Here is a 57,372-nt window from a genome sequence, read left to right as displayed (position 1 = left end):
ATCTTGGAAGTCATTTTTCCCTAATCGAAAACGCATATAGCGGATAATAATATCGTTACTATCAATAAAGCGAACATTATTTCCTTTTATGGTTACACCGTCTCCCGGTGCCGTTTGACCAGCTATGGTGATATTAGACTTATTTCTTACGATGATTTGCGGTATTGTAATATTCCCGGATATATCAAACACAATGGTACGAGGAGTATCACCAGCAGTTGTCAGTGCATCATGGAAAGTGCCAGGACCTGTCAGCTCATAACTGGTCACATGATAGACTTCACCGCCACGGCCACCTTTAGTATACTGTCCAAAGCCTTCAGCACCCGGAAAGGCCAGAAGCTCTGTCTCCTCAGCTGCATTGACAATGGGATTCAAAATAGGCAGTATAGAAAAACAAATAACAAAACATAGCATAAAATAGAAAGATCGCCTCATATTATACCTCCATTATTTAAATTGTCACGACTGGCAGCAGCTTCTATCGGTATATGGTTTTAGAGCTTTTGTTAAGGAAAGCTGTTCCTCCTCTCCATTTATTAGAATGGTTAGATGGTTCTATTCCAGATTAAACAATAATGTAAGCGGTAACAACCAACCATTCTTACAATTTATATACCAAAACAATTTAGACTGTGTGGAGATACTGTTCATAGGTGGATTTTTTAAAGAAGTGAAATTTTGGAGTTTACTAAACAGATATCCACCGTTCTTTCTAATTAGCTGTGAATAAAAAAATCCCCGCAAGTCTAATTTGACTCACGGGGAATTGTAATCTTTATGGCAATAGTTGAAGTGATTCCTCAATAAACGCCGGAATATCATCTGGCTGTCTGCTGGTAACCAATTGATCACCGCAAACGACCACTCTTTCATCGTGCACTTTAGCACCTGCGTATTCTAAGTCGACCAGGATCGACTGGTAACCTGTTACATCACGTCCCTCCAGTGCTTTAGCTGTAATTAATAACTGAGGTCCGTGGCAAATAGCGAATACCGGTTTCTTTTCATCCATGAAATGCTTAGCGAATTTTACAAAGCGATCATCCGCTCTCAGTATATCAGGAGAAAATCCTCCCGGAATGAACAATGCATCAAAATCCTCCGGTGACACATCGTCAATTCCATAATCGATTGTAACAGTTGCATCACCTTGTTTACCTTTGACAGTTTTGCCTGCTTCTTTTTCTATCGTTACGACTTTATGACCTACACCTTCGAATTCTCTCGCTGGTGAAGTATACTCGACATCTTCAAACATATCTGTAATCACTGTTGCTATTTTGGGCATTACCAAACACTCCTCCTTAGGTATAGAGTTAGTATTCTATTTGTATTAGATAATTCCACATGAAAGTTCTCCATAAACATTACAGATTATTTACATTGGTTAAATCATTTTCGATAAAAAGTAACTCAGAGTCCTTTAACCTTTAAAAATTAATATAGAGTGGAGAATGGTTATCGATTAAATATAGCCACAATCATACGTATAATGATCTAAAAATTCCTTTAAGTCATATCATAGTGTTAGGATTTTTTGATTTAAAATACAAAAAAGTTTAAATTCTAACAAAATTAGATAAATTACAACACTTTTCTTTCTATTAATATGTTAAAGTTACATTATACACCAAGATTACACTTAAATCCCAATTTTTCAATTTATAGGGGGGTATATCGTTAGTTTTTTTAAGAGTAGTAGTTGCTTGTAGGAAGAGAAAACCACTGTAGAAGCCACCAATGAATTATCACCAGGATCCGGGGTATTCTTTTGTCCATTCCTTTGTATTATGAGTAGAAACAAGGGCAAGAATTAGCTGCAATGGAATAAGCCCCTTACGATGGCCTTTGAATCACAAGGGGAACCAACAGAACTAGATTCCATTGTAAATTTAACTATGCCCAAAGAACAATTATAAAATATGCTAGAACCATAACCCCCTGTGAAAGAGCGGGTATTTTAAACTCTCTGAATGAAGATATTCCTATGAACCTGGGACAATCTCAACAATAATCTTTCCAAAGAGGTGAAGTAATAATATGAAGAATATCTTAAATGAAACAAGTGAACAATTAAAAGCATCAGAAATTATTACAGACTTTATTAAAGGACAAGGTTGTACGAAGGTCTTTGGAGTTCCTGGGAAAAGTGTTATTCCACTAGTTTTCTCTATAGACGAAAAAGAAATGGAGTTTGTCTTATCACGTCATGAGTGTGGTGCAGGGTTCATGGCTATTGGCTATGCCTTGCAAAACAATACCTTGGGTGTTGCTGTAGGCACTTCTGGACCAGGAGGAACAAATATGGTTACTTCTGCTGCACAAGCATCAGCTTTTAATGCGCCAGTATTGTTTATAACAGGACACCCTCCGCTTAAACAATCAGGGAGAGCGTTAAGTCAAGATTCTAGTGTTTTTGGTACTAATTTAGTAGATGTTTTTAAGCCGGTAACAAAATTTAGTGCCAAAGTGGAAAGCGAAGATAATCTTCATCTATATCTACAACACGCTTTGGAAAAAGCTATGTCTGGACCCAAAGGGCCTGTACATTTATCTATTCCTTCAGACATACTTCAAAAAGATATAATCTCTAGTCAAATGAACTATTTAAAAGTAGAAGACCCTATTATTTCTGGCAATATCTCTAAATTCTTCTCCATGCTAGAAAAAGCTTATCGTCCAGCGTTATTAATTGGAAAAGGAGCCCATGGGGCGAAGGCCTATCCAGAAATACAACGTCTAGCTGAAATATGGAATATCCCTGTGATGACTACACCAGGCGGAAAGGGAACTTTCGTTTCTCACCACCCTCTTTCATTAGGAACATTAGGGCTTGGAGGAGCGCAAGCAGCTTCTGATTATTTAGAAAATGGGATCGATTTATTAATTGTGATTGGTTCCAAACTTAGTGACATGTCTACTGCTAGCTTTCATGAGGACAATTTCCCAACGAAGGTTATTCAATTTGATGTTGATTCTACCTTTGTTGGGAAGTCCATACCATCTGAGACTCTCATGATAAATGGAGATGCGAAAAAAAATCTTCAACATATATTGCATTACACTCCTGAAAGTCCTAAAAAAATCACGTTCAAAAATGAAACTGAAATAGAAGATGTCCTTAACGATCATCCGTCTGAGGACAATGAATTTTTGTCAGCAGCTAAGTGTATGAAACTGTTACGCTCACTATTACCTTCTGAAACAATTACTTATGGGGATGATGGAAGTCATACGTTTCATGCCTTAAGACACTTTAGTGTGTGTAAACCTGGTACATTCTTTTTTGACGATGTATTTGGAGCTATGGGAAATGGGATTGGTCTATCTATTGGTGCAAAAGCAGCAAGTCCAAACAAGATAATTACTTGTTTCACAGGAGACGGATGCCTTTTTATGCATGGGTTGGAAATCTCAACAGCTGTTTGCCAGAATCAACCAGTTATTATTTATGTCTTTAATAATGGCATGTATGATATGTTGGATAAAGGGATGAAAACCATTCACGGTAAATCTGTAGGGGTAACCTTTGATACAGAAATAAATGCAAGCGAACTAGCGACCTCATTAGGTGCTATAGGCCACCGTTGCTTTACTGAAGAGGAGATTGAAAAAGCTACGTTACAAGCGCTAGAAGAACCACATCTACCTACCGTTATAGAATTAATGGTTCAAAAAGATGAAATGCCACCTATCGAATTAAGATTTAAATAAAAGGAGGGAGACCTAATGGATAAACAACAATTAGGTTGGAAAAATCTTGGAGAAATATCAGGAGAAAATGGAGTTAATGTTATGAAAGAAGTGCAAGATTTTTCACCGCGCTTTGCTAAATTGGCCTTAGAGTTTGGATATGTAGATCTCTATTCAGATAACTCGCTAGACCTAAAACAAAGAGCATTGATTACCCTTTCATCCTTAATTTCACAAGGAGAGCAAGGCACTGATTTAACTTTTCACTATCGTGTCGCTCTACGGGCTGGTGTTTCAAAAAATGAAATATTAGAATTAATTAATCATTGTAGTGGATACGCAGGATTTCCGAAGGCCATGACAGCATTATTTGTGTTTAAAGATACATATCAGGTTTTTATAGAAGAAAACCCTACCTATGCGGAAGAGTAACCTTATATTTTGTAAGATAGCATGTGTTCACATTTCATTATAATACTAGTATTTTTTGGTTTAGGTTATTGGTATACTCGAAAATATAACTTATGATGATTTGAATTGGCTTTGCTGAACCTTTTGTGCCTCAGATTTCAATGAACTAGTCCTGCATCACATAGTTCACAAAACATTAATTATATCTCACAATACCAAACCCTTCTCAAAAACGAGAAGGGTTTTTTCATTTGAGGTAGATGGTCCGAAAAAGAGAAGAGGCTGGGACATAATTAAATAAGAAGAACGATAATCCGAACAATCTGGACAAAGCGTAGGCAAAATACGCAGACTCCTGTGGGAATAGCACGAGCTGAAGCCGTGCCCATGGAAAGCGAAGTATTTTGCCGAAGCGTTATGTGTACTCAGAAATTAATGTTCGGATTTTTCCTATCTAATTACTCTTTTGCCCCAGCCTCTTTCTAATTAGTGTGATATTTTTATATTTCTCTACATAAACGATTAAGCTTTTCTTCTTCTCATGAAGAGGAAAAACACGCCACTTAAGAGGAGTAAAAACCCTGCTAATAAGTACTGATAGATCGTAGTGGCAGTTTCCGGTAGTTTTTGTCCTTCTTGTACTTCTTGTTCTTTTTGTCCGTCATCCGTAACAGGCTGTTGTTCTATTGCTTCCTGTTCAAAAACGGTATAGGAGCTAAAGTGATCGGTTTGTGCCATCACCTTTCCATCTTGCCATTCTCCACCGATTGCTTCCCATTCTTCAAGTTCTGGGTTCAAATAGAACAGTTGCACCTGATCTTTATCATTTACATTGTCGCTAACAACAGAAAAAGTCAGCGTCACTTTTTCGTCGAAGGTATTTAATTGTTTTTCGCCTTGTTTGATCTCAAATTCATAGACCACACTTAATGCGTGATCAATATCATCTAAGCGCTCTAACTGGATTGTTGCAGCCTCGGATCCATTAGTGAAATTGGAGGCAGCTAGTTGCAAGCTGACATTTTTCAACTGAATAATGATCGTTATATGATTCTCCTTCAGCCATTTTATTTGGTCAGAAGTAAATGCTAGGTTAACGGAATCATTATGATCAAGTAAATCTATCCGTAATTCACCTTGTTCAGCTAGCTGATAGAGCGAGTCTGTTTCGATCGATGCCTCGCCATCGGTAATGTCAGGTATTAAAGTAAGACTGGCTTGTTTCTCTGAATCCTTTGAGTTCTCAGAATCTTTTGGATCTTCTGTCTCTTCAGGGTCTTTTGGACTTTCTGGATCTTTCGGATCAACAGGATTTTCCGGATCTTCAGGATCTGGTGTACCTGGATCAGAAGTATCGACTGCCTTGATATGTGCAACGACACTGTTATCATCATAGGTAACACTTATCTCGTAATCGTCTGCAGTTACACTATCTAATTTACCTTCCACCTTGTCAGCAGTCATTAAAGTAATAGTTGTATCCTTGTCTATTTCATAATTAGATAGGTCCATATTCAGATCCCCACCATCAAGGTATACTAGACCGTCTACATTTAGTTGAGTTTGATCATTATTGATTGCAATATCTAGGTTTCCAGCTTCCATTGTTAAGTTGCCGTTTAAATTCAGGGGTTCATCTACATTAACTAAAACTGCACCATTTTCTACATAAAGGTCACCTTCACCAAAAGCAGTCGCAGAAGCAGCTTCTAACGTTCCTCCTTGTAGCAATGTGCCTCCTGAATAGCTATTATTTCCTGTCAATGTAAGTGTTCCTGTCCCTTGCTTGGTAAGCATACCACTGCCAGTTATATCATTTCTCCACCAATCATGGGCATTAAATCTCCCTTTTGAAGCATCCATATTCACTGTTACATTGCTTGAAAACGCACCATATCCATCAGATGCTGTTACCAAATCAATTCTTCCCCAACCATTTGATTCGTCTATTACAGGGTAGCCTGATTCAATTTCTGTCGTATATAACACTTCTCTACGTTGTTCATCGGTCAAATAAGGCTGGCGAGTTTCTAACAAAACTTCTGCCCCTTTAGGTACAACAGGGTCTAAACCTTTTACGCCTGTTTGAGGTAATCCGTATGTGAGTTTTTCCCGATAGAATGCTTTATTTGCTTCATGATCTTCCCATTTTTCTTCATCGTACGCACTTTCAAACGTATAATCCTCTGTTACCGTATGTGCATATTCGTACAAGCTCATTTCTTTTGATGCAGCTAATTCACCGAATACTTCTCCAGCATTGTTATAAGCCTTATTCAATACCTCTTGGTTTTCTGAAAGATTGTATGCATAGGCAGTCATTGCAGTAGCTTGTATTCTTGCTCCTATAACATCAAGTGGAGAGTGCATGCCAGTCACTATTCTATTTTCTCCCATTTGAGCTGCTCTTGTTAAAAATTCAGCATATCTTTCCGGTGTTGCGTATGCAAATCCGAATGTTGACAAATATGATGCACTTGTATGCCCGCTTGGAAAAGCACCGTCTTTACCTCTCCCGTCTTCCGCTTTTCTTTTTACATATTCTAATGCAGGAATTACTTCCACATTCGTTTCGTATTGTTGGTAATGTCTTTCTCCCATTTCTTTTTTGCCGCCTGAAGGTAATTCTTTTACTGTACTCTCACCACTGCCGATTGTGTCCCAATCAGGTAAACCGCTCTCATCAACAACTTCTTTCACTTCTCCATTTGAATTCATTCTGTAAGGTCTTGGAGAAGAGAAAAAGTACTTAGAAGGATTTGACGAAGAAGGATTCCTAAATCTAATTAAATGAACTAAATCCAACGCATCTGATAGTTCAGATCCCTCCCATTGCCCCATTCCTTGGCCCTGGTCCTCAACAGTCGACTCTTCCAATACTACATTCATGTCCTCTGTTGATCTGACAACACTTGTGATCGGATTAACGAGATCTACATAGGTATTAGCTAAAGGCCCATATGCTTCCATCATACTATATATCTTATCTCTTTGATCATCATAATAGGCCGCTAACGCCTCTTCATCCGTTCTGTTCTTAGTGACGTCTTCTACATATTTCATATTAGCTGTCCAAGTCTCTGGATCTCTGATTTCTTCGTTAACATATGTATTCTTATCAGCTACTAACTTTGTCTCATCATTTTTATATCCATCAAAATAAACGGTAGGTCCGTCACCATATTTAGCAATCTCACCATTTTCACCTGGTATAGTTAACGCTGTTCCGTCTCTCCAATCTGGTTGATTCATAGACCATATTTGATCAAAACCATCTAAAATACTTATAAAAGGATTGGTCCCAGCTACATTTTTTAAGATAGAATCATTCGCATTTCCACCATTATCCACTGCTGGTAAAGGTTTCTTGACATCAGGAGCATCTGTATTTATTTCTTCAGTAGTCCCTTGTGGCTTTGAAGGTTTTGAATGCTCCTTTTCAGAATATTGACTAGCAGCCTGAACAGGAAGCTCAAAAGATGCCATAGTGAGCACTGCAAGTAGTAGTAGTATTGATATTTTTTTCATGAATTTCATACCTTTTTTTATTTCTCCTTTTCTGATGCAAATTTTTAAATCATTTAAACACACTAATCTCACCTTAAGGAATGTATGTTAAATGAATTAAGGGAAACTGTTAAAATTTCGTAAATTTTATGTAGAAGGGAAGGGACTTATCACGAAAAATGGAACAGGTGACATGGCTAACGAATATGGAGAAAGAAACTATGAGATTTATCAAGCTTTTGAACACTACAATGAGCTCAGCAGATTAGGAAAGTAATATAGAAATAAGTGCTTAACAATCTAGCTGTATATGAATAATAAATTTTCATGTTTGAATTTTATTTAAATATTCCTATAAATTATAAAATAACTAAAAAGACAGCAATCCTATGATCAATGTCTTTTCTTTCATTGATTATTTTTAGTATTCCCCTTTTTTCTATTTCTTAGGATTAGGACGTTATACGGTATAAACACCACTAGGGGCAAAATAGCTATCGGTACAATCGCTATATCGATTGGAACAAGCCAAAATATTAATACAGCCAATGAGATATAAACGAGCATAAATATCCAAAATATTTTACCTTCTAGCATATTTCACACTCCTTTCTCTTCTTAGTATAAATAACCACTCAGCTAGAGTGGTTATTTATATTATATACCAGTATACTTCTCTTCGTAACCCGTCGAAATATCTAATAGAGTATCGTGACTTGCGTTATCCCATGTCATCAACGTTTGTCTTTGTTCGATATGACTACCGTCTAAAATTCTATAATCTGATTTAGCTGTGAAATGTCCGGTTTCCATTCCCCCAGCCCCAAGTACAGGTCCAATAAAGGTAATATAGGCAGCAATAGCGCCAGCTACTGCTGCAACAGTTGTTTTATCTGCAATAGATATTGAGTAGTCTTTCCATCTTTCCATCTACCCATAATCCAATCTCCAGTAACATATGGAAGATATCTGAGCGATACATCTTATCATACAACGTATGAAACCGTCGTGTCTTACTTCCCTTGGCACAAAGGTATAATGTTCGTTGAAGTTGTCAAGCTTTTACCTGACTGGTGTAGTTAGCTATTTTAGCATTCACTTACTCTTACCTCCTTTCACATGTGAACGAAGTAGGGTATTGGCTTCTGCCGCCCTTCCCTAGACCATGTTGTGTTGTCATGACCATCATAGGTACTATTGACCCCCTCCGACTTCCTCTCAGCCCATCCACCACTTCGCATTTGCTTATAGGTTTCTGTTTTACTTCTTCTCTTATCTGAAGTGACCGAGGAGGACATCCCCAGTTCCGTTCATTACTTTCTTAGCATGTCGCTCTCCATACCCCGAGGGATTCTTCGGTGATGATATTCCAAGTTCTTCACACCTTCCATGGTCTTCGCTTATAAGGTACAAGCTCGACTTCCCTTCTCCCTCTTAGAGGGTTGTAATTGACGAGGCTACAAGATTCACTTGATGTTACAACCTGTTAAGTTGCTCGCACTCTGCATGAGAGTTACTTTGTCACGAGGCTTCAACCTTAGGATTTCTCCACCAGTTGCTCGTCAGCTACCGAGCGTCTTGGCACTTACTCGGGTTGGACTTTCACCAACTAGCAATTAACGGCTTGCTGGGCATGCACCAAATAAAAAACTAAACTGCGAAGTAAGAGCCGTACGCTCTCTCACTTACACAGTTTAGTTTACATTCTCAAGTTAAGATAATTTCGAATTTATAACGCTAAGCCCATTTTCCTGACGATTTCCTCAATTAATGGTCTTAAAGAATCTAATGAAATTGCTTTCTCCAAATTAAAATGGTATTCGCCTAGCAAATTAATATGTTCCCATCCTAAAGGTGATGTATGGTTTAATAAATCCTCATCTTGAAAGGACCCGTGACCAGAGTCATTATATTAACTATGCGTTTGGACATTCACTAAATCTTAAATAGAATCAGCCCGTATGTTCAACCCTTCAGTTGCCCATCAATATGACTTTTAAAAAGTTCCTAGAAGGCCATCAATTATTATTTCCTTAATACCACTTTTCTATCCTTTCTAACATATTCTTAACTCATTTTATTGTAAAAGAGTTTTGTCTCTTATTATGATACTCTTCTTGAATGACATCAAAAACCGCAATTAAGAACGTGGGGTTTTACAAGCCGATGAAGACTTTACTTTTGCTCTTTCCGCCAGATTAGTAATGGACTCAATATCTTGTTCAGTTAATAAATCTAAAAAATGCTCACGTATTGCCATGGAAACGACTGGGCGGGCATCATCCAAAGTTGATTTTCCGGCCGAAGTAATGATTACCTGGACTCCTCGTTCAGTTTTTAATGGTTCCCTTAAAACAAGTCCACGTTTCTCCATCCGTGTTAAATGATGGGATAACCGACTCTTGGTCCAATCCATTGAATCTACTAATTCTTGTTGGCGCAGCTTACCTTTTCCATAAAGATCCAATCGGTCTAATATACCAAAATCCCCCTCCGATAGCCCAGTTTGACCGAACATGTCTTTTACTACGCGCCCAAAAATATTCTTATAAGAGCTTTTCCACATATGCCATATTTGCATTTCTTCTTCACTTATCATTTTTTTATTCATAAATGGAGTATAACATCGTTGACATGTCAACCGCAAGGTAGTAAAGTGTAATTAGGTTGACGCGTCAACCTCAATGAAATACATGGCATGATAAAAAGAATTTATCTGCAACGAAAAAAGTTGCACGCAGAAAGGAGACTACAGGCACGTTCTCGAATAAGAGATGTCAACTTCCGTGGTGATGATGGGAGTCTCGCACTGATTTACAAAGATAATCATTAATTTTTTGATATATTACAGAGGGAGTGAGCTATACAAATGGAATATAAAAAACTTGGAAAGTCTGGTTTGGAAATTTCAGAACTATGTCTTGGAAGCATGAGCTTCGGAATACCTGAACGAGGAAATACGCCATGGTCACTAAATGAAGAAAAGAGCAGACCAATCATAAAAAAAGCCTTTGAATTAGGCATAAATTTTTTCAGTACAGCTAATATGTACTCTGATGGCACAAGTGAAGAAATTCTTGGACGAGCATTAAAGGACTTCGCTCGCCGTGACGAAGTTGTCATTGCTACAAAAGTATTCGTTCCGATGCGTAAAGGCCCAAATGCAATGGGACTTTCCCGCAAAGCGATAGTGACAGAAGTTGATAATAGTCTAAGACGGTTGGGTACAGACTACATCGATTTGTATCAAATTCATCGATGGGATCCTAACACACCGATTGAAGAGACAATGGAGGCACTACATGATCTAGTTAAAGCAGGCAAGGTAAGGTATATCGGAGCATCCTCCATGTCAGCTTGGCAGTTCGCGAAAGCTCAACATGTGGCAGAACGCAACGGTTGGACTCGTTTCATTTCCATGGAAAATAGACTTAACTTGCTTTATCGAGAGGAAGAAAGAGAAATGCTTCCTTTTTGTAAAGATGATGGAGTTGGAGTTACGCCATATTTACCTTTTGCTGCAGGTCGATTAACCCGCGATTGGAATGAGCAGACCGCTCGATCAGAAAATGACCAAGTAGCAAAGGCCCTGTTTACCAAGACAGAAGAAGCTGATCGCAAAGTGGCGGAAAGAGTGGCGGAGGTTGCTGCAGATCGAGGTATTCCACGAGCACAGGTCGCACTTGCATGGCTGTTGCAAAAGGAAGAGGTCACAGCACCGATTATTGGGGCGACCAAGATAAGCCATCTTGAAGATGCAGTGTCGGCGTTATCAGTCAAATTGACATCTGAAGAAATTAAGAGTTTGGAAGAACTTTATGTACCACATGTATTGGTATAAAAGGGCATACGGAAGAACATTAAGTATGTAGTTTGCAGAGACGATTTAAGACCAATTAGAAGGGTTACACCTAATGAAGTATTGAAAGAAGGTTTGAATTACACAAGATCAATGTACACGGTTTACGACATACTCACGCATCTTTTATTATTTGAAGCTGGTGCATCCATAAAAGAAGTACAAGCAAGGTTAGGACATAAAGATATCCAAACAACCATGAACGTCTATACACACGTTTTCAGAATACACATCTCAAAAAACGGCTGACACATTCCAAAAATATTTAAAATCAGAATAAATATAGTCAAAATATAGACACAAACCAATTTTAATCATAAAAAAAGCACCTAAACCATTTCGGTTTAGGTGCTTTAATCGTTGATATATTAACGTTTTGAGAACTGTGGTGCACGACGAGCTTTTTTAAGACCGTATTTCTTACGCTCTTTAGCACGCGCGTCACGAGTTAAGAATCCAGCACTTTTAAGTGTTGCACGGTATTCTGGATCAGCTTCTAATAATGCACGAGCAACACCATGACGGATTGCACCAGCTTGACCAGTGTATCCTCCACCATCGACGTTTACTAATACATCATAGCTACCTTCTGTTTCAGTAGATGCTAATGGTTGCTTAATGATTGTACGAAGTGTTTCGTATGGGAAGTAATCTTCCGCATCACGAGTATTTACAACGATACGTCCAGTGCCTGGAACTAGACGTACACGTGCAGTTGAAGTTTTACGGCGTCCGGTACCGTAGTATTGTACTTGTGCCACTATGTTAACCTCCTTTTAATTATCCGCGTAGTTCGTAAACTTCTGGTTGTTGTGCTTCATGTTTATGTTCTGCTCCACGATAAACGTGTAATTTTGAACCCATTTTACGTCCTAATTTACCTTTAGGTAGCATCCCTTTAATTGTTAGTTCTAACATTTGTTCAGGATACTTTTCACGCATTTCACCAGCAGTACGTGATTTTAAACCACCTGGGTGATTAGAGTGATGTTGATATAACTTATCGCTCAATTTTTTACCTGTAAGTTCGATTTTGTCCGCGTTGATAATGATCATGTGATCACCAGTGTCAACATGCGGTGTATATGTTGGTTTGTGCTTACCGCGAAGGATTGAAGCTACTTCACTTGCTAAACGACCTAACGTTTGTCCTTCTGCGTCGACAACAAACCATTTGCGTTCAATATTATTTTCATTTGCCATGAAAGTTGTGCGCATGATCTGTTACCTCCTAAATCAATCATTCTGAGAAATTTTCTTTATCCGTATTTATATTCTAACACGAGTAACTTTCCGGGGCTATCCGTGGTTTAGAAAATAAAATGCCATAAACCATAATATAATATATAATCTAAAATGTCAATAGATTGCACGCAAGGATTCGTTGTTTTTAGCAATTTTTTTTAGAATCCAAGAAAATTGATGCTGAGATGTCTAGCTCCAAGTTGCTAGCAAGTCCTGTGACTAACATAGATACTAGCATTTCCTGTTCTTCATACCCCTGTGTGGAAGTTCCATCGTGTTTCCTTTATCTCCTATGGTTCAGTTCATTTCGTCGCTAGGCGAGCGCTCTGTACTTTTCTTATTATAGCTAACTTCCCACAAGTACAACCCTTGTGGGGGAGCGGTTTTACTAGCTTTTGACCGATCTCGGGCTGCTATGATCTCTATGATTTCCTCTGGTTCTCTGTTACCTAGTCCAATATCAATTAATGTACCAACAATAATTCGTACCATATTATATAAAAAGCCGGTACCCTTTACACGGAGGATAATATTTTCCTCCTCTTGCTCAATGGCAATATCCGTAATGGTACGAACCTTATCCGCTTTTACATCATTGTTTGCTGAACAGAAAGAGGTAAAGTCATGGCTACCAAGAAAATGTTGACTTGCTTTGGACATTGCTCCGAGATCCAGATCCCCTTTCACAAAATGGGTATAATGACGGCGAAATAAGTCTTTTTCCTTGGAATTGAGGATATAATAGCGATATTCTTTTTCACTGACGTCATACCGAACATGAAAGTCATCTGGCACATCTGTAATCGACACAAATTCCAAATCATCCGGAAGCATGGTATTTAATGCCCTTAACCAGTTTTCAGGTGGAATTTCTAATTCCGTATCAAAGTGAATCACCTGTCCTAACGCATGAACTCCCTTATCGGTTCTGCCCGATCCCGTCACGCGCACATGGTTACCTTTATGCATTTTTGTTAAAACTTTTTCGATGACCCCTTGTACCGTCCGGCCTTTTGGTTGTACTTGATAGCCTGAAAAAAACGTACCATCATATCTAATGATTGCTTTTAATCTCATTTTACTTGCCCCTTATTATCGTAAACTGAAAAAAATAAGTATGATCAATAAATAGATTATCATTGCCATATAATCTAGCTTCTTGAATTGTAATTGTCTTAATTTTGTTCGCCCTTCACTTCCACGATATCCTCTTGCTTCCATTGCCATTGCTAAATCCTCTGCGCGTTTAAAAGCACTAATAAATAATGGAACTAGTAACGGAACAATCGCATACACACGATCTTTTATTGATCCTGTCCGTAAGTCAACACCCCGTGATGCTTGCGCTTTGGAGATTTTCTCTGTTTCATCCAACAATGTCGGAATAAAACGGAGGGAGATCGACATCATCAGCGCTAGTTCATGAACTGGTACTTTTATCTTCTTAAATGGTGCCAACAGCTCTTCAATCGCATCCGTGATTTCCATCGGGGATGTTGTTAAAGTTAATAGAGAAGTTACTAACACAAGCAAGAAAAAACGCCACGAGATAGTTAAACCCTGTAGCACTCCACCTTTGTGTATTGCGAAACCTCCTATGTCGATTAAAACAGGTCCTTCCTTCGTAATAATGAGATGGAGGATGAAAGTGAATATAATTAAAAACCAAACAGGTGTAATACCTTTTAAAATATAGCCGATATGCAATTTCGTTAATAATATTAATATAAGTGCAAATAATGTTAACCAGCCGTAACTCACACTATTGTTTGCAAAGAAAACAATGATCACAAACGTAAAAATAACCATCAATTTGGATCTGGGGTCTAAGCGATGAACCATTGAATTGCCTGGTACAAATTGTCCTATTATCATGAATGACTTCATAACCGCTTGTTCTCCCTTAATCTTTCTGCTATTTCCTTTGCTAATGCAGCTGGCTGCCTACGTTCATACGCGATATCGGTACCGAACATCTGATTGATTCGCTTAATCAATGAAAGGACGTCTGGCATATCAAGGTTTGCTTTTTTCAATTCATCCGCTTGTGAAAAGATTTGTTTAGGAGTTCCTTCCATTTGCACACTGCCATCCGCAAGTACAAAGATATGATCTGCATACGCTAACGCATGATTCATCTGGTGTGTGACTAAGATCGTTGTCATATTCTTCGTTTTATGTAAATGGTTAAACATATTCATGATATCTTGTTGTCCCTTGGGATCAAGGCCTGCTGTTGGCTCATCTAATATTAATACTTCAGGATTCATCGCAAGCACCCCAGCAATAGCTACCCTTCTCATCTGTCCGCCACTTAATTCAAAGGGAGATTTTGCTAAAACATCTTCTGATAGATGGACTTTTTCCAAGGCATCCATAATTCTTGTTTGTATTTCATCTGCTGGTACTTGAAAATTTTTCAAACCAAAGCTTATATCACGTTCTACCGTCTCCTCAAACAATTGATGTTCCGGGTATTGGAAAACAACACCTGCTTTTTCACGTAACTTCTTCAAATCCTGTCTCTTGTTTTTTCTTGAGAGAAGGAAATCTCCTACTTGTACTCGGCCTTCAGTAGGAAGAAGCAATCCATTGATATGCTGCAGAAGCGTTGATTTGCCAGAACCTGTGTGCCCAACAATTGCTACAAATTCACCCGTTTTAATCTCTAGGTTAATATCTTTAAGTGCTTGATAGGAAAAAGGTGTATTCACTTGGTAGGTATAGCTCACTTTTTCAAATTGGATGTCCATAATGCTTCCAAAAACTCCTCATTATCTAATGGATATGTTGCAAACTGATAATCATATTGCTCTAGTTCTATTGCCAGCTCAACAGTTAATGGTAATGATAAGCCAATCGACTGCAGACCTTGGTGATCATTGAATAATTGATCTACCGTAGTATCTATATAAATCTGACCTTCATTCATTACAATAACACGATCAGCTAAGGTAATCTCATGTAAATCGTGTGTTATCATCACCATGGTAATCTCTAATTCTTCCTTTAGGTCATTAATGGTTGAAAGAATTTCCTTTCGGCCTCTTGGGTCTAACATAGAGGTTGCTTCATCTAATAAAAGAATCCCTGGATATGTCGCCATGACACTTGCAATGGCAACTCGCTGTTTCTGTCCACCTGAAAGATTGTGTGGTTCATGATTCTGATAATCCTCCATTCCGACTTCGGTTAAAGAAGTATGGATTCGCTCGATCATTTCCTTGCGAGATACACCACGATTTTCTAGACCAAAAGCGACATCGTCTTTTACCGTAGTGCCTACAAATTGATTTTCAGGATTTTGAAATACCATCCCGATTTTTTGTCGTATTTCCCAGACGTTTGAAGTCGTTAGCTTTCTGTCATTGATCAAAATTTCTCCTGCTTGTGGTACTAGTAAACCGTTTGCTAATTTAGCTATTGTCGATTTGCCTGATCCGTTATGTCCAATAATAGCGACGGTCTCATTTGCCTTTATTTTTAGGTTGAACTTTTTTAATACCCAAGGGGCATCTTCATTGTATCGAAAATATACATCACGAAATTCTATCGCAGGCATCATTACTTCTCCTTAAAATCATTATTTCCCGGGTAATATCCATCAACTTCTATTATATCATAATACACCCTTTAGCTAACTCATCTAAATTTGGTTATACAAGATTTTTACAAGGTCGAATGAACTAAAACATTTCAGCACACACTATCAAAAAGGTGAAAGGAACAAATCCACAATACGTTTACTTCACAGCTTATGTATTTTGTGCACCAGTTTATCTTTTTAATAAAACGTTCGCTTATTTCTTAACAAAACAAAAAAAGGGCTTGGATGCACCTCTTAAAGAGATTTGCTCCTGCCCCCTTGCTTTGTTTGCTATGGAATTATACTAACTCAATGACTGCCATTTCAGCTCCGTCACCGCGACGAGGTCCTAATTTAAGCACTCTTGTATATCCACCTTGGCGTTCTTCATAGCGACTTGCGATATCGCTGAAAAGTTTCTGAACAGCATCTTCATTTTCGCTCGCTTCTGCATTGTATAAGAATGATGCAGCTTGACGACGAGCATGAAGGTCGCCACGCTTACCAAGTGTAATCATTTTTTCAACAACTGAGCGAAGTTCTTTTGCCTTTGCTTGTGTTGTTTCTAAACGTTCATGAATAATAAGATCCGTTGCTAAACCTCGAAGCAAAGCCATACGTTGATCCGTTGTACGTCCTAATTTTCTAGCCATGGAATATCCCTCCTTCGTTCGAAATCTCTAAAAGGTGTCGTGATTAATCTTCGTTTCGTAGTCCAAGACCTAGATCTTCTAATTTATGCTTCACTTCTTCAAGTGATTTACGACCTAAGTTTCGAACCTTCATCATATCTTCTTCTGATTTATGGGCTAATTCCTGTACAGTATTAATACCTGCTCGCTTCAAGCAGTTATAAGACCTTACAGATAAATCAAGTTCTTTAATTGTCATTTCAAGAACTTTTTCTTTTTGATCTTCTTCTTTTTCGATCATGATTTCAGCATTTTTCGCTTCGTCTGTTAAACCAACAAAAATGTTCATATGCTCCGTGAAGATTTTAGCTCCTAAAGAAACTGCTTCTTCTGGACGAATACTTCCATCTGTCAATACATCAAAAGTAAGCTTATCATAATTGGCATCTTCACCAACACGGGTATTTTCTACTTGATAGGTTACTTTTGATACTGGAGTGAAGATAGAGTCCACTGGAATAACACCAATCGGACGATCATCATGGTTATTAGAGTCAGCTGGGCGATACCCTCGGCCACTTTGTGCTGAAATTCTCATTTTTAAATGACCATTACTACCAATAGTAGCAATATAAAGATCTGGATTTAAAATTTCTACATCACTATCGAAAATGATATCTGCAGCCGTAACTTTTCCTTCTCCCTGCACATCTACTTCAAGAGTTTTCTCTTCATCTGAATAGATTTTAAGAGCAAGTTTCTTTAAGTTTAAGACAATAGTTGTCACATCTTCTGCAACTCCCTCAACTGTCGAAAACTCATGTAAAGCTCCATCCATTTGAACAGATGTTACAGCAGCGCCAGGAAGTGAAGATAATAGGATACGACGCAAGGAGTTACCAAGTGTAGTACCATATCCACGTTCTAGTGGTTCTACAACGAATTTGCCATAAGTAGCATCATCACTGATTTCTACTGTTTCTATTTTTGGTTTTTCAATTTCGATCATCTATTAAACCCTCCTCTAAAACGTCGAAACCCCGGTTAGACCTCAGTCTAACCGAAATTCCCCAGGTAGGCAGTTCCCGTTTCTGCACTATGCAATTGTGATAATGTGTCTGTCGAAAGCAATGATGTAATTAATAAACATTCAAAAAACTTTATTAAGCTATCATAAACCATTATAGACAGATTAACAAATAATATACTGTAATTATACTCGACGACGTTTTGGCGGGCGACAACCATTATGAGGAACTGGTGTTACATCTCGAATGGCAGTTACTTCAATACCTGCTGCTTGAAGTGAACGGATAGCTGCTTCACGTCCAGCACCAGGTCCTTTCACTGTAACCTCTAAAGACTTTATACCATGATCCTGACCTGCTTTAGCAGCAGCTTCAGCAGCCATTTGTGCAGCGAAAGGAGTAGATTTACGAGAGCCTCTGAAACCTAACGCTCCTGCGCTACTCCAGCTAATCGCGTTTCCTTTAACATCAGTAATCGTTACGATTGTGTTATTGAATGTAGAACGAATATGTGCAATACCCGTGTCTATATTCTTTTTCACACGACGTTTACGTGTATTAGTTTTACGAGCCATAAGTAAGCAAACCTCCTTTTTATCTTATTTCTTCTTGTTAGCCATTGTTTTTCTTGGACCTTTACGAGTACGTGAGTTGTTTTTCGTTTTTTGTCCTCGAAGCGGTAAACCACGACGATGACGTACACCACGATAAGAGCCAATTTCAATTAGACGCTTAATGTTTAAGGATACTTCACGACGAAGATCACCTTCTACAGAATAGCTGTCAATTGTTTGACGTATTTTCCCTAATTCTTCTTCTGTTAGATCACGAACACGAGTGTTCTCACTAACACCAGCTTCTTCCAATACGTTCATGGCGGTTGTTTTTCCAATACCATAAATGTAGGTTAAAGCAATCACTACGCGTTTTTCACGCGGAACATCTACACCAGCAATACGAGCCATAGACTGATTACACCTCCTTATCCTTGTTTTTGTTTATGCTTAGGGTTTTCGCAAATTACCATTACTTTTCCTTTACGACGAATAACCTTGCATTTTTCACAAATCGGTTTTACAGATGGTCTTACCTTCATCTTCCATACCTCCTCTTGTGTCGGAGCATTTTATTTATATCGGTACGTAATACGACCTCTTGTTAAATCATATGGAGAAAGTTCAACCGTTACTTTGTCACCAGGTAAAATACGAATGAAGTGCATTCTGATTTTACCAGATACATGTGCCAATACGGTGTGACCATTCTCTAATTCTACTTTGAACATTGCATTCGGTAATGTATCAATTACCGTACCTTCGACTTCAATTGCATCGTCTTTCGTCATCGAGTTGATCTCCCTTCTTCAAATCTGTCTGATATTCTTCGACAAATTTATTAATAGCATAACGCAACTTACCATTGGTTACGCGCCCTGTTTCGAGAAGGCTTCTTTGAACTTCAGGAGAAATAAAGCTTGTAAACGCAATATGCTGAACATTTTTCTTCTTGGGCCGATCATATTTGCGCTTATCTCCATCCGCCAACAACACAAAACGACTGTCTACTTTTTCAATTACAATTGCAAACTGACCTGCTTCGCGTCCCTGTAGGATTTGAACAACCTGACCTAATTCCGGATAACTCTCCGTCTCGCTCAACCATCATCACCTTCATTTAGGTTTTACGTTATACCTATTTTCATAGTTAGTAACATTATACCAACTTTAACAACATTTCATTAAGATATTGTTTTTAATTTTTCATCAATATCGCTGAATACTTTGTCAATTTCTTGAGAGCCGTTAATTGTCACTAAGTCACCTTTATTAGAGTAAAAATCTAACATTGGTTGTGTTTGTTCAAGATTAACCTCTAAACGATTTTTTACTGTACTTGGTTGATCATCTTCACGTTGGATAAGTGTTGCGCCATCTTTGTCACATACCCCTTCAACCTTGGGAGGATTGAATAGTACATGATAAGCAGTGCCACAATCTGGACAAATTCTACGTCCGGTAAGACGTTCTACTAATTCATCCTTATCAACATCCACATGTAATACATAATCAATCGAACGATTCATGCTAGAAAGTAATTCATCTAACGCTTCAGCTTGAGCCAATGTACGTGGAAAACCATCTAACAAGAAACCTTTTATACAGTCATCTTTGCTTAATCTTTCTTTTACGATACCAATTGTTACTTCGTCTGGAACAAGAGCACCTTCATCCATGTAGCTCTTGGCTTTTTGTCCAAGCTCTGTTCCTTCTTTTATAGCTAATCGAAACATATCTCCGGTTGAAATATGAGGGATGTCATATTTTTCTATTACTTTTTCAGCCTGTGTACCTTTTCCAGCACCAGGTAGTCCCATAAGGATTAGATTCAACGATTTTCCCCTCGCTCTCTTTCTATTCCGACCTATAAATACTTTATTTAATAAAGCCTTTATAGTTACGTTTTACTAGCTGCCCTTCTAGTTGCTTCATTGTTTGTAATGCTACACCAACAACAATTAGAAGTCCCGTACCACCGATTTGGACGGATTGGGGTAATCCTGCCACATCACCTAAAACTAAGGGTAAGACAGCTACCGCAGCTAAAAATAATGATCCAACAAATGTTAGTCGATACATAACACGAGTTAAATAAGTCTCCGTTGTTTTTCCTGGGCGAATACCAGGAACATAGCCACCTTGCTTCTTCAAGTTATCAGCCATTTGCTCTGGATTAACTTGAACAAAGGTATAGAAATACGTAAATGCTATGATTAGCACAACGTAAATAATCATACCAGTTAAGTTTGAATAATCAAATATATTGGAGATCGTCATCGCAACTTCGTTATTTTCAAAAAATCCTGCTATCGTACGTGGTGCAATGATAAATGAAATTGCAAAAATGACTGGAATTACCCCAGCAGCATTTACTTTCAATGGTAAATGAGTAGAGTGTCCTCCAACTGGTGAACGATTCACTAAACGTTTCGCATATTGTACTGGGATTTTACGTAGAGCTTGTTGAATGAAAATAACACCTACCGTTACAGCAAGCACAAGCAATACAATTAACAGAACAATCACGATATTTAGGAAGAGATCATCGCCTGCACCAGATCCAAAATATTGTGCGTAAATTAGATTAACGCCATTTGGAATGGCTGCTACGATACCAGCAAAAATAAGGATAGAGATACCATTACCTACACCATTGGCAGTAATTTGTTCCCCTAACCACATTAAAAATGCAGTACCACTTGTTAATACAATGGCAATTACTAGGAACTTGCCTACACCAGGATCCGTGATCAACATTCCTCCTGACATAGCATTAAAACCTACCGACATTGCACAAGCCTGAATAAATGCTAACCCTATGGTTGCATAACGAGTAACCTGTGCTAATTTTTTACGTCCCATCTCACCTTGTTTTTTCCATTCGGAGAATTTCTGAACGACATCCATTTGCAACAATTGCATAATGATGGACGCCGTGATGTAAGGCATAATCCCCATTGCGAAAATAGAGAAGTTTTGTAGTGCTCCACCACCAAATGTATTTAGTAAACCAAACACACTTTGTTCATTCATAAAGTCAATAGCAGTTCGATCTGTAAAAGGAACTGGAATAAACGTCCCAAGACGAAATACTATTAACATGAGAAGTGTAAAAATAATCTTTTGTCTAATATCAGCCACACGCACAAAATTGGATATTGTACGAAACATTAAATCACCTCAGTTTGACCGCCCGCTGCTTCAATTGCATTCTTAGCTGAAGCAGAAAACTTATGAGCTTTTACTGTTAATTTCTTTTCTAACTTGCCGTTTCCAAGAATCTTAACACCAGATTTGACATTGCTAACGGTACCTGTCTCAAGTAAAAGCTCAGGTGTCACTTCGGTACCTTCGTCAAAACTATTCAATGTTTCAAGGTTAACAATTGCGAAGTCTTTACGGTTAATGTTCGTAAAACCACGCTTTGGTATACGTTGGAAAAGTGGCAATTGCCCACCTTCAAATCCTGGACGTACACCTCCACCAGAACGTGCTTTTTGACCTTTATGACCACGTCCAGATGTTTTACCATTACCTGATGACATACCGCGACCAACGCGGTTACGATCTTTCTTCGCTTGTGATGGTTTTAATTCATGAAGTTTCATGCGAGCACCTCCTCTTAAAACTATTTTTATTATACTTCTTTTACTTCTTTGACTTCAATTAAATGTGATACTTTGTTAATCATGCCTCGCACGACAGGAGTATCTTCACGGACTACTGTTTGCTGAATCTTTTTAAGACCTAATGTTTGAACAGTAGTTTTTTGTACTTCTGATCTACCGATGACACTGCGTTTGAGGGTAATTTCTATCTTGTTAGACATTTTGTTTCCCTCCTTATCCTAACAATTCTTCTACAGACTTGCCACGAAGTTTAGCTACTTCTTCAGCACGTTTTAATTCGCTAAGTCCATTGATTGTTGCACGAACCATGTTGATTGGTGTGTTAGAGCCTAATGATTTAGATAAAATATCTCCGACACCAGCTAGTTCTAATACGGCACGTACAGGTCCACCTGCGATAACTCCGGTACCTTCAACAGCAGGTTTCATTAAAATGTTACCAGCTCCGAATTGTCCGTGAATTTCGTGTGGAATTGAAGTACCTACGATCGGTACATTTACTAAACTTTTCTTTGCATCATCAATTGCTTTTTTAATAGCATCTGGTACTTCTTGTGCCTTACCTGTACCAAACCCTACATGACCATTTTTATCTCCGACTACTACCAATGCAGCAAAGCGAAAACGACGTCCACCTTTTACTACTTTTGCTACACGGTTAATGGTTACAACGCGTTCTTCTAAATCTAATTTGTTTGGGTCGATGTTAGTACGCAACATATGTCCCTCCTTTTTTAATTAAAATTCAAGACCTGCTTCGCGAGCAGCATCTGCTAGAGATTTAACTCGACCATGATATAAATATCCACCACGATCAAAAACAACATTTGTAAATCCTTTATCGAAAGCACGTTTAGCAACAACCTCGCCAACTTGCTTTGCAGCCTCTACATTTCCAGTTGCTTCTAAGTTTAAATCATTATCTACTGTAGATGCACTAACTAATGTCACGTTGTTCACGTCATCAATTAATTGTGCGTAGATGTGTTTGTTTGAACGAAATACGTTAAGACGTGGGCGTTCTTCTGTCCCGAATAGGTTCTTACGGATACGCTGATGTCTTTTTTTACGTACACTATTTTTATCAGGCTTTGTGATCATCTAGGTCACTCCTTTCTGCTTGCTACCTAAACTTACTTACCAGTCTTACCTTCTTTACGACGTACACGTTCTCCTGCGTAACGTACACCTTTACCTTTATATGGCTCAGGTGGGCGAATAGCGCGAATGTTTGCCGCAACAGCACCAACTAATTCTTTGTCGATACCTTTTACAATAACTTTTGTATTAGATGGAACTTCAACTTCAATTCCCTCAATTGGTTCCACTTCTACAGGGTGAGAATAACCAGCATTAACAACAAGTTTCTCGCCTTGTTTTTGAGCACGGTAACCTACACCTTGAATTTCTAAGGCCTTTTCGAAACCTTTATGCACACCTTCAACCATACTACCGATCAGGCTTCGAGTTGTACCATGTAATGCCTTGTGTTGTTTACTGTCACTTGGACGCTCAACAGTCAGTACATTATCCTCAATATTTACTTTCATTTGGCTGTCAAGAGAACGGCTTAATTCACCTTTTGGTCCTTTAACAGTAATGTTATTTTCATCTATTTTGATTTCCACATCTTGTGGAATTTCTAATAATTTTAAACCTATACGAGACATACTACTACACCTCCTGTCTTCTGAGAATATCTTACCAAATATATGCTAGAACTTCGCCACCGATTGCTTGTGAACGTGCTTCTTTATCAGATAATACCCCTTTTGAAGTAGAAACGATAGCAATACCTAAACCATTTAATACTTTAGGTAGTTCATCTGCTTTTGCATAAACACGTAGACCTGGTTTACTGATTCGTTTTAAACCTGTGATTACACGCGCTTCGTTTGTACCATACTTCAAAAAGATACGAAGGATTCCTTGTTTGTTATCCTCAACATATTCATAGTCACGGATAAACCCTTCACGCTTTAAAATATCTGAAACTTCTTTCTTTACATTCGACGCCGGGAATTCCAATTTTTCATGGCGTACCATGTTAGCATTACGAATACGAGTAAGCATATCTGCAATTGGATCTGTCATAACCATTTCTCATTACCTCCTTCCCTATTTGGGGATTTACCAGCTTGCTTTTTTAACACCAGGAATTTGACCTTTATATGCAAGTTCACGGAAACAAATACGGCAAAGCTTGAATTTACGAATTACAGAGTGTGGACGTCCGCAACGTTCACATCTAGTGTATTCTTGTACTTTATATTTCGCTTTGCGCTGTTGCTTTGCGATCATTGATTTTTTAGCCACTCTTTTCCCTCCTTATTTTAGCTTTTCGCTTATTTTTGGAAAGGCATGCCAAGTTTTGTCAAGAGTTCAGAAGCTTCTTCGTCAGAATCAGCTGTTGTTACGATAACAACGTCCATCCCTCTTACTTTGTTTACTTGGTCATAATTAATTTCTGGGAAAATTAATTGTTCTTTTACACCTAAAGTGTAGTTACCACGGCCATCAAATGCTTTATTAGAGATACCACGGAAGTCACGTACACGTGGTAGTGATACATCTATAAGTTTTTGAAGGAAATCATACATACGCTCACCGCGTAATGTTACTTTCGCACCGATTGGCATTCCTTCACGTAAACGGAAGCCTGCGATTGATTTCTTTGCTTTTGTTATTACGGGTTTTTGACCAGTGATTTGTGCCAATTCTTCTACTGCAGCATCAAGTGCCTTAGTGTTTTGCACCGCATCACCAACACCCATATTCACAACAATTTTGTCGACCTTAGGTACTTCCATTACTGAATCATAATTAAATTTCTCAACTAATGAAGAAACAATTTCATCATTGTATTTTTCCTTTAAAGTGTTCATCACGTAAACCTCCTTTCACCGCTAAGACTATTTATCTAAAGATTCACCAGATTTTTTAGCGATTCGAACTTTCTTTCCGTCACGTACTTCATTTCCAACACGAGTTGGTTCGCCAGATTTAGGATCTAGTGGCAACACATTTGATACATGAATCGTTGCTTCTTGATTCAAGATACCACCTTGTGGATTTTCTTGTGAAGGTTTAGCGTGTTTCTTTACAACATTTACACCTTCTACAAGCACACGATCTTTCTTTGGAAATGCAGCTAAAACTGTACCCTGCTTTCCTTTATCTTTACCTGAAATTATTTGTACTTTATCATCTTTTTTGACATGCATGCTATCCGCACCTCCTTACACGGTTTTTCCGTAACGTGCTTATAATACTTCTGGAGCTAGAGATACGATTTTCATGAATTTCGCATCACGCAATTCACGTGCAACTGGTCCAAAAATACGAGTACCTCTTGGACTTTGGTCATCACGAACGACGACTGCTGCATTTTCATCAAATCGAATATAAGAACCATCTTTACGTCTTACTCCGCTCTTAGAACGTACGATTACAGCTCTTACTACCTCACCTTTTTTAACAACGCCTCCTGGTGTTGCTTGTTTCACCGAACAAACAATTACATCACCGATATTCGCTGTTTTGCGGCCAGAACCACCTAATACTTTAATCGTTTGTACCTGACGAGCACCAGAGTTATCTGCTACTTTTAAACGAGATTCTTGTTGGATCATAGTCGTGTACCCTCCCTTCGGAACTTTTCCGAGCGAACTTTAATTAAATAATTACTGCTTCTTCCACAACTTCAACTAGACGGAAACGTTTTGTTTTAGATTGTGGCTTAGTTTCCATGATTTGAACAACATCGCCGATTTTCGCTTGATTGTTTTCATCATGTGTTTTGAGTTTTTTTGAATATCTAACACGTTTGCCATATAAATTGTGGAATTTATACGTCTCAACTACAACAGTGATAGTCTTATCCATTTTGTCAGAGATGACACGTCCGGTATAGACCTTACGATTATTACGCTCACTCATCTGAGGCTAACCTCCTTTAATATCAGTTATTTACGCTTAGCTCTCTTTCGCGAACAACAGTCTTCATACGCGCAATTGACTTGCGTACTTCACGTAGACGTGCTGTGTTTTCCAATTGGCCAGTTGCTAGTTGGAAACGCAAATTGAAAAGCTCTTCTTTTAATGATTTGATCTTTTGTTCAATTTCGGCAGTGGTTAGTTCTCTAATTTCATTAGCCTTCATTGATTTCACCACCAATTTCTTCTCGTTTTACGAATTTCGTTTTGATTGGCAATTTATGAGAAGCAAGTCGAAGTGCTTCACGCGCTACCTCTTCTGATACACCTGCAATCTCAAACATTATCTTACCTGGTTTTACAACTGCTACCCATCCTTCAGGAGCACCTTTACCAGAACCCATACGAACCTCTAGAGGCTTAGCTGTGTAAGGTTTATCTGGGAAAATTTTAATCCAAACTTTACCACCACGCTTCATATAACGAGTCATTGCTATACGAGATGCTTCGATTTGACGGCTAGTAATCCAAGCAGAATCAACAGCTTGAAGGCCGTATTCACCAAATGCTATTGACGTACCGCCCTTAGCATTTCCTTTCATATTACCACGGTGTTGCTTACGATGTTTTACACGTTTTGGCATTAACATAATGCTTTGCCCCCTTCCTTATTTATTGTTTTTCGTTGGAAGGACTTCTCCACGATAAATCCATACTTTTACACCTAGTTTACCGTAAGTTGTGTCTGCTTCTGCAGTACCATAATCGATATCTGCACGTAAAGTATGAAGTGGAACAGTTCCTTCGTTATAGCTTTCCGCTCTCGCCATATCTGCACCGCCAAGACGGCCTGATACTTGTGTACGAATACCTTTCGCACCTGCACGCATTGCGCGTTGGAGCGTTTGTTTTTGTGCACGACGGAATGATACACGGTTTTCTAATTGACGAGCAATGTTTTCAGCCACTAATTTAGCATCTAAATCAGCTTTTTTCACTTCAACGATGTTGATGTGTACTCTCTTACCAGTTAATTGGTTAAGTGATTTACGTAGTGCTTCTACTTCAGAACCACCTTTACCAATTACCATACCTGGCTTAGCAGTAGATACTGATATATTCACACGATTAGCTGCTCTTTCAATCTCGACTTTAGATACAGCACCATCTTTTAAGCGCTCTTCGATATATTCACGAATTTTAATATCTTCATGTAAAAGATCCGCGTAATCTTTACCAGCATACCATTTTGATTCCCAATCACGAATAACTCCGACACGAAGACCAGTTGGATTTATTTTTTGACCCATAGATTATCCCTCCTTTTTCTCAGATAGAACCACTGTGATGTGGCTAGTTCGTTTATTGATTTGTGTCGCACGACCTTGTGCACGTGGGCGGAAACGTTTCAAAGTTACACCTTCGTTTACAAACGCTTCTGACACAACTAAATTATCAGGGTTCATTTCATAATTGTGCTCTGCATTTGCGACCGCAGAGTTTAGTAATTTCTCCACAACTGGTGAAGCACCGCGTTGTGTATGTTTTAATATCGAAATTGCTTCTCCTGCCTCTTTGCCACGGATTAAATCGATCACTAGGCGGACTTTACGAGGAGCAATACGAACTGATTTTGCAACAGCTTTTGCTTGCATTAGGAGTACCTCCTCTCAATTAACGTTTTGTTTTTCTGTCGTCTCCAGCATGCCCTCTATACGTGCGAGATGGAGCGAATTCACCTAATTTGTGTCCAACCATATCTTCTGTTACATATACTGGCACATGCTTGCGACCATCATATACCGCAATCGTATGACCAACAAAGTTAGGGAAAATAGTAGAGCGACGAGACCAAGTCTTCACCACTGTTTTTTTATTATCTTCGTTTAATTTGTCGATCTTTTTCAATAAATGGTCATCTGCGAAAGGTCCTTTTTTTAAGCTACGACCCATGGATAAGCCTCCCTTCGCGATTGTTGGACGGGTACTAATGCCCGTCGTACAACCCCGTTATTTTTTGCGTTTACGTACAATAAATTTATCAGATTGTTTGTTACGCTGACGTGTTTTGTAACCAAGTGTTGGTTTGCCCCAAGGTGACATTGGTGATTTACGTCCGATTGGTGCACGTCCTTCACCACCACCGTGAGGGTGATCATTAGGGTTCATTACAGAACCACGAACTGTTGGACGCTTGCCTTGCCAACGAGAACGACCGGCTTTACCTACACTGATTAATTCATGCTCTAAGTTACCTGCTTGACCTATAGTCGCGCGGCAAGTCGCTAATACTAATCGTACTTCACCTGAAGATAAGCGTACTAGTGCGTATTTACCTTCACGACCTAGAATTTGTGCTTGAGCACCTGCAGATCTAGCTAGTTGAGCACCACGACCTGGTTTTAACTCAATGTTATGAATGATTGTACCTACTGGGATATCTCCAAGTAATAAAGCATTACCTAATTTAATATCTGCTTCTGGGCCAGATACAATTTCTTGACCTACTTGAATTCCTTTTGGTGCAATAATATAACGTTTCTCTCCATCTGCGTAATGGATTAGTGCGATGTTTGCAGAGCGGTTCGGATCGTATTCGATTGTAGCAACTTTGCCTGGTATTCCATCTTTGTCACGTTTGAAATCGATAATACGATACTTACGCTTGTGCCCACCACCTTGATGACGAACTGTTAATTTACCTTGATTATTACGACCACCACGTTTGCTCAATGGGGCAAGTAGTGATTTCTCTGGTTGAACAGCAGTGATTTCTGCAAAATCAGAAACTGACATACCTCTACGACCATTGGTAGATGGTTTATACTTTTTAATCGCCATCTGTTTTCCCTCCTTTTTTATTGAAATTATAACGTTTCAAAGAAATCTAGTTCTTTACTGTCTTCAGATAACTGAACAATCGCTTTTTTACGGTTAGAGCGATATCCGCCATAACGTCCCATACGCTTGAACTTGCCTTTTTTGTTCAATGTATTAACGTTTTCGACTTTAACACTAAAGATTTCTTCTATTGCATCTTTGATTTGTGTTTTGTTCGCTTCTTTACCTACTTCAAACGTATATTTCTTTTCTGCCATTAAGTCTGAAGAGTGTTCTGTAATGATTGGGCGCTTAATAATATCACGAGGATCTTTCATTATGCAAGCACCTCCCCTGCTTTTTCAGCTGCTTCTTTCGTTAAGATCAGCTTGTCATGCGTAAGCAAGTCTAATACATTTACTTCGCTTACTGTTAGTACTTTTACATTTGATAAGTTATTAGCTGACTTCGCTAATACTTCGTCTGTATCTGCTGTAACAATCAATGCTTTTGCATCTACGTTTAATGAGGAAAGCATAGAAACAATCTCTTTTGTTTTTGGAGTTTCGATTGCAATTCCTTCTAATACTACTAAGCTATCTTCTTTTACCTTAGAGGAGAAAGCAGATTTAAGTGCTAATCTACGAACTTTCTTAGGTAGTTTATAGCTATAGCTTCTTGGAGTAGGACCGAATACTGTTCCACCGCCTACCCATTGTGGCGAGCGAATTGAACCTTGACGTGCACGACCTGTTCCTTTTTGGCGCCATGGTTTGCGTCCACCACCACGTACGTCAGAACGGTTTTTCACCGCATGAGTACCTTGACGTAAAGATGCGCGTTGCATTAAAACAGCGTCATGTAGTACATGTTCGTTTGGCTCTATTCCAAATACCGCATCATCGATTTCTACATCACCAACTTGTGATCCGCTTTGATTATATAGTGCTACTTTAGGCATGACATATCCTCCCTTCGAATAATAATTAGTTAGCCTTTACTGCACCCGTAACTTTTACGAATGATTTTTTTGCACCAGGAACGTTACCTTTGATTAATAGAAGATTACGATCTGTGTCTACTTTTACTACTTCTAAATTTTGGATTGTGATTTGTTCTCCACCCATTTGCCCAGGTAGTTTTTTACCTTTAAATACGTGCATTGGATCAATTGGACCCATTGTACCTGGTCTTCTGTGGTAACGAGAACCGTGTGTCATTGGTCCACGTGCTTGGTTATGACGCTTGATAGCACCTTGGAAACCTTTCCCTTTAGAAGTACCTGTTACATCAATTTTGTCTCCTGCTTCAAAAACCTCTACGTTTATCTCTTGACCTAAATCATATTCATCAAGATTTACGTCACGGATTTCACGAACGAAGCGCTTAGGAGTAGTATTTGCTTTTTCAGCATGTCCTTGTTCTGGTTTATTTGTACGATTTTTCTTTTCGTCAGCAAAACCAATTTGGATTGCTTCATAGCCGTCATTTTCTTCTGTGCGCTTTTGCAACACAATGTTTGGGTCAGCTTCGACTACAGTTACAGGGATTAATTCGCCCTCTTCTGAGAATAGCTGAGTCATGCCGATTTTGCGACCTAAGATTCCTTTCGTCATCCGTTACACCTCCTAGATTGTTCAATTTATATTATAGTTTAATTTCAATATCTACACCTGACGGTAAATCAAGACGCATTAACGAATCAACCGTTTTTGGTGTTGGACTTACAATATCAATTAGACGTTTGTGTGTGCGCATTTCGAATTGCTCACGAGCATCTTTGTATTTGTGAGTCGCACGCAAGACTGTGTATATCGATTTTTCCGTTGGTAACGGAATCGGACCTGAAACTCCTGCACCAGATCTTTTTGCAGTATCTACAATTTTATCTGCAGATTGATCTAAAATACGGTGATCATACGCTTTTAAACGAATTCTGATTTTCTCTTTTGCCATTATTTTCCCTCCTTTTCGCCCATTTATATAATAGACTTTCTCCGCGAAAATTCCTCGGCACGCCCGCCATGGCAAAGGGGCCGTGTGTGCCAACAACCTTCCGCATCATCGCCTGTTTTATGACCAACATTGTTTATTATATAGAATTTTGCAGGCGAATGCAACATTTATACGAATTTTTTTTAGATTTTTTCATTTGATCCATTTCATCAGTTAAATCTCAGTTCAAACACAGTGACCATATACTGCGAAGTTATACTTTTTAGATTTCCTTTCTTCCATTCTTTCTATAGGGAGTGCTTGGTCGTTGCTGCGGAAAAATACTCCCTTTCACCTAAGGGCACAGACTTGAACTAACTTGGTAAAGAAAAGCACTTTACCAAGTGGATCTTCAGCATGCGCTGTTCACCCAGGAGTGTCGCATTTTTTCGCAGCTTAGAATAGTGTTCTGTTAAAAAGACAGGAAATCCAAAATTAAAAGTTCCGTGAGTTCTATATTTTCCATAATCAGGACACTAAAATGAGCGGAGGCAGAATACGGAGACTCCTATGGGAACAGCACGGGCCGAAGACCCCGTTTTGTGTTTTCTGAGGAGGCTGAGGCCGTGCCCAATGGCATAGAAGACACTGTGAAAACTTGTTTGAACAGTGTCTTCTATGCCATTGGGTGAAAGCACAGTATTCTGCCGAAGCGTTTGCAAGCACTCATCATCAATCAGAAGGAGAGGAAGCTATACCAAGATGAATTTTCATTATTGCGCAGTTTGTATCTACTCCCCACTACAAAATCTACATATGAAAAAGCAGGTAGCGATTGGCTACCTGCTTTTTGTATATCGTCATAGATTACTCCATGATTTCTGCTACGACACCAGCACCCACTGTACGTCCACCTTCACGGATTGAGAATTTAGTTCCATTCTCGATCGCGATTGGGGAAATAAGTGCTACAGTCATTTCAATGTTATCTCCAGGCATTACCATTTCCACACCTTCTGGTAACTCGATAACACCAGTTACATCAGTTGTACGGAAATAGAATTGTGGACGATAATTTGAGAAGAATGGAGTGTGACGTCCACCTTCGTCTTTAGAAAGTACATAAACTTCTGCACGGAATTTAGTATGTGGAGTAATAGTACCAGGCTTAGCTAGTACTTGACCACGGTTAATGTCTTCACGTGCAACACCACGAAGTAGTGCACCAATGTTGTCACCAGCTTCAGCATAATCTAGAAGCTTACGGAACATTTCAACACCAGTGATAGTTGATTTAGATGCTGATTCAGCAAGACCAATAATTTCAATTTCGTCACCTACTTTTATAACACCACGCTCAACACGTCCTGTTGCAACTGTACCACGACCAGTGATTGAGAATACGTCCTCAACTGGCATCATGAATGGTTTTTCAGTGTCACGGTCTGGACGAGGAATATACTCATCAACAGCTTCCATAAGTTCAAGAATTGCGTTAACGTATTGCTCTTCACCTTCAAGTGCTTGAAGTGCAGAACCTTTGATTACTGGTACATCGTCACCAGGGAAGTCATATTCAGCTAATAGATCACGCACTTCCATTTCAACTAGTTCTAGAAGTTCTTCGTCATCTACCATATCACATTTGTTTAAGAATACAACAATCGCAGGTACACCTACTTGACGAGAAAGTAAGATGTGCTCACGAGTTTGTGGCATTGGACCATCCGCTGCAGATACTACAAGGATAGCACCGTCCATTTGTGCAGCACCAGTGATCATGTTTTTAACATAGTCAGCGTGACCTGGACAGTCAACGTGTGCATAGTGACGGTTATCAGTTTCATACTCAACGTGTGCTGTTGAGATTGTGATTCCACGTTCTTTCTCTTCTGGAGCACCATCGATTTGGTCATACGCGCGAGCTTCCCCGCTACCATATTTGTTGAAAAGAACGTTTGTAATTGCTGCAGTTAAAGTTGTTTTACCATGGTCAACGTGTCCAATTGTACCAATATTAACGTGGTCTTTGGAACGGTCAAATTTTTCTTTAGCCATGTATATTTCCTCCTTTAAATTAAGTAAAAGTTTTTTTTTATTTTGATGTATCTCGGCTTAGACATTTGTAATCTAAGCCTATAATACAAGTTATACTTTAGATTAAGAAAAAAATCAATTATTCACCAGAATTTTTCTTAACAATTTCTTCTGAAATGCTCTTAGGAACTTCTTCGTAGTGATCGAAGTGCATAGTGTAAGTACCACGACCTTGTGTATTAGAACGAAGTGCAGTTGCATAACCAAACATTTCTGAAAGTGGAACAAATGCATTAACTACTTGAGCAGCTCCACGTGCTTCCATTCCTTCTACACGTCCACGACGGGAAGTTACATCACCCATAATGTCACCCATGTATTCTTCTGGGATAACAATTTCAACCTTCATCATAGGTTCAAGAAGTACCGGGCTACATTTGTGTTTCGCTGCTTTAAGTGCCATAGATGCTGCTACTTTAAAGGCTGTTTCGTTAGAGTCAACATCATGATAGCTACCATCATAAAGTGTCGCTTTTACATCGATTAGTGGATAACCCGCTACAACACCATTTTCTAATGATTCTCTAATACCAAATTCAACAGATGGGATGTATTCACGTGGTACAACACCACCAACGATTTTATTCACGAATTCAAAACCTGCACCTTCTTCGTTAGGTTCAAATTTAACCCAAACATGGCCAAATTGACCACGACCACCGGATTGGCGAACGAATTTACCTTCCACTTCCGCAGATCCACGGAATGTTTCGCGGTAAGATACTTGTGGAGCACCAACGTTAGCTTCTACTTTGAACTCACGTTTTAGACGGTCCACAATAATATCAAGGTGTAACTCACCCATACCTGAGATGATCGTTTGACCAGTCTCTTGGTTTGTTTCTGTTTTGAAAGTAGGGTCTTCCTCCGCAAGCTTACCTAATGCAATAGCCATTTTATCCTGATCAGCTTTTGATTTAGGCTCGATTGCTACCGAGATAACTGGATCAGGGAAATCCATTGATTCTAGGATAACTAGACTTTTCTCAGCGCATAATGTATCGCCAGTACTAGTATCTTTCAAACCAACAGCACCCGCAATATCCCCCGCGTAAACTTCAGCGATTTCCTCACGAGAATTTGCGTGCATTTGCAGGATACGTCCTACACGCTCACGTTTATCTTTCGTAGAGTTTTTCACGTATGAACCTGATTTCAATACACCAGAGTACACACGGAAGAATGTAAGTTTACCAACAAATGGGTCTGTCGCTACTTTAAATGCTAAAGCAGAGAACGGCTCTTTATCGTCCGGTTTACGAACTACTTCCTCATCAGTTTGAGGTACATGACCTTCAATTGGAGGAACATCTAATGGTGATGGTAGGTAATCAACAACACCGTCGACTAATAATTGTACACCTTTGTTTTTAAAGGCAGATCCACAGAATACCGGATAGAAATCAACACTTAAAGTTGCTTTACGTATACCAACTCGCAACTCATCGTTAGAAAATTCTTCACCTTCTAAGTATCGCTCCATTAGATCCTCATCTAATTCAGCAACTGCTTCAACTAAATTTGTACGGTATTCTTCGGCTTGTTCTTTGTACTCATCAGGAATAGGTTTTGCTTCTGCACGAGTACCTAGATCATCAAGGTAGTAGTAAGCTTCCATTGTGATTAGATCGATAATTCCTTCGAATTCATCTTCAGCACCAATAGGAAGTTGTACTGGGTGAGCATTAGCTCCTAGTCGATCTCCCATTGTTTTTACTGAATAAAGGAAATCAGCGCCGACTTTATCCATTTTGTTTACAAAAACAACACGTGGTACACCATATGTTGTAGCTTGACGCCACACTGTTTCTGTTTGTGGTTCTACCCCAGACTGTGCATCTAGAACAGCTACCGCACCATCAAGTACACGTAATGAACGTTCAACCTCTACTGTGAAGTCTACGTGTCCAGGTGTATCGATGATGTTGATACGGTGACCTTTCCACTGAGCAGTTGTAGCTGCTGAAGTGATGGTAATACCGCGTTCTTGTTCCTGCTCCATCCAGTCCATTTGAGAAGCACCTTCATGTGTTTCCCCAATTTTGTGAATACGTCCCGTATAGAATAAGATACGTTCTGTTGCGGTTGTTTTACCAGCATCGATGTGTGCCATGATACCGATATTACGTGTTTTCTCCAAGGAGAACTCTCTAGGCATGAATCTTTCTCCTTCCTACATGAAATATTGTTAGTTCGATGATTACCAGCGATAGTGAGCAAAGGCTTTGTTTGCTTCTGCCATTTTGTGCATCTCTTCGCGTTTTTTAACAGATGAACCTGTATTATTAGAAGCATCTAGGATTTCATTCGCTAAACGTTCTTCCATTGTTTTTTCGCCGCGAAGACGAGAATAATTTACAATGTAACGTAAACCTAGTGCTTGACGACGTTCTGGTCTAACCTCTACCGGTACTTGGTAGTTGGAACCACCAACACGACGAGCACGTACCTCAAGTACTGGCATAACGTTTTTCATTGCTTGTTCAAACGCGTCCATAGCGTTTTGTCCACTACGTTCTTGAACTAATTCGAAAGCACGATACAGAATCTTTTGTGCTTTACCTCTTTTTCCATGAATCATAATTTGGTTGATTAAACGTGTAACTAGTTTTGAGTTGTATAACGGATCTGGTAAGACATCACGCTTTGGTACTGGTCCTTTACGTGGCATATCTCCCCCTCCTTTCTATTGTGTTTTTTATATGAAAAGCTTATTTTTTAGGTCTTTTCGCACCGTATTTTGAACGGCCTTGCATACGACCTTCTACACCTGAAGTATCAAGCGCACCACGAACGATGTGATAACGAACACCTGGTAAGTCTTTTACACGACCACCACGAATTAATACAACACTGTGTTCTTGCAGGTTGTGACCAATTCCAGGAATATAAGCTGTAACCTCGATTTGATTTGATAAGCGAACACGTGCATATTTACGAAGGGCAGAGTTCGGTTTCTTTGGTGTTAATGTACCTACACGAGTACATACTCCACGTTTTTGTGGGGCAGATTGGTCAGTCGCAACATTTTTACGACTATTGTACCCTTTATTTAAAGCAGGTGAGTCTGACTTTCTAGACTTAGATACACGACCTTTACGCACTAATTGATTAATAGTTGGCATCTATTTTTCCTCCTCTCTGTTCTTGAGATGTAATACCACACATCCAGGTGGTTCATAATAGAGCAAAAAACAAAGTCTTCGCAAATATTTGCCAAAACTTTATTGCTTGATCACTACTGTTGCCGCACCAACATCTATCCCACAAACTTTCCCGAGCTCTTTCATAGAATCTACATAGGAATAAGGAATATCATGTTCAGATGCAACTCGTGAAACTTTACTAGTAATATGCAAATCAGCATCACTAGCAATAATCACTTCTTTTGCATAACCATTTTTAATGGCTTTTAAGACTTGTTTCGTTCCGACTATCTTTTCAGTATTTACCTGTGCCACTTTTTCATAAGACATCTGCATATCCTCCAAAGTAACAAGGATAACGGAAGCACCTTAAATATACTATCATCACAAAAAATTAATGTCAACTTTTATTTGTAAAAATAGATAATTATTTAAAGTGTTTCTCTCGTACCTTGTTTTCTTTCAAATAAAAAAGTTTAGCGCTTCGGATAGATCGATGTTTTCTCGCAAAGCGGCGTTTTCAATCGATCATTCCTACAACTTTAGATAAAGCAATCAATGTAGATTACCTGCAAAGCAATTCACAGGTAATCTGATTTGATTGTTATTGAATTACTTCTTCCGAGTCTGTTTCTTCAGGTTTCGAAGGGTCAACAGTTAATTTTTCCTCGATGCGACGATAGCGTTGCATACCGGTTCCTGCTGGAACAAGTTTACCAATTATAACATTCTCTTTGAGACCAAGTAATTCATCTCGTTTACCTTTAATCGCTGCATCTGTTAAGACTCTTGTAGTCTCTTGGAAGGAAGCAGCAGATAGGAATGAATCTGTTTCAAGAGATGCTTTGGTAATACCTAGTAGTACTGGACGACCAACTGCTGGTTGACCACCTGTTACTAACGATTGCTTGTTTGCGTCTTTGAACTGGTGTATTTCCAGTAAAGATCCTGGTAACACTTCTGTATCTCCGGAATCAGCAACACGTACTTTTCGAAGCATTTGTCGTACCATTACTTCGACGTGCTTATCGCCGATTTCCACCCCTTGCATGCGGTATACCTTCTGAACTTCTTTTAACAAGTAAGATTGAACACCGTCTATGCCTTGAACTTTTAATAATTCTTTAGGATCAATAGAACCTTCAGTCAGTGCTTGACCTGCTTCTACCGAATCTCCGATAGAAATTTTAAGTCGTGAACCATATGGTGCTGTATATGTTTTGGTTTCTACTGCACCTTGAACAACGATTTCTTGTTTGTCTTTCACTTCTGTTACGTCTTGGACAGTACCGAATATTTCGGAGATAACTGCCTGCCCTTTTGGATGACGCGCTTCGAATATCTCTTGAATACGCGGTAAACCTTGTGTAATATCGCTTCCGGCAACCCCACCAGTGTGGAATGTACGCATTGTTAACTGTGTACCAGGTTCACCGATAGACTGAGCGGCAATAATACCTACAGCTTCACCCACTTCTACTTCCTCACCAGTAGCTAAGTTACGACCATAACAATTTTTACACGCACCATGTTTTGTATTACATGTGAAGACGCTTCGGATTATTACTTCCTCGATTCCTGTTTCTACGATTTCTTTCGCTGCATCTTCAGAAATGACTTCGTTTTTCGCAACGATTACTTCGTTTGTTTCAGGATGCTTCACATTTTGGAACGCTGTTCTACCGATCAGACGATCAATAAGTGGTTCGATCATTTCTGTACCTTCTTTGATAGCAGATACTGTTAAACCACGATCTGTTCCACAATCCTCTTCACGTATAATCACATCTTGCGCAACATCAACAAGACGTCTTGTTAAATAACCAGAGTCTGCTGTCTTAAGGGCTGTATCGGCAAGACCTTTACGAGCACCGTGTGTAGAAATAAAGTATTCTAGAACTGTTAAACCTTCACGGAAACTTGATTTGATCGGTAATTCGATAATTCGACCAGCCGGGTTTGCCATTAATCCACGCATACCTGCTAGCTGTGTAAAGTTAGATGCGTTACCACGTGCACCTGAATCACTCATCATAAAGATAGGGTTACTTGGATCCAAGGTTTTCATTAACTTCTCTTGAATCGTATCTTTTGCTTGTGACCATACAGCAATAACACGGTCATAACGTTCCTCATCAGTAATTAAACCTCTACGGAATTGCTTTGATACTTTATCTACTTTATCTTGAGATTCTGTCAATATTGCTTCTTTCTCGGCAAGTACGACAATATCTGATACACCTACTGTGATACCAGCTTTTGTAGAATAAGCAAAACCTAAGTCTTTCATACGGTCCAACATTTTTGAAGTTTCACTGATCTTGAACTTCTTGAATACTTCGGCAATGATATCACCAAGAATTCCTTTTTTGAATGGTGGAATAATATCTCGTTCGGCAATTTCTTCTTTAATATTGGCTCCGGGCTCAACAAAATACTTATCTGGTGTTTCAATTTCTAAGTTTTGTTGTGTTGGTTCATTCATATATGGGAATGATTCTGGGAGCATATCGTTAAAGATTAGCTTACCAACGGTTGTAATCATTAATTTATTCTGTTGTTCATCAGTAAATGTTTCTTTATTAAGTGAAAGTGGTTGAATCGCAACACGTGTGTGTAAATGTACAAAACCACTTTGATATGCCATTAACGCCTCGTTTAAGTCTTTAAACACCATACCTTCACCAATAGCATCCTTGCGTTCCATGGTTACGTAATAGTTACCAAGTACCATATCCTGTGATGGTGTAACAACTGGTTTACCATCTTTTGGATTTAGAATGTTTTGTGCCGCAAGCATTAAAATTCGCGCTTCTGCTTGTGCTTCTGCTGATAAAGGAACGTGTACCGCCATTTGGTCACCGTCGAAGTCTGCGTTATATGCAGTACAAACCAGTGGGTGCAAGCGAATAGCGCGACCTTCTACAAGCGTTGGCTCAAATGCTTGAATACCTAAACGGTGTAAAGTTGGTGCACGGTTTAACAGTACAGGGTGCTCTTTAATGACATCTTCTAAAACATCCCATACTTCTTCATGCAATCTCTCAATTTTACGTTTTGCTGATTTAATGTTGTGAGCTAATCCACGGTCTACTAATTCTTTCATAATAAACGGTTTGAATAACTCAACAGCCATTTCTTTTGGCAGACCACATTGATACATTTTCAAGTGTGGACCTACGACAATTACAGAACGACCGGAATAGTCAACACGTTTACCTAGTAAGTTTTGACGGAAACGACCTTGCTTCCCTTTTAACATATGAGACAATGATTTTAACGGACGGTTACCTGGACCAGTTACAGGGCGTCCACGGCGTCCATTATCAATCAATGCATCTACTGCTTCCTGAAGCATACGTTTTTCGTTTTGAACGATAATACTAGGTGCTCCAAGATCAAGCAGGCGTTTCAAACGATTGTTACGGTTGATTACACGGCGATATAAGTCGTTTAAGTCAGAAGTTGCGAAACGTCCACCATCTAATTGCACCATCGGTCTTAATTCAGGTGGAATGATTGGTAGAACCTCCATAATCATCCAGCTTGGTTCATTTCCAGAGTTACGGAATGCTTCTATGACTTCTAAACGTTTGATTGCACGTGTTCTACGTTGACCGTGTGCAGATTTTAATTCTTCACGTAACAATTCTACTTCTTTATCAAGATCAATGTCTTGCAAGATTTTTTTGATTGCCTCAGCGCCCATTGCAGCTTTGAAGGAATTACCATATTTATCACGATAAGCACGGTATTCTTTTTCAGATAGTAATTGTTTTTTCTCTAACGCTGTATCGCCAGAGTCCGTCACAATATATGCTGCGAAGTAAATAACTTCTTCCAGAGCTCTAGGTGACATATCTAATACTAGCCCCATTCGACTTGGTATACCTTTGAAGTACCAGATATGTGAAACAGGTGCCGCTAATTCAATATGACCCATACGTTCACGGCGAACTTTTGCTTTTGTTACTTCTACACCACAACGGTCACAAACAACACCTTTGTACCTCACACGCTTATACTTTCCACAATGGCACTCCCAGTCTTTCTGTGGGCCGAAAATACGTTCACAAAACAAACCATCTTTCTCTGGCTTTAATGTACGGTAGTTAATAGTTTCAGGCTTTTTCACTTCACCAAATGACCAAGAACGAATTTTATTTGGTGATGCTAATCCGATTTTCATAAATTCAAAATTATTTACATCTAACAAGGGTAAACCTCCCTTTTAGTCTTTGGGTTTTCGTTCACTCTAAGCTTTATAGACAATTCACACCCGATCAGCTGTACCTTGAAGCATGATCGGGTTTGAATATAACACGTGTTGATTAACTAGTAGTTTCTTCAATTTCCAGATTGAAGTTATCTGCTGATTGGGAATCATCTTCTTCATCATCACGAAGTTCAATTTCCTGCTCATCACCCGATAACATTTTCACATCCATACCTAGACTTTGTAATTCCTTAATCAATACTTTAAACGATTCTGGAATTCCAGGTTCAGGAACATTGTCACCTTTAACGATTGCCTCGTATGTTTTCACACGACCTACAGTATCATCTGATTTAACCGTTAAGATTTCCTGTAGTGTATAGGCTGCACCATAGGCTTCTAATGCCCATACCTCCATCTCACCGAAACGTTGACCACCAAATTGTGCTTTACCACCTAGCGGTTGTTGTGTAACAAGTGAATATGGACCTGTTGAACGAGCATGCAACTTATCATCTACCATGTGTGCCAGTTTGATCATATACATCACACCAACAGATACACGGTTATCGAAAGCTTCACCTGTACGTCCATCATATAGAATTGTTTTCGCATCTCTTGGCATGCCTGCCTCTTCTAGAGTCTCCCAAACATCTTCTTCACGTGCACCATCAAATACAGGTGTTGCAACATGAATACCAAGTTGTCTTGCTGCCATACCTAAGTGCATCTCAAGCACTTGCCCGATGTTCATACGAGATGGTACCCCTAGTGGATTTAACATGATATCGATTGGTGTACCGTCTGGCAAGAATGGCATATCTTCTTCTGGTAAAATTTTCGAGATAACACCTTTATTACCGTGACGACCAGCCATTTTATCGCCTTCGTGAATCTTACGTTTTTGAACGATATATGCACGAACTAATTGGTTTACACCTGGTGGCAATTCATCACCATCTGCACGATTAAAGATTTTAACATCCAGCACGATACCACCTGCACCGTGAGGTACTCGAAGTGATGTATCACGAACTTCACGTGCCTTCTCGCCGAATATAGCGTGTAACAAGCGTTCTTCAGCTGATAATTCTGTTACCCCTTTAGGAGTCACTTTACCAACTAATAAGTCACCATCTTCTACTTCAGCACCCACACGGATAATGCCACGTTCATCTAAGTCGTGCAATGCGTCTTCCCCAACGTTCGGGATATCGCGTGTGATTTCTTCAGGCCCTAGCTTCGTATCACGTGCTTCTGATTCATATTCTTCAATGTGAATGGAAGTATAGACATCGTCTTTTACAAGGCGCTCACTCATGATGATCGCATCCTCGTAGTTATAACCTTCCCACGTCATAAAGCCAACAAGCGCGTTTTGACCAAGTGCCAATTCACCTTTTTCCATGGACGGACCATCAGATAAAATTTCACCTTTTGTTACACGATCACCTTTTGATACGATAGGACGTTGGTTGTAGCAAGTACCTTGGTTTGAACGAACAAATTTCTGTAGACGGTAGCGATCTAAGTCACCTTCAACTTCTTTTCCATCTACCTCTGTGATACGGCGGATCAGAACTTCTTTCGCCTCCACTCGTTCCACGATACCTTCATGCTTACAAATAACGGCTGCACCAGAGTCTTTACCTGATACATACTCCATTCCCGTACCAACAATTGGTGATTTAGGTTGCAGAAGTGGCACCGCTTGACGCTGCATGTTTGCACCCATTAACGCACGGTTAGAGTCATCATTCTCTAAGAACGGAATACATGCTGTTGCAGGAGATACAACTTGCTTAGGCGAAACATCCATGTAATCTAATTTTTCACGTCTTACAACCGTGTTTTCACCACGGAACCTTGCAATTACTTCCTCGTCTACAAACTTACCATCTTCATCTAATTTCGCATTTGCCTGTGCAACTACATAATTATCTTCTTCATCTGCCGTTAAGTAATCCATTTGGTTTGTAACCATACCCGTCTCAGGGTCTACTCTACGATAAGGCGTCTCAATAAAACCAAATTTATTTACTTTCGCGTAGGATGATAATGAGTTAATCAACCCAATGTTTGGTCCCTCTGGTGTCTCGATCGGACACATACGACCGTAGTGAGAATAGTGAACGTCACGCACTTCGAATCCTGCACGTTCACGAGTCAAACCACCTGGCCCTAATGCAGATAAACGTCGTTTGTGTGTTAACTCTGCTAATGGGTTAGTTTGATCCATAAATTGTGATAACTGTGAACTACCAAAGAACTCTTTGATAGACGCAATAACAGGACGTATGTTGATTAGCTGTTGCGGAGTGATCGAAGAAGTGTCCTGAATAGACATTCTCTCACGAACCACACGCTCCATACGGGATAAGCCAATTCTGAATTGGTTCTGCAATAACTCTCCTACTGAACGAAGACGACGATTTCCTAAGTGGTCAATATCGTCCGTATCCCCGACTTGATGCAAGATGTTAAAGAAATAACTGATCGCAGAAAGAATGTCAGCCGGTGTAATGTTTTTAATACTATCATCAACATTACAATTTCCTAATACAGTAAGTGTTCTTTCACCTTCAGGATCAGTTGGGTCCATAATTTTAATCGCTTGAACACGAATAGGTTCCCCTAACACACCTTCATTTGGTTCTAGTGATCTCTCACCAAAACGGTTTTCGTCAGACTCTAGTATAGGTAATATTTTATCTAACAAACGTCTATCTAACTTATCACCCTTGTTTGCAATAACTTCACCTGTTTCCGGATCTACTAGTGGTTCTGCAAGGATTTGATTAAATAAACGATTTTTCAAATGTACCTTTTTGTTTATTTTATAACGTCCAACATGTGCTAAATCATATCTTTTTGGATCAAAGAATCTTGAAACCAATAGACTTTTAGCATTTTCTACTGTTGGTGGCTCTCCAGGACGAAGGCGTTCATAGATTTCTAATAATGCCTTTTCACTTGTTTCCGTGTTGTCCTTCTCTAAAGTGTTCTTTAAATATTCGTTTTCTCCCAATAAATCTAAGATTTCTTGGTCTTCTCCAAAACCTAACGCTCTAAGCAAAACCGTAATAGGTAATTTTCTGGTACGGTCTATTCGTACGTGTACAACATCTTTGGCGTCTGTCTCAAATTCTAACCAAGCACCTCTATTTGGGATAACAGTGGCACCATAGCCACGCTTTCCGTTCTTATCAATTTTTTGGTTAAAGTAAACGCTAGGTGAACGAACAAGCTGTGAAACGATAACACGTTCTGCACCATTAATAACAAAAGTACCCGTTTCAGTCATTAATGGGAAATCTCCCATAAAGACTTCTTGCTCTTTCACTTCACCTGTTTCGTTATTCAATAAACGAACCTTTACTCGAAGAGGAGCGTTGTATGTTACATCTCTTTCTTTGGATTCATCGACTGGATACTTTGGTTCTCCAAGGCTGTAATCAACAAATTCTAGTGACAAATTGCCGGCGAAATCTTCGATTGGAGAAATATCCTTAAACATTTCTCTTAAGCCCTCTTCTAGGAACCATTGATAGGATGCAGTTTGAATCTCAATTAAATTTGGTAATTCTAATACCTCGCTGATACGCGCAAAGCTTCTACGTTGGCGGTGTCGTCCGTATTGAACTAGTTGACCTGTCAACTGATTCACCCCTCGATCAATATTAAAGATAGTTGCTATAAAAATAGCACAAATGAAACCACACTTACCATTTATACATAACTTACTATAGGCATTTGACATTTTTCTATAGATCGTATAAATTTAGTAAGTGTTAAACACTCGTCCGGTAAGCATACCGAACAAACCTGTGATCATAAAATGACACAAGCCCTTATATAGACATTTGCGATAAGCAAATGTTATTCAATTACTAATAGTTCTGTGGAAAGTGATAAAAGGATTCTAAAAGGTTAAGTAGACAATCTCTATTAGCTAATAGCCGTTTAATAGTAACAACAAAGATGCCAAGCTATAAAAGTCATCATGTTGAATAGTTTTACCTATTTTTTAAAAAATATACATTTTTCAACATTTTCACTTGACAAACCTTCCGTTCTATTGGCATTTTCCAATACTACCACAAACACCTACCAGAGTCAAATTATTTTGCACAGAAAACAAAATACCCTTTTTCCTTCTTCACTACCTCTACCTCATCAAACAACTCGGATAACTTTTTCTCAGCTGAGGGTGCTCCTTGCTTTTTCTGAATGACAACCCACAATTCTCCATTTGACAATAGAGCATTTTTAGCTTCTGCAAACATTTGGTGAACCACCTGCTTACCAGCCCTGATCGGCGGATTGGTCAAAATCGCAGCAAAAGACCGGTCGGACACGTTTGCTAATATATCACTCTCTTGAAAGCTTATATTGACTACGTTATTTTGTTGTGCATTTTTTTCAGCTAACGATAATGCTCTTTCGTTCACATCTACTCCGAGAACGGAACGATCGGCGTGTGTTGCCGCCAAAGCAATACTAATAGGACCATACCCACAACCAAGATCTAATAACGGTCCATCTATATCAGGTGTACGAAATGCTTCAATTAAAACGCGTGAACCAAAATCGACTTCGTTTTTGGAAAAAACGCCGTTATCAGTCGTAAAAGTAAACGTCTGTTCTCTCAGTACATAACTCCATGTTTGCGGATTACTAGAAACATCAGGAGACTGCGAAAAATATTGATCCATTTCCACACCAACTTTCTTTCCTTAAATCTAATCACTATTAATTTGATTCAAAATTGATACAAACTGCGCAATAGCGAAAATCAAGATTTGCTTTCTTCCGTTCTAATTATGGTTGAGTGCTAATTCACCAGTTGCGGAAAAAACACTCGCTTTTACCCAAGGGCACAAGTGCAACATCTACTCAAGCATAGGTCGCTTTCGTAGTGTTTTCTATGCCGCTCTCTATGGAAAGAATGGAAGAAATTAAATCTATAACTTCGCAGTTTATGTTTTTTGTGCGCAATTTTATATTTCCTTAGCTTGTAAAGAAAAGCTCGCCATTATTCATAGCGAGCTTTTCTTTGGTTCTTACTTATTTTAATTCTACTGTTGCGCCAGCTTCTTCTAGCTTAGATTTCATTTCTTCTGCTTCTTCTTTATCAATGCCTTCTTTGATTGCGCCTGGTGCGTTATCTACAAGGTCTTTAGCATCTTTAAGTCCAAGACCAGTGATTTCACGAACAGATTTAACAACTTTGATTTTAGAAGATCCAGCACTTTCTAGTACTACATCAAATTCAGTTTGTTCTTCTTCTGCTTCTCCAGCGCCAGCACCTGCTGCTGCTACCGGTGCCGCTGCAGTTACTCCAAATTCTTCTTCGATTGCTTTTACTAAGTCATTTAATTCAAGAACAGACATTTCTTTGATTGCTTCAATAATTTGTTCATTAGACATGTTCAATTCCTCCTAATTTTATTATATATTTACGAACATACTTTGTCTTGTGACGAAAAACTCTTACGCACCTTGCTCTTCTTTTTGCTCTGCAACAGCTTTTGTTGCATACGCAAAGTTTCGTACTGGTGCTTGTAGTACGCTGAGTAGCATAGAAACCATTCCTTCGTAGTTTGGAAGTTCTGCAAGTTCCTTGATTTGCTCAATTGTTGCTACAGATCCTTCAACCACACCGCCTTTAATTTCTAATGCTTGGTGCTCTTTTCCAAAGTTATTTAAAACTTTTGCCGGAGACACTACATCATCTTTACTGAATGCGATAGCTGTAGGACCTACTAAGATATCATTTAACTCTGTAAGTTCAGCTTCTTCTACCGCACGACGCGTCATTGTGTTTTTATACACCTTGAATTCCACGCCTGCTTCACGTAATTGTGAACGCAATTCCGTAACTTCTGCAACATCAAGACCTCTATAGTCTACAAGAATCGTTGATTGGCTGTCACGAAGTTTTTCTGCAATTTCAGAAACAACTTGTTTTTTTTGTTCAATCACCTTTGACATGATTCCACCTCCTAGAACGCGATCATTATACCGCCTATAAACAGAAAACCTCCGCATCTTGTAGACACGGAGGTTTATGACTGCACACAGTGATCCTTTATAAAAAGAATATCTGTTATATATCCAGACACACCTCGGTAGGAAATTAAGCTTAACAGCACCTACTGTCTACGGTATAATGTATTAAATTTATATTTAAAGTAGTCAACTTGACCCTTCAAAATTATATTAAACTTTTTAGATAAAGTCAAGAATTATTTTGCAAACCCTGATGAATCTACTTTAACGCCAGGTCCCATTGTAGATGAAACAGCTACGTTACGAATATACGTACCTTTTGCAGCTTGTGGTTTTGCTTTCGCAACTGTATCTGCTAATGCATTAAAGTTGTCTACAAGCTTATCAAGATCAAATGATACTTTACCGATTGGCACGTGAATATTTGATTGTTTATCTACACGGTATTCTACTTTACCTGCTTTGATTTCATTAACGGCTTTTTCCACATCAAAAGTTACTGTTCCTGTTTTAGGGTTAGGCATAAGTCCTTTTGGTCCTAATACTCGACCAAGTTTACCAACTTCAGCCATCATGTCAGGAGTTGCTACGACTACATCAAACTCGAACCAACCTTGGTTGATTTGGGCGATCAAGTCTTGTTCTCCTACATAATCAGCGCCAGCAGCTTCCGCTTCTTTCGCTTTGTCCCCTTTTGCAAATACAAGAACGGTTTGTGTTTTACCAGTTCCGTGTGGTAGCACCATCGCTCCGCGGATTTGTTGATCTGCTTTCTTTGGATCTACTCCAAGACGAAATGCAGCTTCAATTGTTTCGTCAAAATTAGCTGTAGAAGCTTTTTGCACTAATTCTAATGCTTCTTTTGCTTCATACAGATTTGTACGGTCAACAAGTTTTAATGCTTCTTGTTGTTTTTTGGTTTTTTTTGCCATTTTAATTTCCTCCTTCTGTGGTTTTAACGGTTATACCTCCCACTTCCTTAAGCGGAAAAGTTAGATTCGAACGCGATACCCACGTTCTTAACTTAACCTCAAAGATAAAGGTTGCGGTTGATGAAGCACCCTCCACTACCGCAACCTTCCGCTTTTGTACAACGCTGCGTGATTAGTCTTCGATAACGATACCCATACTACGTGCAGTACCTTCGACCATACGCATTGCAGCTTCAACATCAGCAGCATTTAAGTCTGGCATTTTCAATTCTGCGATTTCTTTGACCTTATCGCGATTTAGTGTTGCCACTTTGTTGCGATTTGGTTCACCTGACGCAGATTCAATACCAGCTGCTTTTTTAAGCAATACTGCTGCTGGTGGAGTTTTCGTAATAAATGTAAATGAACGGTCTTCAAATACCGTGATTTCTACTGGAATAATCATGCCAGCTTCATCTTGGGTTTGAGCGTTAAACTCTTTACAAAATCCCATGATGTTTATACCTGCTTGACCTAAAGCTGGTCCAACTGGTGGTGCGGGATTTGCTTTTCCTGCTGGAATCTGTAGTTTGATAACTGATTCTACTTTTTTAGCCACGAGACACACCTCCTTAAGTCCGTGATGTGGTAATAGGGCAATCGCCCTCCCACTCAATTACATATGTTAAAAACAACCTTATACTCGGAGCATAAAGAACATTAAAATTTTAGCATTTTATTAACAATAATGCAAGTGGTTTTCCTATATTTTTATGTTACAAGTACCTTTATGATAACTTTCTAATTTGTGAAAAGTCCAATTCAACCGGGGTTTCTCTACCAAACATATTAACATGAACTTTTACTTTTTGTTTATCTAAATCTATGTTTTCAATAGAACCGGAGAATTCGTTAAATGGACCGTCTATTACTTCCACCGTTTCTTTCATTTCAAAGTCTACTTCCGTAACAGGTTCATCATAACCCATTCGCTTCAAGATGGTTTCTACTTCTTCTTCCAATAACGGTGTCGGCTTGGATCCTGATCCGGCAGATCCTACGAAACCTGTTACACCCGGCGTATTACGTACGACATACCAAGAGTCATCTGTCATAACCATTTCCGCTAACACATATCCAGGAAATACTTTCTTTTTCGCTATTTTCTTCTTACCATTCTTAATTTCAGTTTCTTCATCTTCTGGGACCAATACACGGAAAATCTTATCTTCCATCCCCATAGTTTCTAATCGTTTTTCTAAATTGGTTTTTACTTTATTTTCATAACCCGAATAAGTATGCACAACATACCAGCTTTTTTCCATAATATCGAGGGCTTTTGTTCGCCCTTCCCTCCCTTAATTTAACTTCTCCTTCGTTCCGTTTCTTTGCATTTAAAAAACCCGCCAAACGGGTTCTTTTCTTACATATTTAGTTACAGTATAACATATATTACAGAGAATTATTCAAATAACATATTAAGAAGTTGTGTAATACTTAAGTCTATAAGTGCAAAAAAAACTGTTACAAAAGCAACGGTAAATACTACTGTAATCGTATATCGTGTTAATTCACGACCTCTTGGCCATGATACTTTCTTCATTTCTCGATTGACGTTTTTCAAAAAAGTAACTGGTTTCACAGAAGGTACCTCCAAACTGTCTTCTAACTACCGTCAAAACCTACTTTGTTTCGCGATGAATGGTATGGCGGTTGCATCTCTTACAGAATTTCTTTATCTCAATTCGATCAGAAATCGATGGATTCTTGTCCGTACTATAATTTCTACTATGACAAACTTCACACGCCAACGCTATCTTTTTACCCAATTTTTCCCCACCTCTTAATAGGGTTTTCACACTTATTTAATGTAGCATGGTTAAAGACCACTGTCAACGACAACTAGCTGAATCGTTTAAGATATATGTATCCTACTCGCTTCTAAATACTTTTCTAGCTTTCTTTTTACTCGTTGCAAGGCGTTATCAATAGATTTAGCATGGCGATTTAATTCGGAAGATATTTCTTGATAGGATTTCCCTTCAAGGTAAAGTAATAAAACTTCCCGTTCTAACTTACTTAGCAATTCTGATAACTTACTTTCCATATCACCATAACGTTCTCTATTAACTAGTAATTCTTGTGGATCCATCGCAATAGTAGCTTCTAAAACATCTAACAATGTTCTTTCTGAATCATCGCTATAGATCAGTTTATCCAAAGATACATAAGAGTTTAACGGCATATGCTTCTGCCTTGTTGCTGTTTTAATAGCGGTGATAATTTGTCTGGTAATACATAATTCTGCAAAAGCTTTGAAGGAAGAAAGCTTGTCCTCTTGAAAATCACGAACTGCTTTATATAGACCGATCATTCCCTCTTGTGCAATATCTTCATGATCAGCTCCTACGAGAAAATACGTTTTGGCTTTCGCTCGAACGAATGATTTATATCGTTGAATTAAAAATTCGAGCGCTTGTATGTCTCCGTCCTGCACTAGCAATACTAATTCACTATCGTCTAAATGCTGAAAGTCAGTATCTCTATTCTCTACTCGCATGATGGTCATTGGGACTCCTCCCGGCTTAGTGCCAAAAATTAGGTATTGCAGACTATAATAGCAACATTATACAGGAAGCGCTTTAATTACGTCAACTGCTCTTTTGTTATTTATTACCACGACGCCACTTTTCAAACACTTGCAACACGGTGTCATCCAACGGAATTTTACTTTTTATTTTATTTTGTTGATGTTCGTTTATATCTACCTCAATCTCCTTTTGAATATTCTTTAATTCTATATCTAGTTCCCTCGCTGAGATTCGAAATGCTCCTTGTGCAAAAATCGTCCGCTGTTCTGTATAGTCAGAAGTCGCTACAAAAACCTTTGTCCGGACATTTTTAAACTCTTTGACGAGACGTTCAATACATTGGTCAGCTGTTTCATTTTCCTTTGTAAAGATAACTTCTACTTTATATTGCTGTTGTTTATTTTCTAATCCTCTTACTTCATAGGCATCAAAAACAACAATTACTTTTCGTTTGCGGTATGCTTGGTATTCCGCCATTTTGTCAATCAACAACAATCTTGCCTGCTCTAAATCCTTATCCTTTAAAGCTTTTAATTCCTCCCAGGCACCAATCATGTTGTATCCATCTACTAGGAGTACATCCATTAGGACTCACCATGTTCGTCTCTTTTTCGGAATACCTCATACATTAGTATACTTGATGCAACAGAGGCGTTCAACGATGAAACGGACCCTGCCATTGGTAAACTAACTGTCCAATCACAATTTTTCTTTACTAAGCGACTTATTCCTTTTCCTTCATTGCCGATAACAAGAGCAATAGGGACTTGACCATCTAACTTACGATAATCCTCTGTGGCTTCTGCTTCTGTACCAACAATCCAGACATTACGAGTTTTTAATTCTTCTATTGTCTGTACAATATTGGTTACTCTAACAACCGGAATATGTTCAATTGCTCCAACAGATGTTTTGGCAACAGTTGCGGTTAACCCTACCGATCTTCGCTTCGGGATAATGACACCATGGACACCTGTTGCATCAGCGCTACGAAGAATAGAACCTAAATTATGCGGATCTTCTATCTCGTCTAAAATGAGAAAAAATGGCGGTTCTTCCCTTTTTTCTGCTACTTCAAATAACTGATCTAAAGATGCATAGTCGTATGCAGCAACCATCGCTGCAATACCTTGATGATTTCCATCCACTAATTGGTCCAGTTTCTTTTTTGGAACTCGTTGGACAGGGGCATTTTTGGCTTTCGCTAATGCTTGCAACTTGTTTGCTAATGGAGCATTCAGGTTTTCAGTCAGATATAATTTATGGATAGAACGTTCGGATTCCAATGCCTCCATTACTGTATTCTTTCCAATGATCCATTCTTCGCTCATTCTTGACCATCTCCTTTCTCTGTAATGTCTATCGCTTGTTTTATTAATAACTCTAAACGGTCATGCTGCTGGTCTAAGTATAGAAATCCAAGTAATGCTTCAAACGCTGTACTGTGCCGATAAGCTTGTACACTGGTGTTCTTGGGGACTGAACCTGACTTGGCATTTCGTCCCCTTTTTACCACCGCTAGTTCTTCTGTTGTAAGCTGATTTGTGTCTATCCAATGATGAACTACGCTTGCTTGGGAGGTTGCTTTTACAAATTGTACGGCATGTTGATGTAAATGTTGTACTTTGGTAGTCCCTTTATTTATTAAATATTCCCTAACGTATTTCTCGTAAATAACATCCCCCATATAAGCGAGGGCAAGACTTTTCATTTCTTTTGGCCGCTGCTTTGTCATCACTAACCTCGCTTCCATCTTGTGCCTTGTGGTGTATCCTCAAGAATGATATGACGTTCTTTCAGATCATCGCGAATTTGATCTGCTTGTTGAAAATCTTTGTTTTTTCTTGCTTCGATTCTTTTTTCTATTAACGCTTCTATCTCTTCATCAAGCAATTCTTCATCATCTGTCTGTGGAATACCTAACACCTCTAACCAAGCTGTCAATGTAGCAATAAATGCATCAATTACTTCTGTGTGTGTATGATCTGAATTTAAATAAACATTGGCTTCTTTAACCAAATCAAACATAATCGCAATTGCATTCGCCGTATTAAAGTCATCGTCCATTTCTTTTTCAAATTGTTGTTTCAATACTTCTATATTGTCCAACCATTGTTGATTATCGTCAGCTAAATTTACACAGGACTCTTTGCGGTGCTCCAGATTTGTTAACGCATTTTCAATACGGTCATAGCTGTTTTTCGCACTTTCTAACAACGCATCACTAAAATTGATTGGATTACGATAATGAACACTTAACATAAAGAAACGCAATACTTTTGGTTCATGCCTTTGAATGAGGTCGTGAGCTAATACAAAATTCCCTAGTGATTTCGACATTTTTTCATTATCGATATTAATATACCCATTATGCATCCAATAATTTGCGAATGATGTACCGTTAGCCGCTTCAGATTGAGCAATTTCATTTTCATGATGCGGGAATGTTAAATCTTGACCACCAGCATGAATATCAATCGTATCACCGAGATACTTTTTAGCCATTGCTGAGCATTCGATATGCCATCCTGGACGGCCTTTGCCCCACGGTGAGTCCCAAGATATTTCTCCATCTTTTGTTTGTTTCCATAGAGCAAAATCTAACTGATCTTGTTTTTTCTCGCCTACTTGAATACGTGTACCTGATCTTAATTCATCGATTGATTGATGGGATAGCTTACCATACCGGTCAAACGATCTCGTTTTAAAGTAAACATCACCATCCGCTTCATAAGCATGCCCTTTGTCAATTAAGGTAGAAATAAAACTAATGATGTCATCCATAGTTTCGGTTACTCTAGGATGGTGGACAGCTTCTTTTACACCCAGAACACTGACATCCTCTTTATAAGCTTTGATAAAACGTTCTGCGATAGTTGGTACTTCTTCTCCCAATTCCTTAGCAGCGTTGATCAGCTTATCATCGACATCAGTGAAGTTGAGAACATAGTCAACTTGATAACCTTTATATTCAAAATATCTTCTTACGGTATCGAAAACAATAGCAGGACGTGCATTTCCGATATGGATGTAGTTATAAACGGTTGGACCACACACATACATTTTGACACGATTCGGCTCTATTGGTTCAAATTCCTCTTTTTCTCGTGTAAGTGTATTGTATATACTAATGGTCATGTCGATTCGCTCCTTTTAAGTCTTCAAATTCTTTATTTAGTCGTTGTATCTCATCATTCATTTCCTTCAACACCTCACTAATAGGATCTGGAAGCTTATGATGATCTAAATCCTTACGTACTTTCTCTCCGTTTTGTATCACAATTCTTCCTGGTATCCCGACAACCGTTGAATGATCCGGAACATCTTTTAATACAACAGAACCGGCACCTACTTTAGAGCTTTCTCCAATTGTAATTGATCCTAACACCTTGGCTCCTGTGGCAACCAGTGCATTATCTTTAAGGGTCGGGTGTCGTTTTCCTTTTTCTTTCCCTGTACCACCTAATGTGACGCCTTGATATATCGTTACATTATCTCCTATTTCACACGTTTCACCAATGACTACACCCATCCCATGGTCAATGAAAAATCGTTTGCCAATTTTAGCACCGGGGTGAATTTCGATACCAGTAAAAAAACGACTGATTTGTGAAATGACTCTGGCAATGAAGAAGAATTTTTTTCGGTAGAAGGCATGCGCGAATCGGTGTGACCATATGGCATGTAGTCCGGAATACGTTAAGCAAACTTCGAAATAGGTTCTTGCTGCCGGGTCTTGATCAAAAACGACGTCGATATCTTCTTTGAATAATTTGAAAAAACCCACGGATCATCATCCCCCCTGTTGTATATATATTAATGCATCCCCTAAGAAAATCGGGCACAAACCGACAGTGAAGTACGGAGCACCTGATGCATTTTGCGAACAGTGACTTTCTCCCATTCTGATTATAAATAAGTACTAGCATACTCTACAGCACGATACCACCGCTCTCCACGAGTACTGCCTTGAGAGTATTCTTCCGCAGCGACAACTTACCTACCGTTCATCTCCAGAAAAACGGAAGGAAGTTCTGTCGCAACGGTTGATGGTTTTTACGAACTGGTTTTAATTTTCTTAATAAAAAAAAGCGTCTCTGGGTTTGATACCTCAGAGACGCTTTTGGCGCGGTTCCACTCTGTTTAGGGAATAGTCTTCCCTCCACTTTAACCGATAACGGTGGTAAACCGTTCTCCCATACTTCGTTCAGGAAGAAACTCTGAGGTGCATTTCAAAGAAACGTGCTTCAACCATTCTCAGCCTGTGATGGTTTTCTCTGTTCAAACGATATTTCTTTTACTTCTCCTCGTCAACGTACCCTATTACTTATTATTATAGTGATTTTGTTAAAATTTGCTACTTATTTGATTAATTCTAATACATTTTCCAGTCTTGCTTTGACAATATCTTCTCCTAAAAGATGAATCGCATTCGGTAATTCAGGGCCATGCACTTGTCCAGTTGTTGCAACGCGAATCGGCATAAATAATTTTTTGCCTTTATGCTTTGTTGCTTTTTGTGTTGCTTTAATGCTTGCTTTGATTGCTTCTGGTGACAATTCTTCCAGATTACTGAACTGCTCTAAAAAGCCTTCCAACACTTCCGGTACTTGCTCTTCTTTTAGTACTACCATTGCTTCTTCATTATAGTTAATCTCTGGTTTGAAGAAAAGTTCTGTTAACTCGACAATTTCTGCACCATAAGATAATTGTTCATGGTATAAACTAATTAAGTTCACTGCCCATTCTTTTTGGTCCGCGTCCATATCAGTTGGTAGATTACCTGCTTCTATCAAGTGTGGCAAGCTTAATTCTACCACTTCTTCTAAAGAAGCCTGTTTAATATATTGATTGTTCATCCATTTTAATTTTGCCGGGTCAAAGATTGCTGGTGATGTTGATAAACGTTCTGGATCAAATATCTTAATAAATTCTTCTTGCGTAAATAATTCCTCTTCGCCAACTGGTGACCAGCCCAACAATGTAATGAAGTTGAACAATGCTTCTGGTATGTAGCCAAGGTTTTTATATTGTTCGATAAATTGTAAGATATGCTCATCACGTTTACTTAATTTTTTGCGATTTTCATTTAAAATTAATGTCATGTGACCATATTGTGGTGCATCCCAACCAAACGCTTCAAAAATCATCATTTGTTTTGGTGTATTCGAAATATGCTCTTCTCCACGTAATACATGGCTTATTTTCATTTGATGATCATCAATGGCAACTGCAAAATTGTAAGTTGGAATACCATTTTTCTTCACCATTACCCAGTCACCAAAATCACTGGATTCAAATGTAATATTACCACGTACAATATCATTGAATAGATATGTTTTATTTCCTGGTACACGAAAACGAATACTAGGTGTACGGCCTTCCACTTCAAACTGTTTTATTTGGTCTTCCGTTAAATCACGATGTGCTCCAGAATACTTCGGTACTTGTCCATTAGCACGTTGTTCCTCACGCTCAGCTTCCAATTCTTCTTCTGTCATATAACATTTGTATGCTAAACCACGCTCTAACAACTCATCCACATATTTCTGATAAATATCTAAACGTTCTGTCTGACGATATGGACCATATTCGCCACCGATATCTGCGCCTTCATCCCATTCTAGTCCAAGCCACTTCAAATAGCGTAATTGACTTTCTTCGCCGCCTTCAACATTACGCTTATCATCCGTATCTTCGGTACGAATAATGAATGATCCACCCAAATGTTTTGCATATAAATAATTAAAAAGTGCTGTTCTTGCGTTTCCGATATGTAAATGCCCTGTTGGACTTGGTGCATAACGTACACGTACTTCTTTTCCCATTATTATTGTCCCTCCATCATTTTTTAACGGTCTTTTCACCTATTATCTTTATTTTACCATTATTTTCGACAAAATGTTACGTTTTTATTTCTTCATCAACAGTACAGCAACTTGTGCAGCTATTCCTTCTTTTCTTCCGGTAAAACCGAGCTTTTCTGTAGTTGTTGCTTTTACATTAATTTGCTCCTTATCACATTGTAGGAGATGAGCAATGTTTTCCCTGATTGATGTAATATAGGGAGCAAGCTTAGGAGCTTGTGCAATCACAGTACAATCAACATTGCCAAGCTTATAACCTTTTTCTTCAACTAGGCTCCATACTTCCTGTAATAACTTTTGAGAATCGGCATCTTTAAATGCAGGGTCCGCATCTGGAAAATGCTTGCCGATATCCCCTTCACCAATTGCTCCAAGACATGCATCCGCAATTGTGTGTAATAACACATCAGCATCAGAATGTCCTAATAAACCATATTCATACGGTATATCAATACCACCAATAATACAAGGTCTCCCTTCGACTAACTGATGCACATCAAAACCTTGTCCGATACGAAACATTATTTCTCCTCCTGTCGCTCTAAGATCATTTCCGCTCGCATAATATCTTCTGGTGTAGTTAATTTAACATTTTGATAAGTGCCCTGAACAATATCTACCGGCTCTCCTAATGCCTCGACGAGCGACACATCATCCGTTCCAAGATAGTCTGTTGCTTTTGCTTGTTCATGTGCTTCTTTAATTAATTGATAGTCAAAAGCTTGTGGTGTTTGTGCAGCCCATAACGTTGAACGATCCAATGTCTCTATTCTGTCACCTTTTTTTCTTTTTATTGTATCGGTAACAGGAACGGCGATCAGTGCTGCTTTTTTCTCTTTTGCGGCATGGGCAAGCTCATGTAAATGTGCTTCCTCCACAAAAGGCCTAGCTCCATCGTGGATCATGACAACCATGTCTTGTTGCTCTTCGCTAATGGCGAGTAGTCCGTTATAGCCGCTTTCTTGTCGTTCTTTGCCACCAGGAACAAAAGTAATTTGATTTTGCCACTGATAGGTAGCTATCAACTCTTCCATTTGGTTTTGCTCATTTGGGTTAATAACTAAGTAGATGTTTTGGCACCACTTGTCCTGAATGAATTTCTTTAAAGTATGTATAATCAATGGTTCTTTTAATAGCTCAATGAATTGTTTGTTTTTCCCTACATTCATACGTTTACCTTGTCCTGCCGCTAACACGATCACATTATATTTTATCATGCGGCCACCCCAATCTCTAATTAACTTGCTTACGATTCTCTCCCTATTTAAACCCAGAGCAGTTTAGTTATACTTACTCCGTTGATTGTAACATCTCCACAGAACAGAATGAATCGGATTCTATTTACTCATTCTATATAGTTCGTATTAGATACAAACTGCGAAGTAATGAAAGTTTTGTTTGTTCTAAGTAGTGCAGTAATTAGATGTGCGGTAATCTAAGACATAATTTTGAAATATATCGTGATGATAACTACCACTCCGGCTGCCCACTTCCCTTTCCGTGGGGTTTGCCCTTCAGCTAACTTTTTCGAGCAAAAACCGCTCGTAAAAGTGGATCTTCAGGTCAAACAGGTCCCACAGGAGTGGAAGTGGGCGGCCTTCGTTAAGATATGCTCCACAACACTAATCCGAAATCAATCAGTCGATTTCTCCCCCAGTTGTAGCATAAGAGGGTACGGCTATGCTAAGGGG

The 57,372-nt window shown here is 38.9% G+C and carries 69 protein-coding genes, 1 pseudogene and 2 other annotated features (1 of these 72 only partly in view); of the genes and pseudogenes, 4 read left to right on the top strand and 66 right to left on the bottom strand.

All coding sequences use genetic code 11. The features are described 5' to 3' along the window. Positions 1–438: the start of an FIMAH domain-containing protein gene (locus BM121_RS20205; protein WP_091486176.1), read on the bottom strand. Its footprint begins 2,814 nt before the window's first position; only the first 438 of its 3,252 coding nucleotides appear in the window; it begins with the start codon at positions 436–438; its stop codon lies off the left edge, out of view. Between the two features lie 340 nt (positions 439–778). Next, positions 779–1,291, bottom strand: a complete 513-nt coding sequence (locus BM121_RS20200; RefSeq protein WP_091486174.1) for a type 1 glutamine amidotransferase domain-containing protein — start codon at positions 1,289–1,291, stop codon at positions 779–781. A gap of 752 nt (positions 1,292–2,043) precedes the next feature. On the opposite strand from BM121_RS20200, the gene BM121_RS20195 reads away from it, so the two are divergent. Together BM121_RS20195 and BM121_RS20190 are read left to right on the top strand one after the other, a co-directional pair. Then, positions 2,044–3,717 carry a thiamine pyrophosphate-binding protein gene (locus tag BM121_RS20195; protein ID WP_091486172.1) on the top strand — a complete coding sequence of 558 codons (1,674 nt, stop codon included), beginning with the start codon at positions 2,044–2,046 and terminating at the stop codon, positions 3,715–3,717. 15 nt (positions 3,718–3,732) lie between these two features. Continuing rightward, entirely contained in the window at positions 3,733–4,128 is a 396-nt protein-coding gene (locus BM121_RS20190) for a carboxymuconolactone decarboxylase family protein (RefSeq protein WP_091486170.1), read from the top strand. 501 nt (positions 4,129–4,629) lie between these two features. On the opposite strand, the gene BM121_RS20185 is transcribed toward BM121_RS20190, so the two are convergent. The 4 genes from BM121_RS20185 to BM121_RS20160 form a co-directional block, all read right to left on the bottom strand. After that, positions 4,630–7,635: a phosphatase PAP2 family protein gene (locus tag BM121_RS20185; protein ID WP_245780864.1), complete on the bottom strand. Its 3,006-nt coding sequence runs from the start codon at positions 7,633–7,635 to the stop codon at positions 4,630–4,632. Positions 7,636–8,022: 387 nt separating this feature from the next. Beyond that, positions 8,023–8,211 (bottom strand): hypothetical protein, encoded by a 189-nt coding sequence (locus tag BM121_RS20180; RefSeq protein WP_091486168.1) that lies wholly within the window; start codon positions 8,209–8,211, stop codon positions 8,023–8,025. A gap of 60 nt (positions 8,212–8,271) precedes the next feature. Next, positions 8,272–8,544 (bottom strand): hypothetical protein, encoded by a 273-nt coding sequence (locus tag BM121_RS20175; protein ID WP_091486163.1) that lies wholly within the window; start codon positions 8,542–8,544, stop codon positions 8,272–8,274. 1,210 nt (positions 8,545–9,754) lie between these two features. Then, the gene (locus BM121_RS20160) at positions 9,755–10,195 is read right to left on the bottom strand and encodes a MarR family winged helix-turn-helix transcriptional regulator (RefSeq protein ID WP_245780863.1); all 441 of its coding nucleotides are present in this window, start codon (positions 10,193–10,195) and stop codon (positions 9,755–9,757) included. Positions 10,196–10,483: 288 nt separating this feature from the next. Between BM121_RS20160 and BM121_RS20155 the strand changes: the two genes are divergently transcribed. Both BM121_RS20155 and BM121_RS20150 read left to right on the top strand, forming a co-directional pair. After that, positions 10,484–11,455: an aldo/keto reductase gene (locus tag BM121_RS20155; protein WP_091486159.1), complete on the top strand. Its 972-nt coding sequence runs from the start codon at positions 10,484–10,486 to the stop codon at positions 11,453–11,455. A 107-nt stretch (positions 11,456–11,562) separates the two neighbouring features. Beyond that, positions 11,563–11,753, top strand: a pseudogene (locus BM121_RS20150) (tyrosine-type recombinase/integrase); the annotation flags it as partial. Positions 11,754–11,841: 88 nt separating this feature from the next. Here the strand turns inward: BM121_RS20150 and rpsI are convergent. The 60 genes from rpsI to ispD all read right to left on the bottom strand — a co-directional run bounded on the left by rpsI (position 11,842) and on the right by ispD (position 56,895). Further along, a complete protein-coding gene (gene rpsI, locus BM121_RS20145; RefSeq protein ID WP_091486157.1) occupies positions 11,842–12,234 on the bottom strand; it encodes a 30S ribosomal protein S9 in 393 nt (130 codons plus the stop codon). A 19-nt stretch (positions 12,235–12,253) separates the two neighbouring features. Continuing rightward, the gene (gene rplM / locus BM121_RS20140; protein ID WP_091486154.1) at positions 12,254–12,691 is read right to left on the bottom strand and encodes a 50S ribosomal protein L13; all 438 of its coding nucleotides are present in this window, start codon (positions 12,689–12,691) and stop codon (positions 12,254–12,256) included. A gap of 324 nt (positions 12,692–13,015) precedes the next feature. Next, positions 13,016–13,795 (bottom strand): tRNA pseudouridine(38-40) synthase TruA, encoded by a 780-nt coding sequence (gene truA, locus BM121_RS20135; RefSeq protein WP_091486152.1) that lies wholly within the window; start codon positions 13,793–13,795, stop codon positions 13,016–13,018. Between the two features lie 15 nt (positions 13,796–13,810). Continuing rightward, entirely contained in the window at positions 13,811–14,605 is a 795-nt protein-coding gene (locus BM121_RS20130; RefSeq protein ID WP_091486150.1) for an energy-coupling factor transporter transmembrane component T family protein, read from the bottom strand. Continuing rightward, entirely contained in the window at positions 14,602–15,471 is an 870-nt protein-coding gene (locus tag BM121_RS20125; protein ID WP_091486147.1) for an energy-coupling factor transporter ATPase, read from the bottom strand. The genes BM121_RS20130 and BM121_RS20125 overlap by 4 nt, the downstream gene beginning before the upstream one ends. Then, the gene (locus tag BM121_RS20120) at positions 15,447–16,280 is read right to left on the bottom strand and encodes an energy-coupling factor transporter ATPase (protein WP_091486145.1); all 834 of its coding nucleotides are present in this window, start codon (positions 16,278–16,280) and stop codon (positions 15,447–15,449) included. The genes BM121_RS20125 and BM121_RS20120 overlap by 25 nt, the downstream gene beginning before the upstream one ends. Positions 16,281–16,603: 323 nt before the next feature. Next, entirely contained in the window at positions 16,604–16,957 is a 354-nt protein-coding gene (gene rplQ / locus BM121_RS20115) for a 50S ribosomal protein L17 (protein WP_091486142.1), read from the bottom strand. Positions 16,958–17,000: 43 nt separating this feature from the next. After that, entirely contained in the window at positions 17,001–17,945 is a 945-nt protein-coding gene (locus BM121_RS20110) for a DNA-directed RNA polymerase subunit alpha (RefSeq protein WP_091486139.1), read from the bottom strand. 204 nt (positions 17,946–18,149) lie between these two features. Continuing rightward, the gene (gene rpsK, locus BM121_RS20105; RefSeq protein ID WP_091486137.1) at positions 18,150–18,539 is read right to left on the bottom strand and encodes a 30S ribosomal protein S11; all 390 of its coding nucleotides are present in this window, start codon (positions 18,537–18,539) and stop codon (positions 18,150–18,152) included. Between the two features lie 24 nt (positions 18,540–18,563). Next, positions 18,564–18,929, bottom strand: coding sequence for a 30S ribosomal protein S13 (gene rpsM / locus BM121_RS20100; RefSeq protein WP_091486134.1), 366 nt, complete (start codon positions 18,927–18,929; stop codon positions 18,564–18,566). 17 nt (positions 18,930–18,946) lie between these two features. Next, positions 18,947–19,060 (bottom strand): 50S ribosomal protein L36, encoded by a 114-nt coding sequence (gene rpmJ, locus BM121_RS20095; protein ID WP_003156543.1) that lies wholly within the window; start codon positions 19,058–19,060, stop codon positions 18,947–18,949. 30 nt (positions 19,061–19,090) lie between these two features. Continuing rightward, positions 19,091–19,309 carry a translation initiation factor IF-1 gene (gene infA / locus BM121_RS20090; protein WP_091486131.1) on the bottom strand — a complete coding sequence of 73 codons (219 nt, stop codon included), beginning with the start codon at positions 19,307–19,309 and terminating at the stop codon, positions 19,091–19,093. Further along, positions 19,287–19,622, bottom strand: a complete 336-nt coding sequence (locus BM121_RS20085) for a KOW domain-containing RNA-binding protein (RefSeq protein WP_091486129.1) — start codon at positions 19,620–19,622, stop codon at positions 19,287–19,289. The genes infA and BM121_RS20085 overlap by 23 nt, the downstream gene beginning before the upstream one ends. 80 nt (positions 19,623–19,702) lie before the next feature. After that, positions 19,703–20,353 (bottom strand): adenylate kinase, encoded by a 651-nt coding sequence (locus tag BM121_RS20080; RefSeq protein ID WP_091486126.1) that lies wholly within the window; start codon positions 20,351–20,353, stop codon positions 19,703–19,705. 43 nt (positions 20,354–20,396) lie between these two features. After that, a complete protein-coding gene (gene secY, locus BM121_RS20075; protein WP_091486123.1) occupies positions 20,397–21,692 on the bottom strand; it encodes a preprotein translocase subunit SecY in 1,296 nt (431 codons plus the stop codon). Then, positions 21,692–22,129 carry a 50S ribosomal protein L15 gene (gene rplO, locus BM121_RS20070; RefSeq protein WP_091486121.1) on the bottom strand — a complete coding sequence of 146 codons (438 nt, stop codon included), beginning with the start codon at positions 22,127–22,129 and terminating at the stop codon, positions 21,692–21,694. The genes secY and rplO overlap by 1 nt, the downstream gene beginning before the upstream one ends. Positions 22,130–22,158: 29 nt before the next feature. Further along, positions 22,159–22,350 carry a 50S ribosomal protein L30 gene (rpmD, locus tag BM121_RS20065; RefSeq protein WP_091486118.1) on the bottom strand — a complete coding sequence of 64 codons (192 nt, stop codon included), beginning with the start codon at positions 22,348–22,350 and terminating at the stop codon, positions 22,159–22,161. Between the two features lie 13 nt (positions 22,351–22,363). Further along, positions 22,364–22,870: a 30S ribosomal protein S5 gene (gene rpsE / locus BM121_RS20060; protein ID WP_342714525.1), complete on the bottom strand. Its 507-nt coding sequence runs from the start codon at positions 22,868–22,870 to the stop codon at positions 22,364–22,366. 18 nt (positions 22,871–22,888) lie between these two features. Further along, positions 22,889–23,251 (bottom strand): 50S ribosomal protein L18, encoded by a 363-nt coding sequence (rplR, locus tag BM121_RS20055; protein WP_091486116.1) that lies wholly within the window; start codon positions 23,249–23,251, stop codon positions 22,889–22,891. A 32-nt stretch (positions 23,252–23,283) separates the two neighbouring features. Beyond that, positions 23,284–23,820, bottom strand: a complete 537-nt coding sequence (gene rplF, locus BM121_RS20050) for a 50S ribosomal protein L6 (RefSeq protein ID WP_091486113.1) — start codon at positions 23,818–23,820, stop codon at positions 23,284–23,286. Positions 23,821–23,851: 31 nt separating this feature from the next. Further along, complete coding sequence (gene rpsH / locus BM121_RS20045) at positions 23,852–24,250, bottom strand: 30S ribosomal protein S8 (protein WP_091486111.1); 399 nt, start codon at positions 24,248–24,250, stop codon at positions 23,852–23,854. A gap of 30 nt (positions 24,251–24,280) precedes the next feature. After that, the gene (rpsN, locus tag BM121_RS20040; protein WP_091486108.1) at positions 24,281–24,466 is read right to left on the bottom strand and encodes a 30S ribosomal protein S14; all 186 of its coding nucleotides are present in this window, start codon (positions 24,464–24,466) and stop codon (positions 24,281–24,283) included. A 29-nt stretch (positions 24,467–24,495) separates the two neighbouring features. After that, on the bottom strand, positions 24,496–25,035 hold the full coding sequence (gene rplE / locus BM121_RS20035) for a 50S ribosomal protein L5 (RefSeq protein WP_091486105.1): 540 nt from the start codon (positions 25,033–25,035) through the stop codon (positions 24,496–24,498). Positions 25,036–25,062: 27 nt separating this feature from the next. Further along, positions 25,063–25,374 carry a 50S ribosomal protein L24 gene (rplX, locus tag BM121_RS20030; RefSeq protein WP_091486100.1) on the bottom strand — a complete coding sequence of 104 codons (312 nt, stop codon included), beginning with the start codon at positions 25,372–25,374 and terminating at the stop codon, positions 25,063–25,065. Positions 25,375–25,413: 39 nt separating this feature from the next. Continuing rightward, positions 25,414–25,782, bottom strand: a complete 369-nt coding sequence (gene rplN, locus BM121_RS20025) for a 50S ribosomal protein L14 (protein WP_091486098.1) — start codon at positions 25,780–25,782, stop codon at positions 25,414–25,416. A gap of 43 nt (positions 25,783–25,825) precedes the next feature. Then, a complete protein-coding gene (gene rpsQ, locus BM121_RS20020) occupies positions 25,826–26,089 on the bottom strand; it encodes a 30S ribosomal protein S17 (protein WP_091486095.1) in 264 nt (87 codons plus the stop codon). A 22-nt stretch (positions 26,090–26,111) separates the two neighbouring features. Then, positions 26,112–26,312 (bottom strand): 50S ribosomal protein L29, encoded by a 201-nt coding sequence (gene rpmC / locus BM121_RS20015; RefSeq protein WP_018934219.1) that lies wholly within the window; start codon positions 26,310–26,312, stop codon positions 26,112–26,114. Continuing rightward, positions 26,302–26,736, bottom strand: a complete 435-nt coding sequence (gene rplP, locus BM121_RS20010; RefSeq protein WP_091486092.1) for a 50S ribosomal protein L16 — start codon at positions 26,734–26,736, stop codon at positions 26,302–26,304. The genes rpmC and rplP overlap by 11 nt, the downstream gene beginning before the upstream one ends. 18 nt (positions 26,737–26,754) lie before the next feature. Further along, positions 26,755–27,396, bottom strand: coding sequence for a 30S ribosomal protein S3 (gene rpsC / locus BM121_RS20005; RefSeq protein WP_091486090.1), 642 nt, complete (start codon positions 27,394–27,396; stop codon positions 26,755–26,757). Positions 27,397–27,399: 3 nt separating this feature from the next. Beyond that, positions 27,400–27,741, bottom strand: a complete 342-nt coding sequence (gene rplV / locus BM121_RS20000; protein WP_091486087.1) for a 50S ribosomal protein L22 — start codon at positions 27,739–27,741, stop codon at positions 27,400–27,402. Positions 27,742–27,760: 19 nt separating this feature from the next. Further along, a complete protein-coding gene (gene rpsS / locus BM121_RS19995; protein WP_091486083.1) occupies positions 27,761–28,039 on the bottom strand; it encodes a 30S ribosomal protein S19 in 279 nt (92 codons plus the stop codon). A gap of 57 nt (positions 28,040–28,096) precedes the next feature. Then, positions 28,097–28,927 (bottom strand): 50S ribosomal protein L2, encoded by an 831-nt coding sequence (gene rplB / locus BM121_RS19990; RefSeq protein ID WP_091486080.1) that lies wholly within the window; start codon positions 28,925–28,927, stop codon positions 28,097–28,099. A gap of 26 nt (positions 28,928–28,953) precedes the next feature. After that, entirely contained in the window at positions 28,954–29,244 is a 291-nt protein-coding gene (rplW, locus tag BM121_RS19985; protein WP_091486077.1) for a 50S ribosomal protein L23, read from the bottom strand. After that, positions 29,244–29,867: a 50S ribosomal protein L4 gene (gene rplD / locus BM121_RS19980; RefSeq protein ID WP_091486074.1), complete on the bottom strand. Its 624-nt coding sequence runs from the start codon at positions 29,865–29,867 to the stop codon at positions 29,244–29,246. Before rplD ends, rplW begins: the two co-directional genes overlap by 1 nt. 25 nt (positions 29,868–29,892) lie before the next feature. Then, positions 29,893–30,522, bottom strand: coding sequence for a 50S ribosomal protein L3 (gene rplC / locus BM121_RS19975; RefSeq protein WP_091486071.1), 630 nt, complete (start codon positions 30,520–30,522; stop codon positions 29,893–29,895). A 31-nt stretch (positions 30,523–30,553) separates the two neighbouring features. Then, complete coding sequence (gene rpsJ, locus BM121_RS19970) at positions 30,554–30,862, bottom strand: 30S ribosomal protein S10 (protein WP_091486069.1); 309 nt, start codon at positions 30,860–30,862, stop codon at positions 30,554–30,556. A gap of 846 nt (positions 30,863–31,708) precedes the next feature. After that, a complete protein-coding gene (gene tuf, locus BM121_RS19965) occupies positions 31,709–32,899 on the bottom strand; it encodes an elongation factor Tu (protein ID WP_091486066.1) in 1,191 nt (396 codons plus the stop codon). Between the two features lie 118 nt (positions 32,900–33,017). Further along, complete coding sequence (gene fusA, locus BM121_RS19960; RefSeq protein ID WP_091486063.1) at positions 33,018–35,096, bottom strand: elongation factor G; 2,079 nt, start codon at positions 35,094–35,096, stop codon at positions 33,018–33,020. Positions 35,097–35,138: 42 nt separating this feature from the next. Then, entirely contained in the window at positions 35,139–35,609 is a 471-nt protein-coding gene (rpsG, locus tag BM121_RS19955; RefSeq protein WP_091486060.1) for a 30S ribosomal protein S7, read from the bottom strand. A gap of 40 nt (positions 35,610–35,649) precedes the next feature. Next, on the bottom strand, positions 35,650–36,063 hold the full coding sequence (rpsL, locus tag BM121_RS19950) for a 30S ribosomal protein S12 (protein WP_091486057.1): 414 nt from the start codon (positions 36,061–36,063) through the stop codon (positions 35,650–35,652). Between the two features lie 99 nt (positions 36,064–36,162). Further along, positions 36,163–36,414 carry a ribosomal L7Ae/L30e/S12e/Gadd45 family protein gene (locus BM121_RS19945; RefSeq protein ID WP_091486055.1) on the bottom strand — a complete coding sequence of 84 codons (252 nt, stop codon included), beginning with the start codon at positions 36,412–36,414 and terminating at the stop codon, positions 36,163–36,165. A 274-nt stretch (positions 36,415–36,688) separates the two neighbouring features. Then, positions 36,689–40,300, bottom strand: a complete 3,612-nt coding sequence (gene rpoC, locus BM121_RS19940; RefSeq protein WP_091486052.1) for a DNA-directed RNA polymerase subunit beta' — start codon at positions 40,298–40,300, stop codon at positions 36,689–36,691. Between the two features lie 115 nt (positions 40,301–40,415). Beyond that, positions 40,416–43,958: a DNA-directed RNA polymerase subunit beta gene (rpoB, locus tag BM121_RS19935; RefSeq protein WP_091486050.1), complete on the bottom strand. Its 3,543-nt coding sequence runs from the start codon at positions 43,956–43,958 to the stop codon at positions 40,416–40,418. Between the two features lie 463 nt (positions 43,959–44,421). Next, complete coding sequence (locus tag BM121_RS19930) at positions 44,422–45,015, bottom strand: class I SAM-dependent methyltransferase (protein WP_091486215.1); 594 nt, start codon at positions 45,013–45,015, stop codon at positions 44,422–44,424. A 352-nt stretch (positions 45,016–45,367) separates the two neighbouring features. Continuing rightward, complete coding sequence (gene rplL, locus BM121_RS19925; protein WP_091486048.1) at positions 45,368–45,730, bottom strand: 50S ribosomal protein L7/L12; 363 nt, start codon at positions 45,728–45,730, stop codon at positions 45,368–45,370. A 63-nt stretch (positions 45,731–45,793) separates the two neighbouring features. Continuing rightward, the gene (gene rplJ / locus BM121_RS19920; RefSeq protein ID WP_091486045.1) at positions 45,794–46,294 is read right to left on the bottom strand and encodes a 50S ribosomal protein L10; all 501 of its coding nucleotides are present in this window, start codon (positions 46,292–46,294) and stop codon (positions 45,794–45,796) included. A 33-nt stretch (positions 46,295–46,327) separates the two neighbouring features. Further along, positions 46,328–46,486, bottom strand: a sequence feature (ribosomal protein L10 leader region). A gap of 62 nt (positions 46,487–46,548) precedes the next feature. Then, a complete protein-coding gene (gene rplA, locus BM121_RS19915; protein WP_091486043.1) occupies positions 46,549–47,244 on the bottom strand; it encodes a 50S ribosomal protein L1 in 696 nt (231 codons plus the stop codon). A 172-nt stretch (positions 47,245–47,416) separates the two neighbouring features. Beyond that, complete coding sequence (rplK, locus tag BM121_RS19910; RefSeq protein ID WP_139220294.1) at positions 47,417–47,842, bottom strand: 50S ribosomal protein L11; 426 nt, start codon at positions 47,840–47,842, stop codon at positions 47,417–47,419. Positions 47,843–48,011: 169 nt separating this feature from the next. Continuing rightward, positions 48,012–48,548: a transcription termination/antitermination protein NusG gene (nusG, locus tag BM121_RS19905; RefSeq protein WP_091486040.1), complete on the bottom strand. Its 537-nt coding sequence runs from the start codon at positions 48,546–48,548 to the stop codon at positions 48,012–48,014. A gap of 137 nt (positions 48,549–48,685) precedes the next feature. Next, positions 48,686–48,865, bottom strand: coding sequence for a preprotein translocase subunit SecE (gene secE / locus BM121_RS19900; RefSeq protein WP_091486037.1), 180 nt, complete (start codon positions 48,863–48,865; stop codon positions 48,686–48,688). Between the two features lie 40 nt (positions 48,866–48,905). After that, positions 48,906–49,052, bottom strand: a complete 147-nt coding sequence (gene rpmG / locus BM121_RS19895; protein ID WP_091486034.1) for a 50S ribosomal protein L33 — start codon at positions 49,050–49,052, stop codon at positions 48,906–48,908. Between the two features lie 86 nt (positions 49,053–49,138). Further along, positions 49,139–49,792: an RNA polymerase sporulation sigma factor SigH gene (gene sigH / locus BM121_RS19890; RefSeq protein ID WP_091486031.1), complete on the bottom strand. Its 654-nt coding sequence runs from the start codon at positions 49,790–49,792 to the stop codon at positions 49,139–49,141. 97 nt (positions 49,793–49,889) lie between these two features. Further along, positions 49,890–50,399, bottom strand: coding sequence for an NYN domain-containing protein (locus tag BM121_RS19885; RefSeq protein ID WP_091486029.1), 510 nt, complete (start codon positions 50,397–50,399; stop codon positions 49,890–49,892). Next, positions 50,399–51,145: a 23S rRNA (guanosine(2251)-2'-O)-methyltransferase RlmB gene (gene rlmB / locus BM121_RS19880; RefSeq protein WP_091486026.1), complete on the bottom strand. Its 747-nt coding sequence runs from the start codon at positions 51,143–51,145 to the stop codon at positions 50,399–50,401. The genes BM121_RS19885 and rlmB overlap by 1 nt, the downstream gene beginning before the upstream one ends. Then, entirely contained in the window at positions 51,142–51,549 is a 408-nt protein-coding gene (locus BM121_RS19875; protein ID WP_139220295.1) for a Mini-ribonuclease 3, read from the bottom strand. The genes rlmB and BM121_RS19875 overlap by 4 nt, the downstream gene beginning before the upstream one ends. A gap of 2 nt (positions 51,550–51,551) precedes the next feature. Beyond that, positions 51,552–52,952 (bottom strand): cysteine--tRNA ligase, encoded by a 1,401-nt coding sequence (gene cysS, locus BM121_RS19870; RefSeq protein WP_091486021.1) that lies wholly within the window; start codon positions 52,950–52,952, stop codon positions 51,552–51,554. Continuing rightward, entirely contained in the window at positions 52,942–53,601 is a 660-nt protein-coding gene (gene cysE / locus BM121_RS19865; RefSeq protein ID WP_091486019.1) for a serine O-acetyltransferase, read from the bottom strand. The genes cysS and cysE overlap by 11 nt, the downstream gene beginning before the upstream one ends. 323 nt (positions 53,602–53,924) lie before the next feature. Continuing rightward, positions 53,925–54,137, bottom strand: a binding site (T-box leader). Positions 54,138–54,175: 38 nt separating this feature from the next. Beyond that, positions 54,176–55,642 carry a glutamate--tRNA ligase gene (gene gltX, locus BM121_RS19860; RefSeq protein WP_091486016.1) on the bottom strand — a complete coding sequence of 489 codons (1,467 nt, stop codon included), beginning with the start codon at positions 55,640–55,642 and terminating at the stop codon, positions 54,176–54,178. An 84-nt stretch (positions 55,643–55,726) separates the two neighbouring features. Next, positions 55,727–56,203 (bottom strand): 2-C-methyl-D-erythritol 2,4-cyclodiphosphate synthase, encoded by a 477-nt coding sequence (gene ispF, locus BM121_RS19855; protein WP_091486013.1) that lies wholly within the window; start codon positions 56,201–56,203, stop codon positions 55,727–55,729. Further along, positions 56,203–56,895 (bottom strand): 2-C-methyl-D-erythritol 4-phosphate cytidylyltransferase, encoded by a 693-nt coding sequence (gene ispD, locus BM121_RS19850; RefSeq protein WP_091486211.1) that lies wholly within the window; start codon positions 56,893–56,895, stop codon positions 56,203–56,205. Before ispD ends, ispF begins: the two co-directional genes overlap by 1 nt. Positions 56,896–57,372 lie beyond the last annotated feature (477 nt).

Source organism: Gracilibacillus orientalis, from assembly GCF_900114645.1.
GTDB lineage: Bacteria > Bacillota > Bacilli > Bacillales > Amphibacillaceae > Gracilibacillus > Gracilibacillus orientalis.
This window is presented reverse-complemented; position numbering and strand designations above follow the sequence as displayed.

Bases quoted from the DNA above. Each gene is read 5' to 3' on its own strand.
- rpmJ (WP_003156543.1), bottom strand. From the start codon at position 19,060: ATGAAGGTAAGACCATCTGTAAAACCGATTTGTGAAAAATGCAAGGTT.
- BM121_RS20190 (WP_091486170.1), top strand. From the start codon at position 3,733: ATGGATAAACAACAATTAGGTTGGAAAAATCTTGGAGAAATATCAGGA.
- rpsJ (WP_091486069.1), bottom strand. From the start codon at position 30,862: ATGGCAAAAGAGAAAATCAGAATTCGTTTAAAAGCGTATGATCACCGT.
- BM121_RS19875 (WP_139220295.1), bottom strand. From the start codon at position 51,549: ATGACAAAGCAGCGGCCAAAAGAAATGAAAAGTCTTGCCCTCGCTTAT.
- rplO (WP_091486121.1), bottom strand. From the start codon at position 22,129: ATGAAACTTCATGAATTAAAACCATCACAAGCGAAGAAAGATCGTAAC.
- rplP (WP_091486092.1), bottom strand. From the start codon at position 26,736: ATGTTAATGCCAAAACGTGTAAAACATCGTAAGCAACACCGTGGTAAT.
- BM121_RS20155 (WP_091486159.1), top strand. From the start codon at position 10,484: ATGGAATATAAAAAACTTGGAAAGTCTGGTTTGGAAATTTCAGAACTA.
- rpsE (WP_342714525.1), bottom strand. From the start codon at position 22,870: ATGTTGCGTACTAACATCGACCCAAACAAATTAGATTTAGAAGAACGC.
- rpsS (WP_091486083.1), bottom strand. From the start codon at position 28,039: ATGGGTCGTAGCTTAAAAAAAGGACCTTTCGCAGATGACCATTTATTG.
- rpsK (WP_091486137.1), bottom strand. From the start codon at position 18,539: ATGGCTCGTAAAACTAATACACGTAAACGTCGTGTGAAAAAGAATATA.
- BM121_RS19930 (WP_091486215.1), bottom strand. From the start codon at position 45,015: ATGGATCAATATTTTTCGCAGTCTCCTGATGTTTCTAGTAATCCGCAA.
- rplL (WP_091486048.1), bottom strand. From the start codon at position 45,730: ATGTCTAATGAACAAATTATTGAAGCAATCAAAGAAATGTCTGTTCTT.
- infA (WP_091486131.1), bottom strand. From the start codon at position 19,309: ATGACGAAAGACGATGCAATTGAAGTCGAAGGTACGGTAATTGATACA.
- BM121_RS19885 (WP_091486029.1), bottom strand. From the start codon at position 50,399: ATGGATGTACTCCTAGTAGATGGATACAACATGATTGGTGCCTGGGAG.
- BM121_RS20180 (WP_091486168.1), bottom strand. From the start codon at position 8,211: ATGCTAGAAGGTAAAATATTTTGGATATTTATGCTCGTTTATATCTCA.
- rpmD (WP_091486118.1), bottom strand. From the start codon at position 22,350: ATGTCTAACAAGATAGAAATTACCCTCAAACGCAGTGTCATCGGTAGA.
- rplA (WP_091486043.1), bottom strand. From the start codon at position 47,244: ATGGCAAAAAAAACCAAAAAACAACAAGAAGCATTAAAACTTGTTGAC.
- BM121_RS20125 (WP_091486147.1), bottom strand. From the start codon at position 15,471: ATGGACATCCAATTTGAAAAAGTGAGCTATACCTACCAAGTGAATACA.
- BM121_RS20120 (WP_091486145.1), bottom strand. From the start codon at position 16,280: ATGCCTGCGATAGAATTTCGTGATGTATATTTTCGATACAATGAAGAT.
- BM121_RS20185 (WP_245780864.1), bottom strand. From the start codon at position 7,635: ATGAAAAAAATATCAATACTACTACTACTTGCAGTGCTCACTATGGCA.
- rplQ (WP_091486142.1), bottom strand. From the start codon at position 16,957: ATGGCTAGAAAATTAGGACGTACAACGGATCAACGTATGGCTTTGCTT.
- rplX (WP_091486100.1), bottom strand. From the start codon at position 25,374: ATGCATGTCAAAAAAGATGATAAAGTACAAATAATTTCAGGTAAAGAT.
- rpsC (WP_091486090.1), bottom strand. From the start codon at position 27,396: ATGGGTCAAAAAATAAATCCAACTGGTCTTCGTGTCGGAGTTATTCGT.
- rplD (WP_091486074.1), bottom strand. From the start codon at position 29,867: ATGCCTAAAGTAGCACTATATAATCAAAGCGGATCACAAGTTGGTGAT.
- tuf (WP_091486066.1), bottom strand. From the start codon at position 32,899: ATGGCTAAAGAAAAATTTGACCGTTCCAAAGACCACGTTAATATTGGT.
- rplW (WP_091486077.1), bottom strand. From the start codon at position 29,244: ATGAAAGATCCTCGTGATATTATTAAGCGCCCAATCATTACAGAACAC.
- rpsM (WP_091486134.1), bottom strand. From the start codon at position 18,929: ATGGCTCGTATTGCTGGTGTAGATGTTCCGCGTGAAAAACGCGTAGTG.
- rplN (WP_091486098.1), bottom strand. From the start codon at position 25,782: ATGATCCAACAAGAATCTCGTTTAAAAGTAGCAGATAACTCTGGTGCT.
- BM121_RS20175 (WP_091486163.1), bottom strand. From the start codon at position 8,544: ATGGAAAGATGGAAAGACTACTCAATATCTATTGCAGATAAAACAACT.
- rplE (WP_091486105.1), bottom strand. From the start codon at position 25,035: ATGAACACTTTAAAGGAAAAATACAATGATGAAATTGTTTCTTCATTA.
- nusG (WP_091486040.1), bottom strand. From the start codon at position 48,548: ATGGAAAAAAGCTGGTATGTTGTGCATACTTATTCGGGTTATGAAAAT.
- BM121_RS20160 (WP_245780863.1), bottom strand. From the start codon at position 10,195: ATGCAAATATGGCATATGTGGAAAAGCTCTTATAAGAATATTTTTGGG.
- rpsG (WP_091486060.1), bottom strand. From the start codon at position 35,609: ATGCCACGTAAAGGACCAGTACCAAAGCGTGATGTCTTACCAGATCCG.
- BM121_RS19945 (WP_091486055.1), bottom strand. From the start codon at position 36,414: ATGTCTTATGAAAAAGTGGCACAGGTAAATACTGAAAAGATAGTCGGA.
- cysS (WP_091486021.1), bottom strand. From the start codon at position 52,952: ATGACCATTAGTATATACAATACACTTACACGAGAAAAAGAGGAATTT.
- BM121_RS20130 (WP_091486150.1), bottom strand. From the start codon at position 14,605: ATGAAGTCATTCATGATAATAGGACAATTTGTACCAGGCAATTCAATG.
- BM121_RS20110 (WP_091486139.1), bottom strand. From the start codon at position 17,945: ATGATCGAAATTGAAAAACCAAAAATAGAAACAGTAGAAATCAGTGAT.
- gltX (WP_091486016.1), bottom strand. From the start codon at position 55,642: ATGGGAAAAGAAGTACGTGTACGTTATGCACCAAGTCCAACAGGGCAT.
- rpsL (WP_091486057.1), bottom strand. From the start codon at position 36,063: ATGCCAACTATTAATCAATTAGTGCGTAAAGGTCGTGTATCTAAGTCT.
- ispF (WP_091486013.1), bottom strand. From the start codon at position 56,203: ATGTTTCGTATCGGACAAGGTTTTGATGTGCATCAGTTAGTCGAAGGG.
- BM121_RS20200 (WP_091486174.1), bottom strand. From the start codon at position 1,291: ATGCCCAAAATAGCAACAGTGATTACAGATATGTTTGAAGATGTCGAG.
- rplJ (WP_091486045.1), bottom strand. From the start codon at position 46,294: ATGTCAAAGGTGATTGAACAAAAAAAACAAGTTGTTTCTGAAATTGCA.
- secY (WP_091486123.1), bottom strand. From the start codon at position 21,692: ATGTTTCGTACAATATCCAATTTTGTGCGTGTGGCTGATATTAGACAA.
- rlmB (WP_091486026.1), bottom strand. From the start codon at position 51,145: ATGAGCGAAGAATGGATCATTGGAAAGAATACAGTAATGGAGGCATTG.
- rplR (WP_091486116.1), bottom strand. From the start codon at position 23,251: ATGATCACAAAGCCTGATAAAAATAGTGTACGTAAAAAAAGACATCAG.
- rplM (WP_091486154.1), bottom strand. From the start codon at position 12,691: ATGCGCACAACTTTCATGGCAAATGAAAATAATATTGAACGCAAATGG.
- truA (WP_091486152.1), bottom strand. From the start codon at position 13,795: ATGAGATTAAAAGCAATCATTAGATATGATGGTACGTTTTTTTCAGGC.
- fusA (WP_091486063.1), bottom strand. From the start codon at position 35,096: ATGCCTAGAGAGTTCTCCTTGGAGAAAACACGTAATATCGGTATCATG.
- BM121_RS20195 (WP_091486172.1), top strand. From the start codon at position 2,044: ATGAAGAATATCTTAAATGAAACAAGTGAACAATTAAAAGCATCAGAA.
- rpsQ (WP_091486095.1), bottom strand. From the start codon at position 26,089: ATGAGTGAGCGTAATAATCGTAAGGTCTATACCGGACGTGTCATCTCT.
- rpmC (WP_018934219.1), bottom strand. From the start codon at position 26,312: ATGAAGGCTAATGAAATTAGAGAACTAACCACTGCCGAAATTGAACAA.
- rplF (WP_091486113.1), bottom strand. From the start codon at position 23,820: ATGTCTCGTATAGGTTTAAAATTATTAGAAATTCCACAAGATGTGGAA.
- rpsH (WP_091486111.1), bottom strand. From the start codon at position 24,250: ATGGTTATGACAGATCCAATTGCAGATATGCTTACTCGTATTCGTAAT.
- sigH (WP_091486031.1), bottom strand. From the start codon at position 49,792: ATGACCATCATGCGAGTAGAGAATAGAGATACTGACTTTCAGCATTTA.
- rplV (WP_091486087.1), bottom strand. From the start codon at position 27,741: ATGCAAGCAAAAGCTGTTGCAAAATCAGTTCGTATTGCTCCTCGTAAA.
- rplC (WP_091486071.1), bottom strand. From the start codon at position 30,522: ATGACGAAAGGAATCTTAGGTCGCAAAATCGGCATGACTCAGCTATTC.
- rplB (WP_091486080.1), bottom strand. From the start codon at position 28,927: ATGGCGATTAAAAAGTATAAACCATCTACCAATGGTCGTAGAGGTATG.